Origin of the sequence: Nocardiopsis sp. FR4, assembly GCF_009830945.1 — a bacterium.
Classification (GTDB): Bacteria; Actinomycetota; Actinomycetes; order Streptosporangiales; family Streptosporangiaceae; genus Nocardiopsis.
This window is the reverse complement of sequence record NZ_VWVV01000038.1, coordinates 1-56,227: the sequence shown is the minus strand read 5'-3', so window position 1 is coordinate 56,227 and position 56,227 is coordinate 1. Positions and strand designations below refer to the sequence as shown.

The window sequence follows — 56,227 nt, the reverse complement described above, 5'->3', positions numbered from 1 at the left end:
GACGACGTACAGCGGGAAGAGGATGACCAGCGCGATCGCGGCCAGCGTGGTGTTCTTGGCTGCGCGTGCGGGCAGGCTCGGTCGTTCCGCCCACACGGGGCGGTCCTTGAACAGTGTGCTCATGAGCGTCGGTAGATTCCGTTTTCGCCCATCTTGTGGGCCAGCTTGTTGGCGACCAGGATCAGGACCAGTCCGACCACGCCCTTGACCAGGCCCGCGACCGCTCCCGCACTGAAGTTCCCCGTCACCAGGGTCTGGTGGTAGATGAAGGTGTCCAGGACCTCCGACACGTTCGCCCCGAACGCGTCGCGCTGCAGGTAGAACTGCTCGAAGCCGACGTTGAGGATGTCACCGAGCTTGAGGATGAGCAGCAGGATGATCACCGGCCGCAGCCCCGGAAGGGTGATGTGCCACATGCGCCGCCACCGCCCGGCGCCGTCCACGGCCGCGGACTCGTAGAGGTTCTGGTTCACCGCGGCCAGCGCCGCGAGGAAGATGATGGTCCCCCACCCGGCGTCCTTCCACACCATCTGGGAGGTGACCACGAACAGGAACGCGTCCGGGTTGCTCATGATCTCCAGCGGCGCGTAGCCGTTCTGCCGAAGCATCTGCGAGAACAGCCCGGCCCCGCCCAGGATCTGCTGGAACAGGGTGACGACCAGGACCCAGGAGAAGAAGTGCGGCATGTACACGATGCTCTGGAGCACCAGACGCAGCCGGGGGGTCATCACGCTGTCCAACAGGATGGCCAGGGCGATGGGGATCGGGAAGAAGAACACCAGCTGGACGGCGGCGATGAGCAGGGTGTTGCCGACCGCGCTCCAGAAGCGCGGGTCGGTGAACAGCCGCTCGAACTGGGCCAGGCCCACCCACGGGCTGCCCAGCACGCCGTCCCAGGGGTTGTACTCCTGGAAGGCGATGATGTTGCCGAGCGTGGGCGTGTAGTGGAAGACCGCCAGCAGACCGATCGCCGGGAGCGTCATCAGCAGCAGCTGCCAGTCGCGGCGCAGCTTGGCCAGGAACGGGGGGCCGGACCCGGGGCGCCGGTCCCGCCGCGCGGAGCCGCCGGGGGGCCGTCCCCGGCCGCCGCGCCGACGGGACGCGGGGGCCGGGGACGGGGCCTGGGCGGTCTCCGTGCCGGGGGTCGTACCGGGGTGCGCCACCCCCGTGGTCCGTTCAGTCACGACCGTGCTCCTGGAGGACCTCCATGTAGAACTCGCGCCCCTGGTCCCCGCCGTCGCGGCGCCAGTCCGCGATGGCCTGGTCCAGGGCGCCGAGGTCCTCGCGGCCCCGGATGATGTCCTCGACCTTGTCGGTCATGGGCGTCTCGGCCCCGGAGAAGCGCTCCGGGCGCTGGATGCGGATGCCCGCGAAGGGGTCCTCCTCGGCGAACTGGGCGGCGTGGTTGTACCAGTCGCACTTCCACTGGACGAAGTCCGGGTACTGGCTCTCGGTGACCGCCTGGGGGCGCCCGCTGACGAAGTAGTAGCCGTCGTTGACCTCGGCGTGGCCCAGCTCGGTGAGCTCTGGGGCGCCGTCCGCGTTGAGCTCGTGGTGGACGCCCTCCTCGCCGTAGCGGTAGTCCATGTACTCCCGGGTGCCGAACGGGGCGGCGCAGAAGTTGATGAGGCCGAGGATCTCCTCGACCTGCTCGGGCTCCATCCCCCTGCGTACGAACACCGACTGCGCCGAGGGGTCGCCGCGGTGCATGACGGGGTCGTTGCCCCCGGCGCCGAAGACCGGCATCAGGTCCAGGCGGAAGTCGGGGTTGTCGCCGAGCACCCCCATGTAGGCCTCGTGCCAGGCGCCCAGGCCGTCCTGGTTGAACAGGATCTGGCCGGAGTTGAGCAGTTCCTTGGCGTTGTCGCCCTTGGCGACGATGTCCGGGTGGACGAGTCCGGCGTCGAAGACCTTGCGCATGTACTCGACGCTGGCCCTCCACTCGTCGGTCTCGAACATGTGGATGAGCTCGCCGCCCTCGTAGCGCCACTGCTTGGGCGCGCCGAAGATCTGCCGCATGCTGAGGTTGAAGTCGCCGAACGCCCAGCGGTTGTTGTCGGGGTCGTTGAGCTCCTCCCCGATCGCGAACAGCTCGTCGGGGCTGGTCGGCGGCTCGATGCCGTACTCCTCCAGCAGGTCGCGCCGGTACAGCACCCAGTTGCCGAAGGGCTCGGCGGGCCAGGGCACGCCCTGGAGCTTTCCGTTGAAGACGTTCCACCGCCAGGCGTCGCTGTCCAGGTTGGCCAGCATGGGGTAGGCGGCGGCCGCGTCCCCGGCCAGGTGGGGGGTCAGGTCCTCGAAGAGCTCGCCCACGGCCCGGTTGAACTGCGGGATCAGGTTGATGACCCAGTCCGGGAACATCGTGATGTCGGCGACGTCGCGCCCGGCCACCACCGCGTTCATCTTGTCGATGACCGTGTTGCCGTCCTGGAAGTTGAACTCGATCGTGGCGCCCAGGCGTCCGTTCACGTAGTCGAAGAAGGAGTTGTTGCCCAACCCCGGCGGAAGCGGGCTCCACAGGGGTGCCATCGCCGTGTACTCCCCGCCCCTGCCGGGGGTCTCCGGGACGGCCGTGATGAAGCTGTCGGGGTAGGAGGTGAACCCGTCCGGGGCGCCGTGCTGGCCCGGGATGTCGGGGGCGACGCCCTCGAAGGGGATGTGGGTGGGGATGAGGTCGTCCAGGGTGGTGGCCTCGGAGGCGGACCCGCCGCCGCCACCACCGCCCGTGGAGCCGCAGCTGGAGAGGGTGCCCGCGGTCAGCGCCGCCGCGGTGGAGGCGCCCATCAGTCCGAGGAAGCGCCGGCGGTCCACACGCGGGAGGCGGGCCGGGAGCGCCGGGTACAGGGGAAACGCCGAGCGTGGGGGCTTGGGAGGCATAGCTCGTTCCTTCGGTCGATCGGGCCGCGGCCCACGCGGCCCAGGGGGGTAGGAAACGAAGGGCCATTTTGCTATGAATTAGTTGGCCGTTTAGACAAACAAATTACTCCACTGTGATGTGGCACACAAGATCCTTCGGTATCGAAGTCGAAGCGGTTCGATTTCGAAGGACAATACCCCCGTACACGAGAGGCGGACACCCCCCATGAGCACCTCCTCGACCGTCCCGGCCCACCGGGACCCCGGCCTGCCGGACGAACGCCGCCTGGACGACCTGCTCGACCGCCTCACCACCGAGGAGAAGATCGGCCTGCTGCACCAGCACCAGGCCCCGGTCGAACGCCTCGGCCTCGGCCCCTTCACCACGGGAACCGAGGCGCTGCACGGGCTGGCCTGGCTCGGACCGGCCACCGTCTACCCCCAGGCCGTGGGCCTGGCCAGCACCTGGGACCCCGCACTGCTGCGCCGCGTGGGCCGGGCCACCGCCGACGAGGTGCTCGCGCGCCGGGACGCGGGGGCCGGACGCAACGTCTGGGCGCCCGTGGTCAACCCTCTGCGCGACCCCCGCTGGGGCCGCAACGAGGAGGGCTACTCCGAGGACGCCTGGCTGACCGGGCTCCTGGCCGCCGCCTACGCCCGGGGACTGGCCGGGGACGGCCCGCGCCTGCGCACCGCGCCCACGCTCAAGCACTTCCTCGCCTACAACAACGAGGCGGACCGCTGCCTCACCTCCAGCGACCTGCCGCCGCGGGTACTGCGCGAGTACGAGCTGGAGGCCTTCCTGCCCGCGCTGGCCGACGGGGCCGCCGTGGCCGTCATGCCCTCCTACAACCTGGTCAACGGGCGGCCCGCGCACGTGAGCCCGCTGATCGGCGACGTGCTGCGCGAGACCGCGCCCGACCACCTGCTCGTGGTCAGCGACGCCTACGCGCCCGGCAACCTCTTCGGCATGCAGGGCTTCCACCCCGACCCGCCCACCGCCTACGCGCACGCGATCCGGGCCGGTCTCGACAGCTTCACCCAGGACGACGACCGGCCCGAGGCCACCCTCGGGCACGTGGCCGAGGCGCTGCGGCGGGGGCTGCTCACCGAGGCCGACATCGACCGCGCCGCCCGGCGCGTGCTCTCGGTGCGGCTGCGCCTGGGCGAGTTCGACCCGGCCGGAACCGGCCCGACCGGGGCCGGCGTGGCCTGGACCGACGCGGCGGACCGCGACGAGGGGGCCTTCGACACCCCCGAGCACCGGGCGCTGGCCCGGGAGGCGGCCACCCGCTCCCTGGTCCTGCTGCGCAACGAGGGCGTGCTGCCCCTGCGCGACGTGCGCCGGGTCGCCGTGCTCGGCCAGCTCGGCGACACCCTGCTGGAGGACTGGTACAGCGGAACCCTGCCCTACTCCGTCACCGCGCGCGCCGGGATCGCCGAACGCGTGGAGACCGTGTTCTGCGAGGGCGTCGACCGCGTGCGCCTGGGATCGTCCGAACGCGGCGCGGTCGTCGACCCGGGCGGGGGCGCGCCGCTGCGCCTGGAGGGCGACCTGCTGCGCGCGGAGGGGGCCGACCACGGCGCCGAGGGCAGCGAATTCGACCTCCTGGACTGGGGCGGCGGGGCCCTCGCCCTGCGCTCGGTGGTCACGGGCCGCTACCTGGACGAGGGGCCGGAGGGCACCCTGGCCAGCACCGCGCCCGGCCCCGGCACCTGGGAGGTGCGCCAGACCTTCCGCAGGCAGCCCGTGGGCGGGGGCGAGTACTTCGCACTGGTGCAGGTCCACACCGGCCGCTACGTGGGGACCGGCGCGGACGGCACCACCCTCGCCCTCGTCGAGGGGGCCGACCGCGCCGTGCGCCTCGCCGCCCACGGCCTGGGCACGGGCGCCGCCGAGGCCGCCCGCGTGGCCGCCACCGCCGACGTCGCGGTGGTCGTCCTGGGCGACCACCCCATGGTCAACGGCCGCGAGACCGAGGACCGGACCGACCTGGACCTGCCCGAGGCCCAGGAGCGCGTGCTGCGCGCCGTGCGCGAGGCCAACCCGGCCACGGTCCTGGTGCTCAGCAGCGGCTACCCGTTCGGGATCACCTGGGCCGACGAGCACGTTCCCGCGATCCTGTGGTCGGCCCACGGCGGCCAGGAGTACGGCCACGCTCTGGCCGACGTGCTGTTCGGCGACGCCGAGCCCGCCGGACGGCTGACCCAGACCTGGTACCGGTCCGCCGACGACCTGCCCGGCATGCTCGACTACGACATCATCGGCGCACGCGGCACCTACCTCTACTTCGAGGGGGAGCCGCTCTACCCGTTCGGCCACGGCCTCGGCTACACGCGGGTGGAGTACGCGGCCCCGACCGTCGGCGTCGACGCCGACCGCGTCACCGTCAGGGTCATGGTCGCCAACACCGGGACCCGGCCCGCCGAGGAGGTCGTGCAGGTCTACACCCGCCAACTGGCCTCGCGCGTGCGCACCCCGCTGCGCGCGCTGCGCGGGTTCGCCCGGGTGCGGGTGGAACCGGGAGACAGCGCCGTGGCGGAGGTGACCTTCCCCGTGGACCGGCTCGCCCTGTGGGACACCACCCGGGACCGCTTCGTGGTGGAGGCGGCGCCGCGCGAGGTGCTCGTCGGGCGTTCGGCCGCCGACATCCGGGCCACCGCCGCCCTGGAGGTGCCCGGAGAGGTCATCCCGCCCCGCGACGCGTTCACCGCGTGGTCGGCCGCGGGCTACGACGAGGCGCGGGGTACCGCGCTGTGCCCGCTCGCCCCGGAACGGGGCGACGCGGTGCGTTCGCGGGAGGCGGGGGCGTGGGCGGCCTTCCGCGACGTCGACCTCGGCGACGGGGTCGCCGGGTGCCGCCTGACGGTGAACGCCGAGCACGCCGGCGCGGTCCGGTTGCGCCTGGACGACCCCGCGGACGGGCCGACCGTCGCGGTCGTCGGCGTCCCGGCGGGCAGGGACGGCTACGACTTCACCGAGGTGGCCGCGGCCGTGGAACCGGGGCGGGGCGCGGAGGGGGTCCGCGACCTCTACCTGGTCTTCGACGGTCCGGGTACCGCGGTCGCGTCCCTGGTCCTGACGCGGCGCTGACGGGGGCCGCCGAGCCCGGGTCGCGCGGCGGGAGCGCCGCGCCGGACCCGGGCCGGGCGGGCTCAGACCGGATCGGGGGCGGCGGACGCCCGGGGCCCGGGCAGGGGCAGCAGCCCGGCGTCGAGCGAGTGGATGAGCGAGGTGGCCCCGCCCCGGGCCGCCGCGCTCAGCCCCAGGGACGACAGCTCCACCCGGCAGCCCCCCGCCCGGGGCGCGAACGCGCTCGCCACCGCCTCCGCCCGGCAGTTCGGCAGCAGCCACGGGCCCATCGGCACGAAGTAGCCGCCCAGCACCACCAGGCCCGGGTTGGTGACGTTGATGAGGACGGCCAGCCCCCGGCCCAGCCAGGTGCCGGCGCGCTCCAGCGCGCCCACGGCCGTGGCGTCGCCGTTCTCGGCGCGCTCCGCCGCCGTCTCCACCAACGCGGCGATGTCGCTGCCCGACAGCGGACGGTCCGGAACCCGGTCGGGGACCGCCTCGCGCAGGATCGCCCCGATCCCGGCCAGCGCCTCCAGACAGCCCCGCCGCCCGCACGCGCACTCCGGCCCGTCCGGGAGCAGCGGCAGGTGGCCCACCTCCCCGGCGAAGCCGCTGGCCCCGCGCAGGGGCTCCCCGTCCGCGAGCAGGCCCGCGCCGATGCCCACCTCACCGGTCAGGTAGGCCAGGTCGGCCGTGCCCGCGAACGAGCCCACCCGGTACTCGGCCACCGCCCCCAGGTTGGCGTCGTTGTCCACCCGCACCGGGACGCCCTCCGCCCCGGCCGCGCCCAGCAGCTCCGACAGCCGCTCGCGCAACGGGACGTCCCGCCAGCCGAGGTTGGGGGCGTGCGTCACCACCCCGGAGGGCGCGTCGATGAGCGCCGGAACCGCCACGCTCACGCCCACCACGGTGCGCCCGCTGAGCGCGGGGTCCGCCAGCACGTCGCCCAGCGTGTGCGCGATGCGCAGGACCGACTCCTCGGCCCCGGCCGTGCGCGCGTCGAAGGGGACGTGGCGGCTGAGGAGTTCGCGCTGCAGCAGGTCCACGGCGACCACCGACAGGTAGTCCACGTTGACCTCCAGCCCGACCGCCGCGATCGAGGAGTCGTCCAGGGCCAGCAGCACCCCCGGGCGGCCCACGCGCTGCCGGGCGTTGCGGCCCGTCTCGCGGACCAGCCCGCGCGCCATGAGGTCGGAGACCAGGCTGGAGACCGTGGTCTTGTTCAGCCCGGTGGCCGAGGCGACCGCCGCCCGCGAGCAGGGGGCCAGTTCGCGGACGGTGCGCAGGACGACCCCCAGGTTCGTCTCGCGGACCGTCTGGAAGTTCACCGTTCCCGAACCGACCGTCACCTGGTTCCCCCTCCTCGGCGGCGCGCCGAGCCGTGTTCCGGCCGGTCGCTTCCCGCCCGGCCGTGCCCGGGGCGGTCCCCGGGCCCCGTCCGGTGCCGTGCCCGGATCGTACCGGGGAGTCCGCGTGCACGGCGGCCGCGCGTGTGCCGGGGAGGGCACCGCACCGGCGGAACGACGCGCCCGCGCGAAAAGCGCTTGCGCCCTCCCCCCGCCTCTGGTCTGATCCGGCACATGGTGCCTGCCGACGTCTTCCGCGACCAGCCCGTACTGTCCGGTCCGAGGGTCCGCCTCGAACCGCTCGACGCCGTCACCGGCGAGTACTTCGTCGAACCCCTGCTCAACATGGACGCCGAGGTGCGCAGGCTCACCGGCACCCACCGCCGGTTCACCGAGGAGGAGCTGCGCCGGTGGGCCGCCACGCGCCCGGACCACCACGACCGGGCCGACTGGGTGGTCTTCGCGGAGGGGGAGGGCGCCGTCGGCGAGTGCGCCCTGATCGACCTGGACCCCGACAACGCCAGCGCGGGCTACCGGATCGCGCTCTACGAACTGTCCGTCACGGGCAGGGGCTACGGCACCGAGGCCACCGACCTGGTCCTGGAGTACGCCTTCACCGTGGCCGGGCTGCACCGGGTGGGCCTGGAGGTGTTCGCGTTCAACACCCGCGCGCAGAGGTCCTACGCCCGCTCCGGGTTCGTGCGGGAGGGGGTGTGGCGTCAGTCCCTGCGCTGGGACGGGGAGTGGCACGACGCGGTGCTGATGTCGATCCTGGCCGAGGAGTACGCCGCACTGCGCGCCGGATGAGCCCCGGTCCGCCCGCGGGGAGCGTTAGTCTCGGTGCCATGCCCGTTCCTGACTTCCTCCTCGCGCTGCGTCAGCACGTCGGCCACGGACTCCTGCCCCTGGTGGGCGTGACGGCGGTCGTGATCGGTGGGCAAGGCGAGGTCCTGCTGCACCGGCGGGCCGACGACGGCCGCTGGTGCACGCCCGGCGGCATCCTGGAGCCGGAGGAGCAGCCCGCCCGGGCCGTGGTCCGGGAGGTCCGCGAGGAGACCGGCCTGGAGGTGGAGGTGCAGCGGCTCGCCAGCGTGGTCGCCCAGGAGCCCTTCACGTACCCCAACGGCGACCGGGTGCAGATGCTCGACCTGGCCTTCCGCTGCCGCCCGGTGGGCGGGGCCCCCGACGCCAGCGGCGACGAGACCCTGGACGTGGGCTGGTTCGCCCCGGACGCCCTGCCGGAGATGCCCCAGCGCGTCCTCGACCGCATCGCCTGCGCGCGCGACGAACGGCCGGAGCCCTACTTCGTCCTCTGACCCCGCCGGTCGTACGAGGTCCCCGCGGCGCCGACACGCCGTCGCGGGTCCGCCCCACGGCGCCTCACACACCCGTAGGTTGTTCGTTGACCGCCGACACGCGGGGTCGGACCGCGCGGACAGACTTGACGGGATCGAACTGGTGTTCGATAGGATTTTCGAGTGAGTCTCCTCAACGAACAGATCGACGTCCGTTCCACCGAGGGCGGTCACCCCGTGCGCTTCGCCTGGCGCGGCCGGATGTTCCGGGTGCGCAGAGTGATCGGCGACTGGCCCGCGCGCCCGGAGGCGCCCGGGGCCCCGGCCACCCAGGTGCACATGCTCCGAGTCTCGGCCGAGTCCGACGCGGGGGAGCCCAGCATCATCGACATCACCCGCGACACCGAGTCCGACAGCTGGACCATGCGCCGTCAGTGGAACTGACCCTCGCGTCCCCGGGGGGACGACCCCCGGGGACCCACCGGAGGGTTCCTCAGAGGAACACCCGGCCGCGGCGGGTGCGGTCGCGCAGGGCGGCCATCCGGCGGGTGTTGCCCGGGCGCCGGACCAGCAGGTGGTACAGCAGCAGGGAGCAGCCCCGGTCGGTGCGGGAGCGGTCGGCCATCTCTCCCATGTTCACCCGGGTGTACAGGCGCCCGCCCCCGGCCGGGATCCGTGCGGCGTGCGCTCCCTCGGGGACGTGCGCGTAGGCGTGGTTGTCCGCGGTGTACTCCATGGTCCGCGACAGCGCCGACCCCAGGCCGGGCACCAGCTCCGCGCCCAGGGTCGCGGTCCGACGCCAGAAGCCGGTGTGCCCGGCGGCCACGTGGCCCAGCTGGTGCGCGACCAGGAAGGCCGCCGCCTCCGGGTCCCGGATCCTGCCGCCGGAGTCGAACAGCTCCTCCGACAGGACCAGGTAGCGGCGCAGCCCGTGCCCGGCGGCGTCCGCCGTCCGGGGCCGCACCCGCACGTAGGCCTCCGGTGTGCGGCGCAGCCCCATGCGGGCGGCCAGTGACACCACGAGCCGGTGCGCCTCGGGGAACTGGGTGGGGGAGATCTTCACCGACTCGGCCCGAAGCCGGGCGTACAGCAGGCCCCGCGTCTTCCAGCACGCGGCGGGGACCAGGGCCAGGGCGGTCGACCAGCCCCAGGACCCGGCCAGCGACCACAGCGCGTGGACAGCGGCTCCGGCCACCAGCAGGGTCACGGCCACGCACACGGTCAGCAGCGGGACCTCCCACGGATGCGGGGCCGCGGGGACGACCTCCTCGTCGGGGTCGAGTTCGCTCAGGGGTTCCGGCACGGCGCGGACGGGCGCGCCGTGGACGGCGCTCCCCCGCGGCGGCGTCGCGTGGGTCATGGCTGCCTCCCCTCCGGGCTGCGGAACAGCGGGGGATGACTACTTCCTGTGATCGAATATTACTTTCCGCTGCCCTGCGTATAGGGTTACTCGTCGGCGTGTCTGCCTCAGCCGGGCTGTTCGTAGCGGCGCAGCTCCTCCGCCAGGGCGTCGAGGAACCGGTCCACCTGCGCCGGGTCGTATCCCGGCCGCGCGCGGGTGGTGGAGAACTGGACCCGTTCCACCTCGGCGGCGGTGAGGGTCGCCCGGTCCGGGCGACCCTGCTGGAGCGCCTCCAGGGTGAACTCCGCGCGGTCCAGGAAGTCGTCGACCTCCTGCTCGTTGTAGCCGGTGGTCAGCCGGGTGGTGGCGAACTGCTGCTCGCGGACGTCCCGCGGGGTCAGGTCGGGGCGGTGCGTCGGCCTGCGCGGAGCGGCCGTGTCGGGCAGCGGCGGCGTCCGCCGTCCCCCGGCGCGGCCCAGCCCGCGCCCGGCCAGGTCGGCGACCACGAGGTCCAGGAAGTCGTCCACCTCCTCCTCGCGGTAACCCGGGCTCAGCCTCGTGGTGCGGAACCGCGAGTTGCGCACCTCGTCAGCGGTGATGAGGGGGCCGGTACGCGGGCCTCCCTCCAGGGCGACGAGCGTCGCCTCGATCCGGTCGAGGAGCGCGTCCACGTCCTCCTCGTTGTAGCCCGGGCGCAGACGCACCGTGTGGAACTTCTTCTCGCGGATGTCCGCCGGTGTCAGAGGCATGGTCCCCATTGTGCAGTTGACGAGGTTCGCCGGGCGGTTATCCGCGTGTTTCGCGTGCTTCGGCCGCGTCGGCTAGTTCCGAAAGGAAACCGTCGACCTGGCCGCGGTGATAACCGCGCAGGACGACGTCGAAGCCGGGGGAGGTCATGGACGCATTATGCCTACGGGAGGGCGGCCCCCGCCATAGTCGCGGAGCCGTGTGGCCGGGTACGGCCGTTTCTGGGCTCCTATTCGCGCATGAGGTAGGCGGCCACGCCGCGGGCGATGGCGTCGGCGGCCTGCTCCCGCCACCCGGGGTCCTCCAGGAGGGCGGCGTCCTGGGGGTTGCGCATGTTGCCCGCCTCCAGGAACACCTTGGGCACGGTGGACAGGTTCAGCCCGCCCAGGTCGGTGCGCTCGTCCAGCCCCTCGTCGGCGAGGTAGTCGGCGTAGGGGACGCCGCTGCCCACGAGGTACTCGCGGCGGATGTCCTCGGCGAGCAGCCGTGAGGGCTCCACGATGTCCTCGGTGAAGCCGCTGACCTCCCCGGGCGTGATCACGTGGAAGCCGCGACCGGTCTCCGGGCCGCCGTCGGCGTGCACGGACAGGGCCGCGTCCGCCCGGTGCTCGTTGCCGATCGCCGCGCGCTCGTCGATGCACGGCCCCACGCCCTCGTCGTCCTCGCGGGTGAGGATGACGGTGGCCCCGTCGGCCTCCAGCCTCTCCTTGACCAGCAGGGACAGGTCCCAGTTGAACTCGTGCTCGGTGTACCCGCTCGCGGTCTCGGCGCCGACGGTGTCACAGGCCTTCTCGCGGGGACCCGCGGGGACCAGGGCGTTGATCCGGTCGGGGGCCTCGGCGTTGCCGCCGTTGTGGCCGGGGTCGATCACCACCACCCGGGCACCGAGGGGGCCCTCGCCCGCGGGGGCGTCGCGGTCGGACTCCGCGCCGCCGGGGGGCCGGGAGGTCCCGGAGCCGTCCTCGGGGCCGGGGAGCGGGAGCGCCGACGTGGGGTCGGCGGAGGGGGAGGCCCCGGAGGGCGCCGAGCAGGCCGTGAGGAGGAGGGCCGAGGCGAGGAGGAGGACGCGGCCCACCGGTGCGGAGACGGACATGCCCACAACCTAGCCGCTGCGGCCGTCCGGACCGTACGCCGGATATTCCTCTGGTGAGACGCGCTTCTTTAAGAAGACGCTCCATGCGGCGTTCGGTTTACAGGATCCGAAAAAATTTTTGGGATCGAAAGGACGTCGTTGCCCAGGATGACAGAAGGGGCTCTTGTTATTTCTTCGTTACCGTTATGGGTAACTTTTGCCTTTCGTCCGATGTAAGGTTCTAGTCAGGAAATGGGAAGTGATTCCGACTCGGTCCCGCAAGACCGCTCCGTTCTGCGGTCGCGACTGGGTCTTCCCCGTTTTCACAGGCAGTCGGGCCTCTGCGCGCCGCTGCCGTCCCCCATCCGACCCTGGTTCGTGTTCCGCGTCCCCGGACTTCCCCGCAGTCGGCGGAGGTGCGCGTATCCAGGACAGCCCGACGAGATCTCGGGCTGTAGCGATCCGAATGAGGATTGACTTGAAGAACACTCGCGTTACCGCGCGTCGCGTTCTGCAGGGTGGCGCCGCTTTCGCCGCCCTGGGCGCGCTCAGCATCGCCGGCGCCCTTCCCGCGGCCGCTGACACCGAGGTCGTGGGCTGGGCCTACGCCGACGTCGCGGGCGGGTACGGCGCCGCCGCGACCTACATCACCCCGCAGGGTGAGGAGTCCTCCGACTCCAACGGCGGCTCCTTCTCGATCGACAGCTACTTCAGCGTCGACGCCTCCACCTCGGCCTCGGTGTCCGCCAGCGGCTCCACCGCCACGACCACGGTCAACAGCGCCCGCCTGGTGCTCACCGCCGCCGACGTCGAGGAGATCCTCGACGAGATCGACGACGAGGACGACGAGGAGCCGTCGGAGGAGCCCTCCGACGAGGACGAGGAGCCCACCGAGGAGCCCTCCGAGGGTGACGAGGTCGAGTCCGAGACCCCCGCCGACGACGAGGGTGAGGGCGACGACGAGTCCGAGGCCCCCGCTGAGGACGAGGTCGAGTCCGAGGCCCCCGCCGACCCCGAGGCTCCCGTGGAGACCCCCGCCGAGGGTGGGAGCGAGCCCGAGGCCACCGAGTCCCCCGAGGTCACCACGCTGAGCGAGGAGGACACCGAGCTGACCTCCGGCGGCGACGAGATCGTCCTCGACGCCACGATCAGCGGTGCCAGCGTCACCACCAGCCAGAGCTGGGGCGGTGAGGTCTCGCACTCCTACGAGGCCGGCAGCGTCTCCTACGCGGTGAACGAGCTCGACGCCAAGTTCGAGGTCTACTCCGAGGAGGGCGTCCACGGCGACGACGCCGAGGGTTACGACTGGAACGACGCCTACACCTCCCTGCTCGTGGATGTCGACATTCCCGAGTTCTTCACCGGTGGCTACGTGCTGGGCGTGACCTACGCCAGCACCGGCACCGCGGAGACCGGCTCCGGTGACAACGGCGGTGACAACGGCGGCGACACCCAGAACCCGCCGAGCCGCCCCACCGAGAACCTGCCCAAGCCGGAGGCCAAGCCGACCGAGGCCCTGGCCCAGACCGGTAGCCCGATCGCCGGCCTGATCGCCGCCGGTGCCGCGATCGCCGCTGGCGGTGGCGCCGCCGCGTACTTCGCGCGCCGCAAGAAGAACACCGCTGAGGCCGCCGAGACCAGCGAGGGCTAAGCCCAAGGCTTCGGTCGATCCGGCCCCGGGGACCTGGTCCCCGGGGCCGTTTTCCGTTGTCCCGGTCGTGCGGAACTCGTCGCCGACGTCCTCCGTTGATTGAGGCGTATATGTCGGTAGATCACTGTACGAGAGATGGTTTCCGTTTTGTGATCCAAAGGTTAGGCTCGCTGTAGCGGCTCCTCCACTCGCCGTACGACAGATCCCTTCCCGGGGCGGGAAGGCCCCGCATCCGCCCCGCACACCGCGACCGGCCCTCCGCGGCCCGGCCCGGGCATCCCCCGATACAACAGGAGTGTTGTGGTGTCTCCCGCCAAGCTGACCGCACGCCGCCTCCTCGGCGGCGGCGCCCTGTTCGCCGCTCTCGGAGCGCTCGGCCTCGTGTCCGCGCTCCCCGCCGCCGCGGACCAGCTGGTGTGGGGCAACGCCCAGGCCTGGGTGAGCAGCTCGGACGCGGTCGCCGGGTACTCCACCGCCACCGGTTTCGGCGGCCGGACCGAGAGCAGTGCCACCTCCGAGGACCGTTACGGACCCCTGGCCGACTACCTGGAGGTCGACGGCGAGAGCCACACCGTGGTCGACGGCGCGGGCGCCCGGTCCGCCTCCCTCGTGCGGAGCGCGACCTTCCGGATGGACGTCTCCGACCTCGCCGCCCACGGCATCATCGAGGTGCCCCCGGAGGCGGAGGCCGCCTCGCCGTCGCCGTCCCCCGAGGAGCCGGAGGAGACCTCCGAGGAGGAGGTCGCCGAGCGGGAGCCGGGCAGCCTCCGTGAGGAGCCCTCCCCGGCGGGCCGTGAGCCCCTCCAGGCGGACGAACAGCCCTCCGGCGACAGCGACCCCGAGGAGTCCCCGAGCGCGGAGGCGCCGGGCGACGTCCCTCTGCGCGAACCGAACCTGCCCCTTCCCACCGCGAACGACGAGGTGTTCACCCTCGACGAGTCCACCTCCGGTCTGGTCGCCGCCGACGCCAACGCGGTGGAGTTCACCCTCGCCGACGTGACCAGTACGGCCAGCGCCGGGTACGCGGGCGAGACCGGGGCGACCTTCGCCCACGGCGGGCTGAGCGCCTTCGGGGTCGATCTGGGCCCGTTGCGGCCCGGTGGTGACGGGGTCGTCGTCCGCGATCTTCTGGAGGTGTTCGACGCGGAGGGCGACGTGGTCTCGGAGGTACCGGTCAGCGTCACCTTCGCGGTCGGTGAGAACACCTTCGGAGACCAGGACCCGGACTGGGAGGGCCAGGGCGTGCGCAGCTGGCTGAGCGTGCGGGTCCAGATCGGCGAGACGGACTTCTCCATGGGCTTCGCCGACTCGTGGGCGCTCGCCTCCACCTACGCCTCGACCGCCTCGCCCGTGCCGGGGGACAAGGGAGAGGGGAGCCCCGAGGAGGCCTCCGGCTGGAACGGCCGCCTGGCGACCACGGGCGGCTCGCTCGCCGCGCTGGTCACCGCCGCCCTGGTGGCGGTCGGCGGCGGTTCGGCCGCGACCTTCCTGGCCCGCAAGCGCACCACCGCCCTGGACGACCAGATCGGCGACTGCTAGTACTGCAACGACAGGTTGCGATGTGGTGGTCGCGCACGGTAGGCAACCGTGTGTGGCCATCACCGATCCCGAGACCTGGTCGCGGTCCTTCTCCGAGTTCACCGCGTCCTTCGCGCGCCGCTTCCCCCGCGTGGAGCCCCGCCGCCAGGCCGCCTCCCGCCTGCGCGGACTCCTCAGCGAGCTCGAGCGTGAGAACGGGTGGACCCTGGCCGAGATGTGCGGTGAACGGGCCCTGAACGCCTCCAGCGCCTGGCCGAGCTCGAACGCGAGAACCGCTCCAGGTCCGGGTACGCCTACCTGCACAACGCCGTGAACGACCGCTCTCGGCTGGCCGCACCACTACGTTCACCACCGGTTCCGCGCCACGACCGGCGGTCCTCAGCCTCCCGTGTTCCCAACTTCCCAGGTCAGTACGGCTAGCGCAGAGTAGCGACCGCCCGTCCGGATGGTGGCCGGACGGGCGCGCTCACCCGGGTTCCGGGTGGCCGGAAGGGCGACTTCCGGACCCGGGCACACGGAAGGCGGGCCCCCTCCTCGGAAGACCCGCCCTCGACCTGGTTGTCGGCCTTGCCCCGTCAGCGGCCGGAGCCCGTCCGGCCGTTCCCCCCGGAACCGGCGCAGACCGGGGAGATCACTCCGTACGCTGGCTGGGGATTCCGGCCAGCAGGGCGCGGACCTCTGTCTCGCGGTAGCGGCGGTGGCCGCCCAAGGTGCGGATCGAGGTCAGCTTGCCCGCCTTGGCCCAGCGTGTCACGGTCTTGGGGTCCACGCGGAACATGGTGGCAACCTCGGCGGGGGTCAACAGGGGCTCCGCCTCGGGCGTGCGAGTTGACATGTGTACGGCCTCTCCTCCTGGATCTGTGTGCCGATCCTTGAGCCTTAATCCTGGCACTTGGCCCGGATGTCCAATATTCCCTCTAGGTCTATATTGGCATCACCCGAGGTGATTGTACGGCCACTCCAAGCAACTTTGCGTGTGGGAGGCCGAAGAAAGCCGCCCGTGGCCGCGTCACGCTAAGTGATTCTAGCGACACGTTTAGTGGCATGTGGCGTATTCGGTCAAAACTTCGTCCTCCGGCCTTGTTTTTCTCGATGCGGAGCGCCCGAAGTGCTACGGGTGGCTGACCGAAACCCGGTGCCACACCGTGGGGGCGGGGTCCTCGGGGTCCTGGCCGACCGGTCGGGGAGGGCGGGGGCGGGCGGGGTCCGCTCGCTCGGACTGGGGGGCCGTGCCGCGCGGAATGCCCGCGCGGCAAGGGTTTTGTGGTTACTCTCGGTGCACTGCGTGATCGAACGACTACAGTCTACGCCGACCCCCAACGGGCGTTATGCCCAGTTTCGCGACTCTTGATGTCGTGCGCGGACGACGTCCGGGCTCGCACCGTTGTCACGTGCGCAAAGTTCTCCGGAGGTGGCCGAGAAACCTGGTGTACCAGGTTGGCCGACGGCGTGGCGCACACGGTTCCAGGTCATCAGGAGACGACACGGCAGGGGGGAGTGTCTACGAAAACCTGGAGATACCGTAACTGTCAGTTGGCGTGCTCCAGGGCTCGAACCGACTTCCAGCGTCGCGTCAGCCTCTCCCGCAACTCCAGCACACGCTCCGCCTCACCCTTCTCCAGGGCCTCGACCGCACCGGACACCTCGGCCACCGAGTGGTCCTCGCTCAGGTGGTCGTCGCTGAGCAGGTGCGGCAGGCCCCCGTAGTCGAGTTCCAGGAGCGAGCCCGGGTGCGCGGTCAGGGAGAGCCAGTCCAGCAGGTTCTCGGTCGAGGTCGCCACCCCGCTCCCGCCCACGTGCTCCCTCAGGACCGCCAGGGTGTGCTCCAGCCGCCGCACGGCCAGGGAGGTGCGGGTCAGGTACAGCAGGGTCCGGGTGGAGCCCGCCGAGAGCACCAGGCAGCGTTCCTGGGCCTCGAAGGGCACGAACCAGGGGATCGGGACGGTCCAGTTGCTCGACAGTATCCCCGTCCGGACCAGCGCGCCGGAGTCGCGCCACTCCCGGTAGTCCTCCTGGACGCGCTCGGCCTCCGGCGGGGGGACGAAGGCCGCGCCCACCGCCGCCGGCATCGCCTCGGTGAACTCGGTGAAGGCCCGCCACGAGCGCAGACGGGTCTGCCACGGGCAGACGTAGAGGCGCTCGTTCACCCGCCGCAGGTAGGCGTTGCGGCTCTCCTCCACCGGTGCCGCCCTCGGGGGCGTCGCCACCAGCCGCCCGAGGCTCTCGGCGTGCTCGGCCGCCAGAGCGTTGATCCGCCGGGGGCGGTCCCGGGAGGTCGCGTACTCCTCCCAGTAGCCGCGGTCGCGCGGGGAGAACGCGTGGATCGGCTGGTAGACGCGGAGATAGGCGGTGTAGGGCAGCACGAGGGAATCGTGGCACATATCGTTGCCTGTGGCACTCACCGCGCCGAACCCCTGGTGGGCGGCCGGTTTCGCGCGCGCACCACATCCGTCACACCCGGGTGGCGTAGGCACGACGGGGGCCGACCAGGTACGGTTGTATGTGTACGTAAGCTGACGCCTGTCGTCAGTCGCGTTTGACGGCCGTCAGCCCGTGAGTGCGGGTTAGTTAAGTGATCTGGGGTTCGTCGGAACCCAATCGTTGAGGGGGTCGAGCCAATGGGGCGCGGCCGAGCCAAGGCCAAGCAGCAGAAGGTCGCCCGGAAGCTCAAGTACAGCTCCGGCGGGACCGACCTTGATCGGCTGCGGTCGGAGCTGGGTGTCGCTGAGGACGAGAGGCCTGGACCGTCGGGTCCGGACAACGCCTACGCGGATCCTCATGACGACCTGGTCGACCGTTACGCGGATCTTGCCGACAAGTACTCGGACCCCGACAGGTAGCACGCGTCGGCCGAGACTTTCAGGTCGCTCGGACAACAACCGCTGACCTGTGGCGGTCACGGCTCTCCCGCCCGGAAGCCGTAGCGGACAGGTGGATATAGCCGGTGCGAACCACCCTGGTGGTTCGCACCGGCTATGTTCGCGTCCGTTCACGCGCCCTGGTACTCCCCGGACAGCACCGCCTGCCCGGAACCCGCCGTCACCGTGCCCAGCCGCCAGGCCGGGACACCGCGGTCGGCCAGGACCTCCAGCGCGCGTTCGGCGTCCTGCGCCGCGACGACCGCCGCCATGCCCACACCCATGTTGAACGTGGCCTCCATGTCCTCCCGGCTCACGCCGCCCCTGGCGGCGAGGTAGCCGAACACGGGGGCGGGCGCCCAGGTGGAGCGGTCCAGCTCCGCGCCCAGGTGGTCGGGCAGGGACCGGGACAGGTTCGCCGCCAGGCCGCCGCCGGTGATGTGCGCGTAGGCGTGCACCTCGACCGCGCCGGTCAGGGCCACGCAGTCCTTGGCGTACACGCGGGTCGGGGTGAGCAGGATTTCACCCAGGACGCCGCCGAGCTCCGGGACGTGCGCGGACAGGTCCAGCCCGGCCCGCTCCACGATGTGCCGCACGAGCGAGTAGCCGTTGGAGTGCGGGCCCGAGGACCCCATGGCGATCACCGCGTCGCCCTCGCGGACCCGGTCCTGGCCCAGGATGGCGTCGCCCTCGACCACGCCGGTGCCCGCGCCGGCCAGGTCGTACTCGTCGGGCTCCATGGCCCCCGGGTGCTCGGCGGTCTCCCCCCCGATCAGCGCGCACCCCGCCTGGTGGCAGCCCTCGGCGATGCCGCCGACGATCTCGGCGATGCGCTCGGGGACCACCGCGCCGCAGGCGACGTAGTCGGTCATGAACAGGGGCTCGGCGCCGCTGACCACGAGGTCGTCGACGACCATGGCCACCAGGTCGATGCCGATCGTGTCGTGCTTGTCCATCTGCTGGGCGAGCAGCACCTTGGTGCCGACGCCGTCGGTGGAGGTCGCCAGGACCGGGTCCTTGTACCTGCTCGTGTCGAGCCGGAACAGGCCGGCGAATCCGCTGGCGTCGGTGACCTGCTCGGGCCTGCGGGTACGCGCCACGTGGCGCTTCATCAGGTCGACGGCGCGCTCACCGGCGGCGATGTCGACGCCCGCTGCCGCGTACGCGCCCGTCGCGCCTGTGCTGTCGGCTGCCACGCGAGTTCTCCTCGTGCTGTGTTGCGGTGGTGGTGCGTCCGGCCCTCCCAGGGCACGGCGCAGCCGCCGGAGGGGCCCGTCGAGCCCGGGGCGGCGGTTACTTCTCGCTGGTGGCCAGGGTCGATCCCTCGGGGGTTCCGCAGGCCTTCTCCAGCAGGTACTTGCCCCGGGAGTCGGCGTCCACCTCGATCGGGTACACCCCGTCGAAGCAGGCCCGGCAGAGGTCGTTCTTGGGCACCTCGGTCGCGGCGACCAGCTCGTCGAGGTCCACGTAGGCCAGGGAGTCGGCGTCCACCGACGCGGCGATCTCGTCCACGCTCAGGTTCGCGGCGATGAGCTCGGCGCGGGTGGCGAAGTCGATGCCGTAGTAGCAGGGCCACAGCACGGGCGGGCTGGAGATGCGCACGTGCACCTCGGCGGCGCCCGCGTCACGCAGCATCCGCACCAGGGCCCGCTGGGTGTTGCCGCGCACGATCGAGTCGTCCACGACCACCAGGCGGCGGCCCCGGATGACCTCGCGCAGCGGGTTGAGCTTGAGCCGGATGCCCAGTTGGCGCAGGGTCTGGCTGGGCTGGATGAAGGTGCGGCCCACGTAGGAGTTCTTCACCAGGCCCTGGGCGAAGGGAATGCCGCTGGCCTCGGCGTACCCCACCGCGGCGGGGGTCCCGGACTCGGGCACCGGGATGACCAGGTCGGCCTCCACCGGGTGCTCCCTGGCCAGACGGCGGCCCACCTCCACGCGGGTGGAGTTGACGTTGCGGCCGGCGATGGTGGTGTCGGGCCGGGCGAGGTAGACGTACTCGAACAGGCAGCCCTTGCGCTGGGCGGGCGCGAAGCGGCGGGAGCGGACCCCGCGCTCGTCGATGGTGAGCAGCTCGCCCGGCTCGATCTCGCGGACCACGGTGGCGCCCACGATGTCCAGGGCGGCGGTCTCACTGGCGACCACCCATCCGCCCGCGCCGGAGGTCTCGCCCAGGCGGCCCAGCACGAACGGCCGGATGCCCTGCGGGTCGCGCGCCGCGTACAGGGTGTTCTCGTCCATGAACACCAGGGAGAAGGCGCCCCTGACCTGCGGGAGCAGCGCGGCGGCCGCGTCCTCCACGGAGCTGCCGCTCCTGGCCCGGTCGGCCAGCAGGTTCGTGAGGACCTCGGTGTCCGTGGTGGCGCCGCGCCGGGTGTCGGGCAGCATCGCCGCCAGTTCCGGGGTGTTGATGAGATTGCCGTTGTGGCCGAGCGCCAGACCCCCCTCGCGCGCCGTGTAGAAGGTCGGCTGCGCGTTCTCCCACACCGGGGAACCGGTCGTGGAGTAGCGGCAGTGGCCGATCGCCAGGTGGCCGCGCAGGGAGTCCAGGGTCGCCTCGTTGAAGACCTGGGAGACGAGTCCCATGTCCTTGTAGACGACGATCCGCTCTCCGTCGCTCAGCGCGATGCCGGCGGACTCCTGTCCGCGGTGCTGCAGGGCGTAGAGACCGAAATAGGTGAGCTTGCTGACTTCTTCGCCGGGTGCCCAGACCCCGAAGACGCCACAGGCGTCCTGCGGGCCGCGTTCGAGCGGATCGAGGTCCATGGAGAGCCGGCCGTCGGAGTACGACACACCCACAGCTTAGTGCCTGGACACAGGCGCGGCACCACCCGGGGGAGGTACCGGCCACAGGGGCAGGTGTCCGGACAGGTCGGAGCGGGCGCCGCTGGCGCGCACGAGGTGTCCGGACACCGCCTCCGCCCAGGGGATCCGGCCGGTGGCCAGACGCAGCCAGGTGAGGGGATCGGTCTCCACCACGCCCGGCGGTGTGCCCCGGGTGTGCCGCGGACCCTCCACGGCCTGCACGGCGCCGTGCGGAGGCACGCGCACCTCCAGGCTGCGCCCCGGGGCCCGGTCGGCGAGCACCGCCAGGCTGCCCCGCACGGCCGCCTTGACCGCCGCGCGCAGGGGCTCCTCGGCGCGCAGGACCGCTTCGGCGCAGGCGGCCACCGCGGCCTCGTCGTCTCCGGTGAAGGGGGCCTCTCCCAGCGCGGAGAGCTGTGCGTCCAGGGACTCGCGCAGACGCCGCACGGCGCTCGCGCTCAGGGTGGAAGGCATGGGGAAAGCCTACGGCTCCGGAGCCGGGACTCGCGGTGGCATCGAATCAGTGAATGAGAGAGGTACTTGCCATGTCTGGCGGATGGCTCGAAGGTGGACATCGGGCAACAGCGATGGCGCTGTCCGCCGGTCTCCGCTCAATTGGGTGATTCCTGTCTCATCGCAACGCTGGTCAGCGCGGGCGGGACACGGTAGCGTCCCGAACCGTCCCGGTGTTGTCGAGATTGAGAGGATTGCGATGGACCCCGTACCCCAGGGAGTTCCGCGCGGTGACACCGACAGATGAATAAGGGGTGACTAAGTCCGTGCCCGCCCGTCCGCACCGGCGCCGGGCCCGCTGCCCTGACCGGCCGCACCGGACCAGACGGTCCGCCCGCTTAACATCCACAAGGAACATCACCGCACCATCGGGAGAACGACGTGCGCCTGCGCTTGCGCCCGCGTGATGACAGTTACTACGAGATGTTCACCGACTCGGCGAACAACCTGGTCATCGCGGCCCGCCTGCTGGTGGAGCTGATGAGCGACGGGGCTGATCGCGAAGCCATCACCGAGAAGATGCGTGCCTGCGAGCACGCGGGCGATGACGCCACCCACGCGATCATGCGTCGGCTCAACAAGAGCTCGGCGACCCCCATTAACCGCGAGGACATCTACCGACTGGCCTCGAACCTGGACGACGTCATGGACTCCATGGAGGCCGCCGTCGACCTGATCGGCCTCTACGCCCTGGAGCGCCTCCCCAAGGGGATCATCGACCAGATCGAGGTACTGGAGCGCGCGGCCGAGCTGACCGCCGAGGCCATGCCCCGCCTTCGCACGCTGGAGGACCTGACCCGGTACTGGATCGAGATCAACCAATTGGAGAACCAGGCCGACCGCATCTACCGCAAGCTCCTCGCCCACCTGTTCAGCGGCGAGTACGACGCCCTGACCGTCCTCAAGCTCAAGGACGTCATCGAGGAGCTGGAGGCCGCCGCGGACGCGTTCGAGCACGTCGCGAACACGGTGGAGACCATCGTCGTCAAGAACGGCTGAGCCTTCCCCCGCCCCCTCCGAGCACTCCTTCCCGCCGGGACCAGCGGCGGGTGGTGGCACGCCCCCGCCCGCCGAGGAGCTCCAGGAGCCGCTGGGGCCTCCCGCCGCCCCCGCACCCGCCCGTCCGGCTAGAGGCCGGTGATCTCGCGCGTGGGCACCGTCCGGCGGGACAGTACCTCCACGAGGAGGGCGAAGAACCCCTCGGAGTCGATCTCCTCGATCACGGTGGCGTTCGCCGCCAGACCGTGCACGCCCCAGGACATGGCCGAGTAGCCGCGGGTCAGCTCCCCGGCGGTCTCCACGTCCACGTGGTACCGGGCCGAGCGGCGCACCAGCTCGGGGTGGAGCAGCACCGCCGCGGTCAACGAGTCCGGGTGCGTGGTGCCGTCGATGCCCACCCGCCGGTCGAACTCCAGGGTCGCCGCGCACACCCGGCCGAAGAAGTCCGAGAGCGGGGTGCCGAGCGCGGCGATCACGTCCAGCCGCTCCTGGTCGAAGACCGCCTGGCGCAGCGTCAGCGGGTCCCACGGGACCACGGTGACGTCGAAGCCCGCCGCGAACACGGCCTTGGCGGCCTCCGGGTCGACGTAGAAGTTGAACTCGGCGGCGGCGGTGATGTTGCCGCGGCCGTTGTTGGACCCGCCCATGACGTACAGGGAGCCGACGTTGCGGGCGAAGCCGGGGTCCTTGGCCAGGGCCGCCGCGATGTTGGTCAGCGGTCCGATCGCCACGATCGACAGCTCACCGGGGTTCTCCGCGGCCAGCCGGACCAGGGCGTCCACCGCGTGCTCGGGCTCGGGCTCCAGACCCGAGGCGTCCATGGACAACCCGCCGGACCCGTCGCCGTGCACGTTCTCCGCGCTCACCCAGGGCCGGACCAGGGGGCGGCGGCAGCCCAGGTGGACCGGCACCTCGCCGAGCCGCCCGGCCGCGCTGAGGGTGACGAAGGCGTTGCGCACCTGCTGGTCGAAGCCCACGTTCCCGGCCACCATGGTGATGGCGCGCAGGTCCGCCGCGGGGTCCAGCAGCCCCACGAGGAGCGCCACGCAGTCGTCCTGCGCGGTGTCGGTGTCGATCACCAGCGGTGTGGTCACGGAGTCTCCTCCTGGTTGTGCGAAGTACGGAGCGGTCATCCGATCACCGGTCGGGGCTGCGGGGGCGGTCTGACAGAACCGGCCACCCGATCACCGGTCGTCCCCGGTCGGGGGCCTGCGGGGGCGGTCTGACCGAACCGACCACCCGATCACCGGTCGTCCCCGGTCGGGGGCCTGCGCGGACGGCCTAACCGAACCGACCGGTGATATAGTTCTCCGTCTCCTTCTTCTCCGGCCGGGTGAAGATCTGGTTCGTCTCACCCATCTCCACGAGCTTGCCGGGCTTGCCCGGCGCCGAGAGGTTGAAGAAGGCCGTCCGGTCGGACACCCGCGCCGCCTGCTGCATGTTGTGCGTGACGATGACGATCGTGTAGTCCTCCTTCAGCTGGTGGATGAGGTCCTCGATCGCCAGGGTCGAGATCGGGTCCAGCGCCGAGCAGGGCTCGTCCATCAGGAGCACCGAGGGCTTGACCGCCGTGGCGCGGGCGATGCACAGCCGCTGCTGCTGGCCGCCGGAGAGGCCGGACCCGGGCTTGTTGAGCCGGTCCTTGACCTCCTCCCACAGGTTCGCCCCGCGCAGCGACTGCTCCACCAGGTCGTCGGCCTCGGACTTGCTCATCCGCCTGTTGTTGAGCCGGGCACCGGCGATGACGTTGTCGTAGATGGACATCGTCGGGAACGGGTTGGCCTTCTGGAAGACCATGCCGACCTCGCTGCGCACCATGACCGGGTCCACGTCGGGGCCGTAGATGTCCAGGTCGTCCAGGAGGACCTTGCCCTGGGCGCGGGCGCCCGGGGTCACCTCGTGCATCCGGTTGAGGGTGCGCAGGAAGGTGGACTTGCCGCAGCCGGACGACCCGATGAACGCCGTCACCGACCGCGGCTCGATGGTCATGGACACGTCCTCCACGGCCAGGAAGTCGCCGTAGTAGACGTGGAGTCCGGAGACGTCGATACGTTTCGCCACTGGAAGTTCCTCGTGAAGTCTGCTCCGCGCGCGGGGCGTGGGCGGTGGGTAGGGTCAGCTGGCCTTGGGCGCGAACAGGCGGCCGATCATGCGGGCCAGGAAGAACAGCAGCATCACCACCAGGATCAGGGTCAGCGCCGCCGCCCAGGCCCTCTCGTAGTTGACGGCGCCGCCCATGCGGACCTGTGAGTAGATGAACACCGGAAGGCTCATCATCTGTCCGTCGAACAGGTTCCAGTTGATCGACACCGCCGACGTTCCCGCCGTGAGGATCAGCGGAGCCGTCTCCCCGATAACGCGTGCGATGGCGAGCATGATCCCGGTGGTCAGCCCGGCGGCGGAGGTCGGCAGGACCACCTTGGTGATGGTCCGCCACTTGGGCACTCCCAGGGCGTAGGAGGCCTCGCGCAGGTCCTGCGGCACCAGCCGCAGCATCTCCTCGCTGGAGCGCACCACGACCGGGACCATCAGCACCGCCAGCGCGATCGCGCCCGCGGCGCCGTTGGTCCGGCCCGGGCCGAACAGCATGATCCACAGGGCCACCACGAACAGTCCGGCGACGATCGACGGGATACCGGTCATGACGTCGACGAAGAACATGATGGTCCGCTTCATGCGGCCCTGGGCGTACTCGACCAGGTACACGGCGGTCATCACGCCGATCGGCACCGAGATGAGCGTGGCCATCCCCGTGATCGCCAGGGTGCCGACCACCGCGTGGTAAGCGCCGCCCGCGTCCATGCTCGGCAGCACGCCGTTCATGGACACGGTCAGGAAGTAGCCGTCGAACCGGGCCAGGCCGTTGCCCACCACGGTCCACAGCACCGAGGCCAGCGGCAGCATCGCCAGGACGAAGCAGCCGTAGACCAGCGCGGTGACCAGGCGGTCGGTGGCCTTGCGCCCGCCCTCGACGCGGGCCGAGGCGGTCACCACGATCACCGCGTAGGAGACCGCGGTGAGCAGTCCCCAGAGCAGGAAGCCGAAGGCGCCGAAGGCCAGCAGGACCCCGGCGACCACGGCGGCGCAGGAGGCCAGCAGGGCGGCGGGGAAGCGGTTCGGCAGCGACCCGTGCCGCAGGTCGGAGCGGGTAGGGCCGGGGCCCGGACCGGGCGCGGGGGGCTGGGTTGTCGTCGTGCTCATCAGGACTCCTTGTTCCCCCGCGCCACCACGTAGCGCGCGCCCATGTTGACCACGAGGGTGATCGCGAACAGGACCAGTCCGGCTGCGATGAGCGCGGACACGCCGTACCCGGTGGCCTCGGGGTACTGGAGCGCGATGTGCGCGGCGATGGTCTGGTTGCCGCTCTGCAGCAGGTTCCAGGACAGGACGAGGGAGGGGGACAGGATCATCGCGACGGCCATGGTCTCGCCCAGGGCGCGGCCCAGGCCGAGCATGGAGCCGCCGATCACCCCGGACCTGCCGAAGGGCAGGACGGCGAGCCGGATCATCTCCCAGCGGGTGGCTCCCATGGCCAGGGCGGCCTCACGGTGGCCCTGCGGGGTCTGGCGGAACACGTCCCGCGACATCGCGGTGATGATCGGCAGGATCATGACGGCCAGCACCACGCCCGCGGTCAGGATGGTGCGAGCGGAGGTGGAGGCGGGTCCGGCGAAGAGCGGGATCCAGCCCAGGTAGCGGGTCATGGCCTCGTAGACCGGGACCAGCTGCGGGGCGAGGAAGCCGATGCCCCACAGGCCGTAGACGACGCTGGGGATCGCTGCCAGCAGGTCCACCAGGTAGCCGAGCAGCGAGGACAGCCTGCGCGGCGAGTAGAAGACGATGAACAGCGCGATGCCGATCGCCACCGGCGTGGCCAGCAGCAGCGCGATGGCCGCGGCGAGCACGGTGCCGAACGCCAGGGCCGCGACGCCGAAGGCGGGCTCCTCGCGGACGTTGGGGTCCCACTCCGTCGTGGTCAGGAAGTTGGCGGTGTTGGCTGCCAGGGACGGCCAGGCCTGAACGATCAGGAAGGCGGCGACACCGGCGAGGATCAGCAGGATCAGGATGCCCGAACCTCGGGCGAGCCCGGCGAAGGCGACGTCGCCGATCCGGCGCTTGCCCGTGGGCGGTGGTGCCGCCTTGGGCGCGTCCGTGGTCGTCATGGATTGGCTCCGGTTCGGAAGGTCTCGGGGCGGATCGCCCGGATGGTGCGGTGCGTACCGTGCACCTTCGTGCGTGCCTGGTCTCTTTGTTCCCGGCGGGGCGCGGTACTCCCAGGGTCGGGGGACCCTCTCCCCGCCGTGGTCACCTCAGCGCGCCCCTCCGGCTGGTCACCGGCCGTTCCGCCACGTTCGTCACGGGAACTGGCCGTATCGCGCCGCATGTGAAGGTAGGCGCAGCAGGTGACGAGATATCCCAAGAAAGATGAACGGAAGATGAACGGGGTGTCGCACCCCCATGGCGGTAGGGATATTGATCGGTGAATGTGACGAGTGGCACGTCAGGCTGGGGGCCCGGGGGGTCCGTCCGCGGGCGGCGCGTACATCACATCGGTGTCCCACATGCCGAAGCCGAGCGACTCGTACAGCCGCACGGCGGCCTCGTTGCCGCCGTCCACGTACAGGTGCACCCAGGGCAGTCCCGCGTCGCGCAGGTGACGCAGCCCCGCCAGGGTCAGCGCGCGGCCGAGCCCGGTGCCCTGCCAGTCGGGGTCCACGCCCACCACATAGACCTCACCGACGGGTTCGCCCTCGGTGAGCCCGGCGCCGTCGGCGTGGGTCTTGGTCCAGTGGAAGGCGGCGACCTGGCCGTCCTTGGCGGTGGCCAGGAAGAAGCCGTGCGGATCGAACCAGTCCTCCACCTCCCGCTGGAGCAGGTCGTCCAGGGTGAGCTGGCCCTGCTCGGGGTGGTCGGCGAACGCGCGCGCGTTGGCCTCCAGCCAGGCCTGCTCGTCCTGGCCCACGACGAAGGTCCGCAGCCGCACCCGGTCGGCCACGTCGGGCCGCAGCCGGGGCTCGGGCAGTTCGGGAGCCTTCCACGGGCCGCCCGGCTCGTCGGCGGCGATGTCGCGCAGCGGCATCCGCATCTTGTGGAGTTCGCGGACGGCGGTCCAGCCGTCCGCCCGAGCCACCGCCACCGCCTGCGGGGTGCGGCCGTGCGCCCACACCCGCACGCCGCGGGGCCCGGCGTCCCGGTGGACCGACTCCAGCAGCGCGGTGCCGTATCCGTGTCCCCGGTGCGCGGGGTCGACGACGACCTCGCCGGAGTCGGGTTCGCCGGCGACGCGTTCGACGAACGCGAAGCCGACCACACGTTCGCCCTCGATGACCAGGTGGAAACGGCTGCTCCCGGCGGGAGCACCGTGTCTGACGCGGAGCAGGGTGTGCTCCGACAGGGGGGCGACGCCGTCGGCCGCCCGGGCGGCCTCGGCGAGGGACAGCACCTGGTCGGCCAGGGCCGGAGCCAGGTCGTCGGTGACGAGCGGGGTTCTCATGGACGGCAAGCCTACGACGGCACCCCCGTAAAGATTCGGTCAGGCACGGCCGGTGCGGCGTTTGTCCTGGTAAGGTGCCCCGCCCCGCGCGTCGGCGGAGCGGGGCGCGAAGCCGGGCGGGCCTACCTGCGGCGGCGCTTGCCCTGGTAGCCGCCGCCGAGGCGGACGCGTCGCACCGGGGCCAGCGGGGCGGCGAGCAGCAGCGCGAGCAGGAACGCGGCGAGCAGTACCGCCGGGGCCATGTTGGGTCCCAGGTCGCCGTGGTCGGCGGCCACCTCGGTGTCGCCGAGGTCCTCGTCCGTGCCCGGGGTCACCAGCGGCAGGTCGGCGAGGTCCTCCGCGCCGGGGGCTACCTCGGGCAGGTCCGCCTCGTTGCTCGGCAGGCCCGGGACGACGGCGTCGCTGGTGGGAACGTCGCTGGTGGGCACGTTGCCGACACCGCCGGTCGGGGAGCCGGTGCTGGCGGAGGGGCCGCCAGTGCCGCCGGAGGTGCCCGACCGGCCGCCGGTGCCCCCGGAGCCGCCGGAGGTTCCCGGGCTCCCGGTGTTCCCCGAACCGCCGGTGCTCCCGGAGCCCTCGGTCCGGTCGCCGCTCCCGGGGGAGGCGGTCCCGGGGGAGCTCGGGCTGGGCTCGCGCGTCGGCGAGGGGCTCGGCCCCGGCTCCTTGGGAGGAGTGGGCGAGGGAGTGGGAGTGGGCGAGGGGGTGGGCGAGGGGGTGGGCGAGGGGGTGGGCGAGGGAGTGGGACTCGGGGAGGACGGGGGCTCGGTGACCGAGACCGTCCAGACGCCGGTGGAGACGGTGTATTTTCGCGCCGCCTGGAGGTCGGCGCAGTCGACGCCCTCCTGGGCGAGCGCGTAGGTCAGGGTCGCCACCACCTCGGCCGACGCGCTCGGCGTGCCGGCGACCTCGCCCGCGGAGGCCGTGTCCCCGGGGGCGACCGGCCCGGGCTCGAAGCCCCGCGCGTCGAACTCGGGGTGCGGGACCTTCAAACCGACGAGGCAGACGGACGCGTCGCCGGTGTTGGTCACGGTGAGGGGGTTGGGCGGAGCGGCCTCACCCGGCTCCACCCCGCTGGTGTCGGTGTCGAAGGCGATGACGGCCGCCACCGTGGGTTCGGGGGAGGCCGAGGGCTCCCCCGAGGCGGTGGGCTCGGCGTGGGCCGGGGCCATGACGGCGACCAGGCTGGAGCCGACGAAGGCGGCGCCGAGGACCAGGCCTCTGCGCCGGTGCCCGGGAGTGAGCGGGGAACTCGCGGCGGTCGTGGGCATGGGGGCGTTCTCCTCCTCGCGGACGGCGCGCCAGGGTGTGTGCGCGCACCCTGCCGCGGGAGGTTTCGCCGCGCCTGACGTCCCGGGCCGGGGTGCCCCCATGATCTTAGGACCTGGGGGCCCCGAACACGAGGGTCCAAACGTCTGCTTCCGCACCTTCCGTGAACACATGTTGTACAGCCGGCGACGGAGAGCCCGGGAACGGCCGCGGGGCGCCCGCGTCGGTACGCGGCGCCCCGGAGTCGTCCGCACCCGGCCCGGGAAGCCCGTTCCCCGGTCCGCGCCGGATCCGCTGTACGGTGTTACCTGGTGCCGGAGTCGGCGGCGCGGGCGGCGGGCAGCGTGTCGCCGTCCTCCGTCGGGACCTGGGAGGCCTTGGCCACCGTGTCGGGCACGAAGCGGTAGCCGACGTTGCGCACGGTGCCGATCAGCGACTCGTGCTCCGCGCCCAGCTTGGCCCGCAGGCGCCGCACGTGCACGTCGATGGTGCGGGTGCCGCCGAAGTAGTCGTAACCCCACACCTCCTGGAGCAGCTGCGCCCGGGTGAACACCCGGCCGGGGTGCTGTGCGAGGAACTTGAGCAGCTCGAACTCCTTGAAGGTCAGGTCCAGGATCCGGCCGCGCAGCCGCGCGATGTAGGTGGCCTCGTCGATGACGAGATCGCCCCTGCGGATCTCGTCGGGGTCGTCCGTCCCGGCCTCGGCCGCGCCGACGGCGAGCCGCAGGCGCGCCTCCACCTCGGCCGGTCCCGCGGTGGAGAGGATGAAGTCGTCGGCCTGCCAGTCGGGGGTCAGCGCCGCGACGCCGCCCTCGGTGAGGATGACGATCAGCGGGCAGTCCAGCCCCGTGGTGTCGAGCAGGCGGCAGAAGTTGCGGGCCGTCGCGAGGTCGGTGCGGGCATCGACCAGAATGGCGTCCACCGGTGCGCTGGAGCCACCTCCCGCGCCTGAGGCCAGTAGCGCCCCGGCCTCGGCCGGCGCCACCCGCACGGAGTGCAGGAGGAGCCCGAGAGCGGGCAGTACGTGGTCTGACGGTTCGTTCGAGTTCGTCAACAGCAGCAGATGGCTCATGCGTCTCTTCTCGTCGGCCCGCGCGTGCGGGCGATCGAAGGCGCCATTGCCCCCGGTGAAGGTGTCTGTTACGTCGCCTCCGAGCAACACAAGGATAATCAACAGATGGCGAAGTGCACTATCAGGTACTGGGCCGCGGCCAAGGAAGCCGCCGGAACCGCCGAGGAAACGGTCGACGCGGACAACCTCGCGCAGGCCCTGGCGGCGGCGCGTCGGCTGCACCCCGACGACCGTTTCCAGCGCGTACTCGGGTCCTGCTCGCTGCTGGTCGGTGAGAACCCGGTCGGGCGTCGGCCGCACGGTGACGTCGAGGTCACCGAAGGGACTGTGATCGAGGTCCTACCGCCCTTCGCGGGCGGGTGAGCGCATCGTGGAGAGGGGAGGGGACATGGCGTACACGCCCGAGTGGGCGAGTCGGGCGCGCGTGGTGATGCTCGGCAAGCCGGGCTGTCACCTGTGCGAGGACGCCTGGGCGGTCATCGAGCGGGTCACCGCCGAGCTGGGCGCGAGCCGGGCACGGCACCAGCTCGACGACGTGACCGGGGACGAGCGGGAGGAGTACTGGGACAAGGTTCCGGTGACCTTCGTGGACGGCCGTCGCCACGACTTCTGGAGGGTCGGGGAGGACCGGCTGCGCGCCGCCCTCGGAAACTGAGCCGGAGAGGATTCCGCGGGGGAGGAAAAGAGGGTGTGTCCACAGAACTTCACACCTGCGCCATTTTCCGGAGTCGGCAATGGGCGAAATGTGCTCGACTGATTTCCGGCGGGTCGACGAGGGCCCCGCCGGTGGGAAGTTATGAGCCCGCGGTCACAGCGGACCCCACTTTGTGCGTGCTTTCACAAGCACGTAATCTGGGGGTCCCAGACCTGTCGGGGGAGTGCGGCGCGAGCCCGCCCGCTCCCGGCGTCGGACCGCTCGGCCGTCCCCGCGCGGACCGTCCCCCGCAACCGCCCGCACCGACCGCCGCCCAGGAGCGCCCGCCTGTGACCAGTCGCCCACCACGGCCCCGGGAGAGGGGCATTCCGGAGGCCACCGTGGCCCGGCTCCCCATCTACCTGCGCGCGCTCCAGGCGCTCCAGGACCGCGGGATCCTCACCGTCTCCTCCGAGCACCTCGCCTCCGCCGCCGGCGTGAACTCGGCCAAGCTCCGCAAGGACCTCTCCCACCTCGGGTCCTACGGGACGCGCGGAGTGGGCTACGAGGTCGAGTACCTGGTCTACCAGATCTCGCGTGAGCTTGGTCTCACCCAGGACTGGGCCGTGGCCATCGTCGGCATCGGCAACCTGGGGCGCGCACTGGCCAACTACGGGGGCTTCGGGACCCGCGGCTTCCGCATCGCGGCCCTGCTCGACGCCGATCCGGCGATGGTCGGCCAGAGCGTCGCGTCCCTGGATGTGCGGCATATTGACAACCTGGAGGCGGTTGTCCGTTCAGAGGGCGTTTCCATAGGGGTCATCACGACACCGGCGGCGGCGGCGCAGGGCGTGGCGACGCGCTTCGTCGAGGCGGGGGTGGCCAGCATCCTCAACTTCGCGCCGGTCGTCCTCAATGTGCCGGACGGAGTCGATGTGCGTAAGGTCGACTTGTCCATCGAACTCCAGATCCTCGCCTTCCACGCGCAGCGCAGGGCCGACGGCGACGGTCGGAACGCGGAACGCGCGGGTCTGGAACTGACGTGAGACCTTGACTGTCGTAGGGGCCGTGAGGCCCGCATGAGCGGTGGGCGATGAGCGAGCGTGCGCCGCGGCCGCGGAGGGTACCGGCCCCCGCGGCACACGAAGACGCTGTGTAGGACCTGCATAGGAGAATGCGGATGAGTGTCCTGGCCGTGGGGTTGAGCCACCGGAGTTCGCCGGTGGCGCTACTCGAGCGCGTCGTACTGAACGGGGAGACACGGGCCAGGGCGGTCGCGGAGATGGTCGGCTCCGAGTCCGTCAACGAGGTCATGGTGGTCTCCACCTGCAACCGCACCGAGGTCTACGCCGACGTCTCCGCCTTCCACGGCGGCGTCACGGCCATCACCGAACTCCTGTCCTGGCACACGGGCGTGCCGCTCGGCGAGCTCTCCGAGCACATGTACGTGCACTACGAGGACCGGGCCGTCCAGCACCTGTTCTCCGTCACCTGCGGCCTGGACTCCATGGTCGTCGGCGAGGGCCAGATCCTCGGCCAGGTCCGCGACGCCCTCAAGGAGGGCCAGGAGAGCGGCTCCGTCGGCCGCGTCCTCAACGACCTGGGCCAGCGCGCCCTGCGCGTGGGCAAGCGCGCCCACACCGAGACCCACCTGGACCACGCGGGCGCCGACATGGTCAGCTTCGGCCTCACCGTCGCCCGCGGCGGCCTGAACCTCGGCCCGACCGGCGCCCCCGGGACCACCGCCGACCAGACCGTCCAGGCCGTGGGCGCGGTGCCCCCCGCGGGCTGCCCCATGTCCCAGGTCCCCGGCGACACCGACGAGGCCCCCCTCGCCCGGCCCGCCCGCGGCCCCCTCACGGGCGTCCGTGTCCTCGTCCTCGGCGCCGGGTCCATGAGCGCCCTGTCCGCCAACACCGTCTGCCGCCAGGGCGCGGCGGCCGTCGTGGTGGCCAACCGCACCTTCGAGCGCGCCGCCCGCCTCGCCGAGTGCCTCACCGAGGCCTACGACACCGTCGAGGCCCGCGCCGTCCCCTTCGACGGGGCCGCCGACGCCCTGGCCGAGGTCGACCTGGTCATCTCCTGCACCGGGGCCCAGGGCCTGGTGCTGACCGCCGACGCCGTGGCCGCCGCCGGCGCCGGGCGCGCCCGCCCCCTCGTCTTCCTCGACCTGGCCCTGCCCCGCGACATCGACCCCGCCGTGCGCGAGCTGCCCGGCACGCACCTGGTCGACATCGAGGACCTGCGCCAGGCCGCCGCCACCGGCTCCGCCGGCGCCGCCGGGCGCGGCGGCGCGCTGACGCTCGTGCGCGGCATCGTCGACGAGGAGGTCGCCGAGTTCCGCGCGGTCCGCCGCGCCTCCCAGGTGACCCCCACCGTCGTCGCCCTGCGCGCCCAGGCCAGGGACGTCGTGGAGGCCGAGCTGGCCCGCCTGCACGGCCGTCTCCCCGAGGACCTCGACGACCGCACGCGCGAGGAGATCACCCGCGCCATGCGCCGCGTCGCCGACAAGCTCCTGCACCGGCCGACCGTGCGCGTCAAGGAACTGGCCGCCGCGCCGGACGGGGAGTCCTACGAGGCGGCCCTGCGGGAGCTCTTCGCACTCGACCCCGGGTCCCCCGAGGCCCTCGCGGCCCCGGAGGACCCCGCCACCGCGGCACCGACCGCCCAGGAGAAGGCATGACCGGCACGCCCGCCGGCGGCGCGTCCGCCTCCGGCAACCCCGCCCGGCTCGGCACCCGCCGCAGCACCATGGCCACCAGCCAGTCCCGGATGGTCGCCGACGCCATCACCGAGCGCACCGGACAGGCGATCGAGCTCACGCTCATCACCAGCTTCGGCGACGTCACCAAGGCCCACCTGACCCAGCTCGGTGGCACCGGCGTGTTCGTCAACTCCCTGCGCGACGAGCTCCACGCGGGCACCATCGACTTCGCGGTCCACTCGCTCAAGGACCTTCCCACCGCCCCCGCCGAGGGGCTCGTGCTGGCCGCCGTCCCCGAGCGCGACGACCCCCGCGACGCCCTGTGCGCCCGCGACGGCCTCAAGTTCGCCGACCTGCCCGCCGGGGCCCGGGTCGGCACCGGCTCCCCGCGCCGCGTGGCCCAGCTCGCCGCTCTGCGCCCAGACCTGACCTACGTGCCCATCCGCGGCAACGCCGAGACCCGTCTGGGCAAGGTCGCCTCCGGCGAGCTCGACGCCGTCGTCCTCGCCTACGCCGGGCTCGGCCGCGTCGGCCGCCTCGACGACGCCACCGACGTCTTCGAGCCCGAGCAGATGCTGCCCGCACCCGGCCAGGGCGCCCTCGCAGTGGAGTGCGCCGCCGAGCGCCGCGACGGCGACCTGGCCTACCTGGCCTCGGTCGACCACCCGGCCACCCGCGCCGAGGTCACCGCCGAGCGCACCGTGCTCGCCGAGCTGGAGGCCGGCTGCGCCGCCCCCGTCGGCGCCTACGCCCGCTACGACGCCGAGTCCGGTCGGCTGAACCTGCGCGCCGCCGTGGTCGCCACCAACGGGTCCAGCGCGGTGCGCCGCGAGCGCACCGTCGACCTCGACTCGCCCGCGGACCTGGCCGCCGCCACCGCCCTGGGGCGCGACCTGGCCCGCCGGATGATCGCCGAGGGAGCCGACCGCATCGTGGCGGAGGCCTTCGCGGAGAGGGACACACCCTAACCAGGAGCCCACGGCGGGAGCCCGCCGTACCGCACCGCCCCGGATACCGCGCACCGGGGCGCGGGCGACCCACACAGAGGAGCCAGTACGTGAACGCCAACGCCAACCCCCAACCGGAGGAGCCGCGCCGCAGCGGGTCCGGGCACGTCGCCCTGGTCGGTTCCGGGCCGGGCGACGCCGATCTGCTGACCCTGCGCGGCGCCGAGCTGCTGCGCCGCGCCGACGTGGTCATCACGCTGCGCGAGCCCGCGGCCGAGGAGCTCTCCGGTTTCCGCGAGGAGCTCCTCTCCCACTGCTCCGAGGACGTCTCCGTGGTGGAGGCGGGCGAGTGCGGCGGCGACGTCAACGCCCTCGCGGTGGCCCGCGCCCGTGAGGGGCTGCGGGTGGTTCGGCTGTACTCGGGCGACCCGTTCTTCGGCTGCCGAGGCGCCGAGCTGGTCGCCGCCTGCCACGAGGCCGGGGTGGAGGTCGAGGTCGCCCCCGGCGTCTCCGCGGTCACCTCGGTCCCCACCTTCGCGGGCATTCCCCTGATGGACGCCGACCACCCCGAGGTGCGCGTGCTCAACGCCCGGGGCCGGGTCGACCTGGACTGGCACGAGGCCGCCGCCAGCGGCGCCACCCTGGTGGTCCTGGGCGCCGACGCGCCCGCCGGTGAGGCGCCCGAGCACCAGGGCCCCGGCTTCGACGTGCTGTGCAAGGCCCTCGTCGCGGGCGGCCGTCCCGGCACCACCCCCGTGTCGGTCGTGCGTGCGGGCGGCACCACACGCCAGACCACGGTCACCTCCACGCTGGCCCGCCTGGTGGCGGACCTCAAGGCCAAGGACGCCAAGGGACACCACGCCACCACGCCCGCGCTCATGATCGTGGGGCCCGCCGCGGCCCGCCAGGGCGAGCTGTCCTGGTACGAGACCCGGCCGCTCTTCGGCTGGCGCGTGCTGGTGCCGCGCACCAAGGAGCAGGCCGCGGCCCTGTCCGAGCAGCTGCGCGGCTACGGCGCGGTGCCCGAGGAGGTGCCCACCATCTCCGTGGAGCCGCCGCGCACCCCGCAGCAGATGGAGCGGGCCGTCCGCGGCCTGGTCACCGGCCGCTACCAGTGGGTGGCCTTCACCTCCGCCAACGCGGTCAGGGCCATCCGCGAGCGCCTGGAGTCCTACGGCCTGGACGCGCGCGCCTTCGCCGGGGTCAAGGTCGCCGTCGTCGGCGAGGCCACCGCCAGGGCGGTGCGCGAGTTCGGCATCCAGCCCGACCTGGCGCCGCCCGGGGACCAGCAGTCCAGTGCGGGCCTGGTGGGGGTGTGGCCGCCCTACGACGCCGAGATCGACCCGATCGAGCGCGTGCTGCTGCCGCGCGCCGACATCGCCACCGAGACCCTCTCCGAGGGCCTGGACAAGCTCGGCTGGGAGGTCGACGACGTCACCGCCTACCGCACCGTGCGCGCCGCGCCCCCGCCCGCGCCTGTCCGAGAGGCGATCAAGGGCGGCGGTTTCGACGCGGTGCTGTTCACGTCCTCCTCCACGGTGCGCAACCTGGTGGGGATCGCGGGCAAGCCGCACAACACCACCGCCATCGCCGTGATCGGTCCCGAGACGGAGAAGACCGCCATCGAGTTCGGCCTGCGCGTCGACGTCGTGGCACCCCGGACCTCCGTTTCCGCCCTGGCGGAGGCCCTGGCGGAGTACGGTGCCGAGAAGAGGCGCGAAGCCCTCGAGGCGGGCAAGCCCGCCCTCAAGCCCAGCCAGAAGCGGCGCGGACGCCGCCGCAAGCTCTGACCCCGCCCGCCCACCGCACGAACCTCCACCGGGAGCCCGTGATGACCGCCTCCAGCAACGACGCCGCCTTCCCCGCCGTCCGGCCGCGCCGCCTGCGCCGCGGACCGGCGCTGCGCCGCCTGGTCGCCGAGAACCGGGTGCTGCCGGAGAACCTCGTCCTGCCGATGTTCGTCAAGGAGGGCATCTCCGAGCCGGTGGCCATCTCCTCGATGCCCGGCCAGGTGCAGCACACCCGGGACAGCCTGCGCAAGGCCGCCCACGAGGCCGCGGCGGCCGGGGTCGGCGGGCTGATGCTGTTCGGCATCCCCGGACACAAGGACGCGCGGGGCTCGGCCGCCGACGACCCCGAGGGGATCGTCCAGGTGGCCCTGCGCGACCTGGCCGCCGAGGTCGGCGACGACATCGTGGTCATGGCCGACCTGTGCCTGTGCGAGTACACCGACCACGGCCACTGCGGACCGCTGCGGGCCGACGGGCACGTGGACAACGACCTGACCCTGGAGCGGTACGCCTCCGTCGCCGCGGCCCAGGCCGAGGCGGGCGCCGCCGTGGTGGCGCCCAGCGGCATGATGGACGGCCAGGTGGCGGCCATCCGCGCCGGGCTGGACCGCGCCGGGCACGAGCAGGTGCCGATCCTGGCCTACGCGGCCAAGTACGCCTCGGCCTTCTACGGGCCCTTCCGCGAGGCCGCCGAGGGCGCTCCCCAGTTCGGCGACCGCTCCGGCTACCAGCAGGACCCCGCCAACGCCCGCGAGGCGCTGCGCGAGGTCGCCCTGGACGTGGCCGAGGGGGCCGACATGGTGATGGTCAAACCGGGCCTGGCCTACCTGGACATCGTGGCCAGGGTGGCCGAGGCCTCACCGGTGCCCGTGTCGGCCTACCAGGTCAGCGGCGAGTACGCCATGATCGAGGCGGCGGCGGAGCGCGGCTGGCTGGACCGGGAGCGCGTCATCCTGGAGACGCTGACCTCCTACCGCCGCGCGGGTGCCGAACAGATCCTCACCTACTGGGCGACGGAGGCAGCCCGCCTGCTGCGATAGCGACAGGGCCCACGTCCCGGTCGCGGTCTCCGGGGGCAGGGCCTCCACCACCGCGAGGCCGCGCCCGTACCACGAGGATCACCGGGGAGGCTCCATGGCCGAGGTTCTGTACCGACGTAAGCGTCGTCCCGCGACGGACACCATGCTCGAGGCCGCGCTGGGCTACGCCCGGCTGGGCTGGCCGGTGGCGCGCGGCACCTCGCCGGGCCGGGACCGCGCGTGCAGCTGTGACCGCATGGGCTGTCCGGACCCGGCGGCGCACCCGGTGACGATGGCCTGGGGCGTGGAGGCCAGCACCGACGCCGGCACCATCCGGCGGTGGTGGACGGCCACCCCGCGGGCGAACATCATCCTGCCCACCGGCCGGGTCTTCGACGTGTTCGACGTACCGCGCGAGGCGGGCGTGATGGCGCTGGCCCGGATGGGCCGCTCGGGCCTGCCCGCGGGCCCGGTCGCTGCGGTGGAGTCCTCCCGCTACCTGTTCTTCGTGGCCACCCGCTCGCCGGTGGACGAGGACGAGTGGTGGTCCTGCCACCTGGACTGCGTCCCCGAGGGCGTGGAGGAGATGCCGGGCCTGCGCTGGCACTGCCGGGACAGCTTCGTGCTCGGCGCCCCCTCGCTGCTGCCCTCCGAGGGACGGGTCTCCTGGATCCGCAGCCCCCGCGACGCGGACGGCTCGGTGGTACTCCCCGACCCGATCGCGGTGCTCGACATCCTGTCCGACGCCAGCGAGGAGTTCGCGTCCTAGTACGGCAAACAGGTGTGCCGATGCCCGGGGGAGCTCAGCAGAGCCGATTCGGCCATCACCAACGCGGAGAACGGCGGCGGTCGGCGGGCTCGCCACCCTGATCCGCCCGGTCCCCCGCGGCCCTTGGGACGAGCCTCCCGGCTCACCGGTCGAGTCGCGCTGCGGCCACGCGGGAGTCGATCCAGGCGCACAGGTCCTCCAGGGCGGCCTCGGTTCGCTCGCGGTCGCCGGTCATGAGGAAGTCAGTCTCCAGTCCGGCGAAAGCGGCGTTGAGCATGGTGGCGTACACGAGCGCCGCCTCCCGGTCCAGGCCGCGCGCGACCAGGCACGTCGCGACGAACTCCGCGCGCCCGCGGACGAAACCCGGCACCGGGCACGGAAGCCTGCCGCTGGCGGCCAGGCCCTCGATCTCACGGACCAGCCGGGTCGTGGCCACCTCGCCGGAGCCGAGGTTGCGCTCCCACGCGGAGCGGACGATGGCGCTGACCGGCACGGAGGGGTCGTCCCAGCCGGGGGTGGCGCGCAGGGCCTCGTGCTGCTGTTCGTCCAGCCGCTCCAGGACGGCGGCGACGAGGGCGTCCTTGCCCGCGAAGTGGTGGGTGAGCACACGCGTGCTCTGCCCGAGCCCCTCGGCCAGAGCCCGCAGTGAGAAGCTGCCGATGCCCGTACGGGCGAGCTGGCCGATCACCGCGTCGACGACGTCCTGGCGACGGCGCGGGTCCGCGATTCGTGGCATGGCGCCCCACCTCCGGAAGGTCACTGTGGCACACAGATAAGGGAAACAGTCGTTACCCTTATTTCATGAGTGGTTTCCCGCGGCCTCCCGTGTGGCTCCTCGCCCTGGCCTTGGCCGCCTTCGCGGTCCAAACCGACGACTTCGTCATCATCGGCGTGCTCCCGTCGATCGCCTCCGACGTGAACGTGCCGGAGGCCGCGGCCGGACAGCTCGTCACCGCCTACTCCCTCGTCTACGCGCTCACCGCTCCCCTCTGGGCGGTCCTGTTCGCCCGGATCCCCCGCAGGCGTGCCCTGTTCTGGGCCCTGGCCGTGTTCACGGTCGCCAACGCCGCCGTCCTGCTCGTCGACGGCTACCTCCCGCTCATGGCCCTGCGGACCGTGGCGGTGCTCGCCGCGGCGGTGGTCCTGCCCACCTGCCTGGCGATCGCGAGCACCCGGGCCCCGCCCGACCGCAGGGGCCGCTACCCGGCCACCGTCATGATGGGCCTGGCCGGCGCGATCCTGATCGGAGTCCCCCTGGGAACATGGATCGGCGCCCTTCTGGACTGGCAGGCGACCTTCGTGCTCGGCGGACTCCTGGGGCTGGCCTCCCTCGTGCTCGCCGCCCGTGCCCTGCCCGCGGGATCGGACGGTGCCGACGAGGAGCACCAGACCCTGACGGGCCTCGTCCAGCCGCTGGTCAACCGGACCGTGGCCGTCATCCTCGCGATCACGGTCCTGACCGTGGCCGGAAACCTCGCCTTCCAGACCTACATCGCGGTCATCCTCTCCGGGCTCTCCGGTGTCACCCCAGCTCTGCTGGCCGTGCTGCTGGTGTGCTCCGGCGTCGGCGGCCTGCTCGGCACACAGGCGTCGGGCCGCCTGGTGGACCGCCTCGGGCCGCTCCGCGCCTTCCTGTGCGCCGTCGTGCTCTTCTGCCTGACAATGTCCTCCCTGGCCCTGCTGTGGCTGGCGGCCCCGGTACCCGTGTGGGCGGTGGTGCCCCTGCTCATGGTCTGGTCGGCCGCCGCATGGGCGGTGCCGCCGAGCCTGCAGACGCTCATGCTCGACCGGGCGGGCGCGCGGGCCGCCTCGCAGGCCATGGCCGTGCACAGCAGTTCGGTGTACGTCGGGGCGGCCCTGGGCGGAGCGCTCGGAGGTGCGGCGGCCGTCATGAGCCCCGGCCTGGTCCCGGCCGCCGCGGGGAGCCCCACCCCGCGGGCCGGTGTTCCGGCAGGTACAGCCCCGCCGCCGGGGCCGGAACGATCTCGGCCAGGCACAGGGACGCCCGCCGTCCCAGTTCTCGGAACTCCTCCTCGGTGCGTGCTCTGCCACCGAGGAGGGCAGGCATGGCCAGGTCCTTCTGGCTCACGGGCAGGGGCGTTCGCGCACCGGCGCACTCGGGGACGATCCGGTAGAGGACGCGGACGCGGCGAACGTTGTGCCGGGGCGTCGTGCGGCAGGGCGTACACACCCCGGAGACGGGCCCCGGTACGGCCGTGCGGGAGGGGGCGCCGCGGCGCCCCCTCCGCCCCGTGCCCCGGATCAGGGGCTGATCCGCTCGGCGTTCACGACCACGCCGTCCTCGTCGCTGTAGAGCCACTCGCCCGGGACGAAGGTGACATCGCCGAAGGTCACCGGAACGTCCAGGCGACCGGCCGCGTCCTTGAGCGACTTGCGCGGGTTGGAGCCCAGAGCCTTGATGCCCAGGTCCAGGCGGCCCAGGGCCACGGTGTCGCGCACGGCCCCGTGAATGACCGCCCCGGCCCAGCCGTTGGCCACCGCGGCCTCGGCGATCATGTCGCCCATCAGGGCGGACCGGAGCGAGCCGCCGCCGTCCACGACCAGCACGGCGCCCTCCCCGGGGGTGTTCAGCACCTGCTTGACCAGCCCGTTGTCCTCGTGGCACCGGACGGTGCGGATCCGGCCGGAGAACACCGTGCGTCCGCCGTACTGGCGGAACTGCGTGGAGCAGCTGCGCAGGGTGTCGCCGTGGTCGTCGATGAGGTCCGCCGTGGAGAAGTTCGAGGTCATGACAGCTCCGGTCTCGGGAGAGCGGGTGGACCCTCCTCAAGTTACTCGTGGGTACTCGCGACCCCTTCGTCGGTCTCGCCTTTCTCTTTCGTCGGTGTGCCCGCTTCGGGGACTTTGAGCGTCCGTTTTGATGACAGTATGTGTGCTTTCACGTCATCAACCCGTGAGGGTTCCGTCATCTCCCGGCGTAACGTGGCCCGCTCCCACTCCGCGCACGCGGCCCTCCCCGTACGACCTCCTGGAGAGAGATGGTCTCCGAGATCCTCGACGTCAGCGCCGCCTGGTCCCGGTCCGTGATCGAGTCCGCGGCGGACCTCCCCCCATGGGCGCAGAGCGCCGTCCACGCGGGCACCGACCTCCTCCTCGGCGTGTTCGCGGTCCTCTTCCTCGCCGCCTGGTGGCGCGCCCGCTCCGAGCACCCGCGTCTGGTCGGCCTGGCGCTGCTCGCCCCGGTGGCCACCGTGGCGGCCTACCTGGCCAGCCGCACGGTGAAGTCCTTCTTCGAACAGATGCGGCCCTGCCAGGCCATGACCGACCTGGCCACCATCGCCACGTGCGACCCGATCGGTGACTGGTCCTTCCCGAGCAACCACTCGGCCATCGCCGGCGCCGCCGCGGCCGCTGCGGTCCTGGCCTGGCGGCGCGCCGCCGTCGTGGCCGTCCCGGTCGCCGCCCTGGAGGCCTTCTCCCGGGTCCTCGTCGGCGCCCACTACCCGCACGACGTCACCGTCGGCCTCCTGCTCGGCGCCGCCGTCGCCGTCCTGGTCTCCCTGGCCGCCTCCGGCCCCATGACCGGACTCGTGGACCGGATCGCCCGCGACACACGCCTGCGGCCCCTCGTGCGCGCCGACCGGCCGCACGCGCCGACGGCGGCCACCCGCCCCCTCCCCGCGGTCGCAGCCCCCCGCTCCGGCCCCGACGCCCCCGCGGACTCCCGCGCCGCCGGGGTCTGAAAGCCCCCCGCGTGCCCCGCCCCTCCCCGGGGCGGGGCGGCGACCTGCGGTGCGGCGGGGCGGGTCACGGTACCGCGACCGGACACAGCTGACACACTGGTGGTGTGGGTACTCAACAGACTTCCGCAGAGCTCTTCCAACGCGCCTCCGCCGCCGTTCCCGGAGGCGTCAACTCCCCGGTGCGCGCCTTCGGCGCGGTCGGAGGCACTCCCCCCTTCTTCGTCAGGGGTGAGGGCCCCTACCTCACCGACGCCGACGGCCGCCAGTACGTCGACCTCATCTGCTCCTGGGGACCGCTCATCCTCGGGCACGCCGCGCCCTCCGTCAGGGAGGCCCTGCACGGCGCGGTGGAGGCCGGAACCTCCTACGGCGCGCCGACCCCCGGCGAGGTCGAGCTCGCCGAGCTCATCGTCGGCCGCACCCCGGTGGAGAAGGTCCGCCTGGTCAACTCCGGCACCGAGGCCACCATGTCCGCGATCCGCCTGGCGCGCGGCTTCACCGGGCGCAGCAAGATCATCAAGTTCGCGGGCAACTACCACGGCCACGTCGACGCGCTCCTGGCCGCCGCCGGATCGGGGCTGGCCACCTTCGCCCTGCCCGACTCCCCGGGCGTGACCGGCGCCAGCGCCGCCGACACCCTGGTGCTCCCCTACAACGACACCGAGGCGGTCGAGCGGGCCTTCGCCGAGTACGGCGAGGAGATCGCCTGCGTCATCGCCGAGGCCTGCCCCGCCAACATGGGCGTGGTCCCGCCCCGGCCCGGGTTCAACGCCCGGCTCAAGGAGATCGCGCACGCCAACGGCGCCCTGCTCGTCCTCGACGAGGTCCTCACCGGCTTCCGGGTCAGCGCCTCGGGCTGGTACGGCCTGGAACGGGTCGCCCCCGACCTGATGACCTTCGGCAAGGTCATGGGCGGCGGTCTGCCCGCCGCCGCGTTCGGCGGCCGGACCGAGATCATGGACCGGCTGGCCCCCACCGGCCCCGTCTACCAGGCGGGTACGCTGTCCGGGAACCCGCTGGCCACCGCCGCCGGACTCGCCACCCTGCGGGGGGCCACGCCCGAGGTCTACGCCCGGATCGACCAGGTCTCCGAGCAGGTCCGGACCGAGGTCTCCAAGGCCCTGGACGCCGCCGGGGTCGCCCACCGGGTCCAGAGCGGCGGCAGCCTCTTCACGGTGTTCTTCACCGACCGCGACGTCATCGACTTCGACACCGCGCGCACCACGGACACCAGGGCCTTCTCCGCGTTCTTCCACGCCATGCTCGACCAGGGCGTGTACTTGCCGCCCGCGGCCTTCGAGGCGTGGTTCTTCTCAGCCGCGCACGACGACACCGCCGTCGACAGGGTGGTGTCGGCGCTGCCCCGGGCCGCCCGGGCGGCGGCCGAGGCCCAGGGCTGATCCCGCACCGCCCACGATCCCGAGGGAAAGACACACGATGACGACGACCACCGTCGTGCACCTGATGCGACACGGAGAGGTGTACAACCCGGCCAAGGTGCTCTACGGAAGGCTTCCGGACTTCCACCTCAGTGACCGGGGACAGCGGATGGCGGAGATGGCCGCCGACTGGTTCGAGGGGCACGACATCGCCGCCCTGTTCTCCTCGCCGCTGGACCGCACCCAGGAGACGGCCGTCCCGCTGCAGAAGGCCACAGGGCTGCCCGTCACCCTGGACGACCGGCTCATCGAGGCGGCCAACAAGTTCGAGGGCATGGCGTTGTCGCGGCGCTCTGTGCGCGACCCCCGTGTCTTCAGCCGGGTCTACAACCCCTTCCTGCCGTCCTGGGGCGAGCCCTACAGCGAGATCGTCGCCCGCATGGTGGAGGCCATCAAGGTCGCCCGGCGCGCCGCCTGGGGGCGCGAGGCGGTGTGCGTCAGCCACCAGCTGCCGATCTGGATGGCGCGCCGCGCCGCCGAGGGCAGGCGCCTGTGGCACCGCCCGGACCTGCGCGAGTGCAACCTGGCGAGCGTGACCTCGCTGACCTTCACCGAACAGCGGCTGACCAGCGTCAGCTACGCCGAGCCCGCCGCCGTTCTGTACAAGGACGAGCCTCCGCTCCCCGGGGCGTGATCCCGAGCGCGCACCCGCCACGGTAAGCTGGGGCTTCGGGTGCGGTGGGTGCGCTCTGCAGCGCGGCCCTCCCCGGGTGCGTCCCGGTCGCACCGGCCGTCTCGTGCTCCGAGCGCGTCGGTGCCCAGCGGGCCAGTGACCGCATCCGAGCCCCTTGCCGGTTTGCACCGCTCAGCGGTTCGGCATGTCCGTAACTCTCGTCAGCGAGAAGGTGATCCCATGGGTTCCGTCATCAAGAAGCGCCGCAAGCGGATGGCGAAGAAGAAGCACCGCAAGCTGCTCAAGCGCACGCGTGTGGCGCGCCGCAACAAGAAGTAGGGCGGGGTCGCGGCGAACGTCGTCTCTCCGCGGGCTGCGGGCGCGCACCGAGCACGCCCCCGGACGCGGAGACACCGCCGTCCTTGCGCGGCCCTCCGCCGTGTCAAAGGAATTTTCTGGGTGAGGCACTGTTGTGTCTCACGGGTCGCGGTCGCCGGTTCACCCTCGGGGTGAACGGTCCGCGGACCCGCCGGAACAGATCCTGCCTCCTTCCAAGGAAGCGTGTCGCCATGGCTCGTGTCGTACTCGTCACCGGGGTCTCCAGCCCCCTGGCCGCCCGGGTCGCGCAGACCCTGGGCGAGGAGCCCGGCGTGCGCCGGGTGATCGGCGCCGACTCCTCGCCGCCGCCCGCGGACTCCGAGGGCTTCGAGTACGCCCACGTCGACCTGCACGACGGGAGTCTGGACCGGATCGTCACCGATTCCGGAGCCGACCTCGTCCTGCACCTGGGGCTGGACAACCAGGGCAGCCCCAACCGCGAGGAGAACGTGCTGGGCACCATGCGGGTGCTCGGCGCGGCCCAGCGCTCCTCCACCGTCCGCCGCCTGGTGGTGCGCTCCACCGCCACCCTGGACGCCGACGACGCGTCCGAGGTCGAGCGGCACACCCGCGGCCTGCAGCGCCGCCGCCCCGACCTGTCGGTGGCCGTGCTGCGGTTCGCCAACCTCATCGGCCCCTCGGTGAGCACCCCCCTCACGCGCTACCTGGACTCGCGCTTCGTTCCCACGGTGCTCGGCCGGGACCCGCACGTGCAGTTCCTGCACGAGGACGACGGCGTCGAGGCGCTGGTGCGCATGGCGCTCAGCGACGGCACCGGGTTCTTCGACGTGGCGGGCGCGGACGCGGTCCCGCTCTCCCACTGCCTGCGCCGCGTCGGCGGCCAGCGCCTGCCCGTTCCCGCGCGCGGCCTGCGGATGCTGCGCGGGCTGGCCAGGCACGGCCGGATCGACTACGCGAGTTCCAGCGCCTCCCGCGCCGTGCGCGCGGGGCTGGACACCTCAGGGATGGACTCCGGCTCCCTGGAGCGCGTGCTGGACTGGTCCCCCGCCTACACCTCCGCGGAGGCCTTCGAGTCCTACGCGGACAGCCGCCGTTCCGGCCTTACCTCCTCGCGCGGCGGTCTGCGCCCCATCCACGTGATCGTGCTCGCCAGGTCCACGCTGGGGCGCTGAGCGCTTTCGCCTGGTTTCTCCCCCAGAGAACCGCCGTGGGAGCGCGTCAGGGCCTCTGGGCGCCTTCGGGTGGGCGCCGGGCGGGCCCTGGGGGACCGTGTGCCTCTCAGACCGTTCTGCGGTGTTTGACCGCGCGCATCGCCACCGCCCCTGCGACCGCTCCCGCCATGGCGGCCGGTACGGCCACCCGCAGCGCGGCCCGGTGGCGTCGGAAGTCGTGCACGGGCCAGCCGTGGGTGCGCGCGTACCGGCGCAGATCGGCGTCGGGGTTGACCGCGTGCGGCCGCCCCACCAGGGACAGCAGCGGCAGGTCGTTGGAGGAGTCGCTGTAGGCCGAGCAGGAGGCGAGGTCCCAGCCCTCCTCCAGGGCGAGTTCGCGCACCGCGACCGCCTTGGCCGGTCCGTGCAGCAGGTCCCCGTTCAGGCGGCCGGTGTACACCCCGTCGATGCTCTCGGCCTCGGTGCCCAGCGCACCGGTCAGCCCCAGCCGTCTGCGGATGATCTGGGCCAGTTCCACCGGCGTCGCCGTCACCAGCCACACGGGCCGCCCCGCGTCCAGGTGCGCCTGGACCAGGGCCCGGGTGCCCTCCCAGATGCGGTCGGCCATGGTGTCGTCGTAGATCTCCTCGCACAGGGCGACCAGGTCGTTCACGTCATGGCCCGCCACGAAGGCCAGCGCGGCCTCGCGCGCGGCGTTGATGTGCTCGGGCTGTTCGCTCCCGGTCACGCGGAACACCGTCTGCCCCCACGCGAAGCGCATCAGGTCGCGGGTCGTGAACAGGTCACGGGAGGCCAGGCCCCGGGCGAAGTGGTAGATCGACGCACCCCGCATCAGGGTGTTGTCCACGTCGAAGAAGGCGGCCCCGCGGCCGTTCGGAGGCGGGGGCGCGGCGTCGTGTGACACGGTTCTCTCCTGGCTCGGGCGGAGGAGGCGGTCCCTCCGGTGCGGGCGGGCCTCCGGCGCCGGGGCGGCGCTCCCCGCGTAGTGCGAGCCTAAGGCCCTCCACGGGTCGAGTGTGGCGGCTGGGATGTGACGGCAAACCAGGTGATGAAGGTCACAGTGGTGGCCCCGGTCGTGCCCCGCACTCTGCGGGATCTCGTCCCAAACGAACCCCGCATATCCGTACCGAGTGCACATCCACCCGCTAACGTGCAGCATCATTGTCGGGATGGTGACGGTAGGACTGGCATTCATAAGCGCGTTGGTGGGCTGGAGCGCCACCGCCGCGCTTGCCGCGTACGCCCAGCGCCGTCCCGGTGTGGCCGCCGCCGGCTGGCTGGTCGCCGCGCTGGGTGTCACGGTCGGCCTCAGCGCGGGCGTGGTCGGGGCGATGTTCGACTTCGGCGGGCCCACCTTCCGGCTGCTGCACATCGGCATCAGCCTCATCGGCCCGCTCTACATGGCCTGGGGCGCCCTGGAGTACGGCGTCCGCTCACCGCGCGGCCGGTTCACCTCGCGCCTGTTCCTCAGCGCGTTCACCATCGTTCCCCTGGTGGTGTTGTTCGTCGACCGGGTGGGTACCCGCTTCGGCGACTCCTACCCCGCCCTGGGCGACCACTACGACCTCATCCCGCGCTTCCTCGTCAACGCCGCGCAGATCCTCGTCACTGTCCTCCTCGTCACCGCGCTCGCCGCGGTCGCCAGACGCGCCTCCGCCAACCGGACGACGGACCTGTCGGTGCTGGGTCTGGTGGCGCTGGCCGCGCTGCTCTCCGTCCTCGTCGGCCGCCTCGGCCTGGGAGCCATGGGGCCGGTGCTCATGCTCGGCGCCGTCGCCGCCCTGTGGGGGGCGGCCGCCCTGGCCGCCCGCCCCCGGCGCGACCCCTACGACGAGGACGACTACGACGACTACGACGACGCGGACGAGGACCTCGACGACGACCTCCTGGAGGAGCCCGTGCGCCGTAAGCGTCGAACCGCCGACCCCTACGACGACTACTACGACGGTCCGCCGGTCCGCCAGGCGCCGCCCGCCAAGCTGCGCGGCGTCATCACCATCTACACGCTCGCCGAGGGCCGCGGACCGGGTTTCGACCGCCTCGCCGACGCCGTCGTGGCCCAGGTCTCCAGCCGGGAGCCCGACACCCTGCTGTTCGCCTGCCACACGGTGCCCAGCGCCCCGCTGCAGCGCATCGTCTACGCGATCTACCGCGACGAGCTGGCCCAGGAGGAGCACGAGCAGCAGCCGCACGTGCTGGAGTTCTCCCGCCTGAGCACCCAGTACGTGGTCGCCACCAACGTGATCGAGCTCTCCCTCTCCGGCGCGGCGGCCAGTGACGGCCTCGCCGCCATGCTGATGCCGCGCTGAGCGAGGACCGCGCGGCCGGCGCCCCGACGACGTCCCGAACCGGGACGAACCCCCGGGCGGGACGAACCACCAGGTGGCTCCCGGCGTCCCACCTCGGGTGAAGTACCCTTCCCTACAGGTTTTTCATGACCGGCGTCCGTCGGACGCCGATGGCGTGTGACCACGATCGGCGGGACGACCCAGCCGCGAGCGCGCCGGAACGAAAGAAAGTGTGCTGGGATTTCCGATGCGTAAGTTCCTCGTCATCCTCCTCGTCCTCCTGGCGGCCCTGGTGGTCGTCGCCGACATCGCGGCACGCGGCTTCGCGCAGAACATGATCGCGAGCCGGGTGGCGGAGCAGTTCCAGACCAACGAGGAGCCGGAGGTGTCCATCGAGGGCTGGGCCTTCCTGCCCCAGGCGATCAGCGGGACCTACTCCGAGATCAACATCACCGCGGCCTCCGCCACCATGGACGGCATCACCGTCGAGCAGATCGACGTCACCGCCAGCGACGTCGACGCGCCCCCCGCCGACCTGATCGACCAGCCCAGCGTGGTGGCCGGGCAGCTGGACGGCTCCCTGACCGTCCCCTACTCCTACTTCAACGCCTACCTGCCCGAGGGCATCACCATCACCACGGAGGGCGGCGAGCCCCGGATCACCGGCGAGCTGGCCTTCCCGGAGTTCGGTATCAGCACCTCGGTCAGCGCGGCGGGCGAGTTCGCGGTGGACGGCGACACCGTGACCGTGACCCCCGTCGACGTCCAGGTCGGCGACGCGCCGGTCGACGTCAGCGGCATGGCCGCGGGGATGCTCACCTTCAGCGCGCAGACCCCCCAGATGCCCTTCGGACTGACCATCACCGACATCGAGGCCACGGCCAGCGGCGTGCGGGTCAGCGCCAGCGCCCAGGACGTTCCGATCATGGGCTCCGAGGCGGCCTGACCGCTCCGGACGGCCACCGCCCCGCAACGTCCGGCGGCGGTGGCCCCGGCGCACGGGAGAGGGAGGCGACATGGCGCGACCGCGGCGGGAGGGGGAGGACGGGGTCCTCACGGCCCGCGACATCGGTGCCGAGCTCGGGGAGCGGGCCACCCTGGTGCAGTTCTCCACGGCCTTCTGCCAGCCCTGCCGGGCCACCCGCCGGATCCTGGACGAGGTCGCGGGCATGGTCGGGGGAGTGGTGCACGCGGAGGTGGACGCCGAGTCCCGGCTCGACCTCGTCCGGCGCCTCGGGATCACGGCCACGCCCGCCGTCCTGGTCCTGGACGCCTCCGGCCGGATCGTGCGCCGGGCCAGCGGCCAGCCCCGCCGGGCCGACGTCATCGCGGCGCTCGGCGCGGCCGTCCTCTGAGGCGGGTTCCGGCAAACGCCCCACCGGGGCGGATATCCTCCCTGTGATCCACCCCACCCGTGACAAAAGCCTGACGAGGGCTGTAGCGTCTGGGTGTGACTTCCTTGACGAGCGCGTATCTGACGAAGCGACGGGCAGTGGACTTCTGCCGCGTCGCCGCCGCGCTCTGTCTGTGTCCCTAGGGCGGACGGGGCCTCCCGCCCCGCGCTCCCACCGTGCGACTGGTACCTCTTCCGTGTACGCAGCTGGGGACATCACGCCATGCAGGTCGACCCTCACGGGCAGAGCCTGATCCCTGCCCCGGACGCCCCCGTACCGACCGCGGCCCCCGACGACGGCAGGACCCGGACGCCCCGGGAACCCGCCCCGACGGCCGCGCCGGTCCGCCGGTTCTCCCGGTCCTCCTCCGGCCCCGTCCCCACCGGCTTCGTACGTCCCGGACCCCTCGCACGCCCGGCGGGCCCGCGGCCCTCCGGTGGCCCCGCGCCGCCCCCGCACACCTCACCGTCCCTTCCCGCGCCGCACCGGGCCACCGCCCCACGGCTCCGGGGGGAACGGAACGACCCCCCGCGCCCCGGGTCCGCTGTTCCCGGGAGCACAGACCAGCACACGCGACACCGCACAAGAAACACAGGAGGTTCCCTATGAGCCGCTCCGACGTCCTCGTGGACGCCGACTGGGTGGAGGCTCACCTGGATGACGACAACGTGGTCCTGGTCGAGGTCGACGAGGACACGTCCGCCTACGACAAGGGACACATCCGCGGCGCGGTCAAGATCGACTGGAAGACGGAGCTCCAGGACCCGGTCCGCCGTGACTTCGTGGACCGCGAGGGCTTCGAGAAGCTGCTGTCGGCCAAGGGCATCGGCAACGACGACCAGGTCATCCTGTACGGCGGCAACAACAACTGGTTCGCCGCCTACGCGTACTGGTACTTCAAGCTCTACGGCCACGACAACGTCCGCCTGCTGGACGGCGGCCGCAAGAAGTGGGAACTGGACTCCCGCGAGCTGGTCAAGGACGTTCCCGAGCGGCCCGCCACCCAGTACACCGCCAAGGAGCAGGACTCCTCGATCCGAGCCTTCCGCGACGAGGTCGTCCAGGCCATCGGCTCCAAGGACCTGGTGGACGTGCGCTCGCCCGACGAGTTCACCGGCAAGCTGCTCGCACCCGCGCACCTGCCGCAGGAGACCTCACAGCGCCCCGGCCACATCCCGACCGCGCGCAACATCCCGTGGGCCAAGACGGCCAACGAGGACGGCACCTTCAAGACCGCCGAGGAGCTGCGCGAGCTCTACACCGAGGCCGGTGTGGACCTCGACAAGGAGATCATCGCCTACTGCCGCATCGGCGAGCGCTCCTCGCACACCTGGTTCGCCCTGCACGAGATCCTGGGGCTGGAGAACGTCAAGAACTACGACGGCTCGTGGACCGAGTACGGCTCCCTGGTGGGCGTCCCGGTCGAGCTGGGAGAGGCTGAGGCCAAGTGAGCGACAGCTGCGGAGCACCGGTCGGCGGGGTCGCCCTCGCCGACGTCGACGCCGGTAACCAGGCGGTCATCCAGGGTACGGTCACCCGGGACGGCCAGCCGCTGAGCGGGGCCTACGCCCGGCTGCTGAACTCCTCCGACGACTTCGTCGGCGAGGTGGCCACCGGCGAGGAGGGCACGTTCCGCTTCTTCGCCGCCGACGGCACCTGGAAGGTGCGCGTCCTGGCCTCCGGGGGCTTCACCGCCGAGTACGCGGTCGAGGCCCAGGTGGGCAAGGTCATCGACCTGCGGGTCCAGGCCTAGGGGCGCACGGCCCAGACGTGGCGCGGGGCGCCGGTGCCGACGGGGAACCGTCCGGTACCGGCGCCCCGCGCGTGTGCGGGTCGAGTCCCGTCCCCCGCCCGGCGGGGGGACGCCGCCGCGAGGGGCCGGCCGGACCGGGACGGCGGGTCGGAAGGCGGCGTGCGCGCGCACCGCGTCTGACGGGCTTTTCCACAGGTCCGCGGCGGGGCTGGAAAGCGCCGCGCGGCCCTGCTTCACTGGCTCTGACGGCCTTTCCCTCCCGATACGCGGCCGCAACCGGTGTCCGCTGCCGGTCCGGGCTGGGCCGTGGCAAGCACGCCGGGCGGCGCCACCGCGCCGCCCGCGCTCCGGTCCCGGCCGGAGCGCCGCGTGGACGAGTCCCCGGCCGCTCCCGCGGCCGGACAGGAGGTGTTCGGACGGTGCCCACCCCCCGGTCAGGCGGCGCATCAGGAGGAGAGACCGCGCGTACCTACGTCGGCTGGCGGCACACCGTGCTCCTGCCGCCCCCGGGTCCGGCTCCGCGCCGCCCCACGCCATCCGACGCCGAGACCCTCGGCGAGGAGTGGATCGCCGCCGAGCGCGAGAGGGAGGCCCAGACCAACCGCCCCCTCTACTTCGCCCTGGCCGGGCTGGCCCTGTTCGCCCTCCTCTTCCCCCTCCTGTGGACACTGCGCATCCTCCCCGGCAGCTTCGCCGTCGGCGGGGTGTTCGCCTGCGCCGCCATCGCGGCGCCCATCGCCTTCGCCCTGGTCCAGAGCCGGCAGGTCGTCGCCGAACGCCTGGCCAGGGCCCGTGAGCGCCTGTCCGCCGAACGCGAGGAGCGCGACCGCGCCCTGCGCGAACAGCAGCGCGAGCACGCCCGCAGGTACACCGAGTGGCAGGCGGCCGCCCGCGCCTACGAGGCGCAGCCGCTCTGGTACGGGGTGACCTCCGGCGCGGGCACCGTCCTCGTGGTCGGCGGCGACGAGGCCGGGTGGTCCGCCCTGCTCACCACGGTCGGCGTCTCCCGGCTGCGCGAGGGGGGCGACCTGACCGTCGTCGACCTCACCGGCCGCTCCGTGGTCCGAGAACTCGTCAACCTGGCCCGCCGCTGCGCCGTGGCCCCGCGCCGCTGGGTGCTGCCCGCCGACCTGCCCCGGATGTCCCTGGGCACCAACCTCGACGCGGGCCAGCGCGCCCGGATCCTCTCCGCCGTCGCGGCGGCCTCCGGCGCCACCGACGACGCCGACGCCGACGAGACCCTCCTGCTGCGGCTGCTGGAGGTCCTGGGGCAGCGCGCCGGGATCGCCGAGCTCATCGGCGGCCTGCGGGCCCTCCTGACCCCCGCGGACGACGCCGCCGAGGACGACCCCGCGCTCGCCCTGCTCACCCCCGACCAGCGGGTCCGGGTCCGGGAGCGCTGCGCGGGCGGCGCCGACGTCCGAAAGCGCGCCTGGGAGCTGGAGCGCCGGCTCAGCCCCTTCGAGGCCGTCGGCACCCGGGCGGACGACGCCGGGTACGCCCAGATCAAGATCATCTCCATCGACCGGGCCTCCGGTCGGGACGCCGCCCGCCTCTACGGCACCTACGCCGTCTCCGCGCTCAGCGAGCTGCTGGAGGCTCCGGAGCCGCCCCGGGGCGTGGACGGCCGCCGCCCCCGGGTGCGTCCCGACCGCACCCGCACCGTGGTGGTCTGCGGCGCCGAGACCCTGCCCGCCGGAGAGGTCGACCAGGTCCTCGCCGCGGCGGCCGAAGGCGGGGTGGAGGTCGTCCTCATGTTCCGCACCGCCGCCCCCGCCGCGCTCTCGCGCTTTCCCGACCCCTCCTGCCTGCCGGTCGTCATGCGCCAGGACGAGGGGGCGGAGGCCGTCGCGCGTGCCGTCGCCCGGATGCCCGGCGCGGCCGACCGCGACCAGGACGCGCTGCGGCTGCACCGCCTCACGGAGGGGGTCGGCGAGGCCGTGGCCGACGCGGTTCCCGCCGACGAGGGGGACCCCGACGCGGAGGTGGCCTCCGACGACCGGTTCTTCCCCTCCCCGCACACCGACTCCGGGGCGGTGATCCGCAACGCCGCGGCGGCGATAGCCCCCCTGGACCTGGTCCGGCATGTGAGATCCGCCACCGCCTGGGGAAGGGCCACCGCCCGGGCCGACGGGGCCGACGTCCCGGCCAGCGCCACGGGCGGGGAGGAGCCGCCGGTGCGCACCTGCGGCCTGGACGCGGAGTCGCTCCGCGCGCTTCCTTCCACCGCCGCGCTGGTCCTGACCCCCGACGGTCCTGTGCTCGCCGACACCAACCCGGGTATTCTCACCCTGTCCACAGCCACTCTCGCCACGGTGGACGACTCCCGGAACACCGGCACCAAACCAGACGTTGGCCACGAGAACGCGTCGAGCGGGGACGGAACGGGGAGCGGAAGGCGTGCCGGGAGTCCTCGCGCCGCGGCCCCCGACTCCTCCGACCCCGCGGGGCTGGCCTCGGCTCCCGCGGAGACCGACGGCCGGGTGCCGCCCAACCTGGGACCACCGCCGGAGCGGTTGGACTGGCGGGTCTGATCCGGGGTGGACAATAGGCTTGGCCCGACACATCGCCCGCCGCCTCCCAGGAGCGACCGGCGCGGGTGATCCAGCACTTCTGGAGATTTGATGAGCGAGCTTCCCCTGCGCGCCCAACTGGCATCGGTTCTGGGAAGGAGCGCAGCCAGCCTGTCCCGTGCCACCGGACGGGGAGACGGCTCCGTGATCGGCGGCCGGGTGGCGCTCAAGGTCGAACCCGACCTGCTCGCCAAGCTCGCCCGGGGCCGCAGGCTCGCCCTGGTCAGCGCGACCAACGGCAAGACCACCACCACCCGGCTCATCGCCCAGGCCCTGCGCGAGTTCGGTGACGTGGCCACCAACGAGTACGGCGCCAACATGCCCACCGGGCACATCACGGCGCTGTCGGACAACCGGTCCGCCGTCAACGGGGTGCTGGAGGTCGACGAGAAGTACCTGCCCCAGGTGCTGCTCGCCACCCAGCCCGCGTTCGTCGTGCTCATGAACCTGAGCCGCGACCAGATGGACCGCGCCTCGGAGATCAACCTGCTCGCCAAGAAGTGGCGCACCGCCCTGGGCAAGGGCAGCACCCACGTCATCGCCAACGCCGACGACCCCCTCGTGGCCTGGGCGGGCCTGGGCGCGCCCAACGCCACCTGGGTCTCCGCGGGCCAGCGCTGGAAGGAGGACTCCTGGTGCTGCCCCGAGTGCGGCGGCCACCTCAAGCGGGACGTGGACCCGTACTGGGAGTGCCCCGAGTGCGGCCTGGCCCGGCCCCAGACCAGCTGGTCGGTGGACAACGAGTCCGACACCCTGGTCACCCCGGAGGGCCAGCGCATCAAGCTGCGGCTGAACCTGCCCGGTGACGCCAACCGCTCCAACGCCGCGATCGCCGCCGCGACCGCCGCCGGGTACGGCATCCACCCCGAGCGCACCGTGGAGCGGTTGCGCGAGATCACCTCGGTCGCGGGACGCTACACCTCCGTGGTCACCATGGGCGTCGAGGTCCGGCTCCTGCTGGCCAAGAACCCGGCCGGGTGGCTGGAGTCCTTCGCGGTCCTGGACCCGCCCCGCACCCCGGTGATCCTCGCGGTCAACGCGCAGATCCCGGACGGCAAGGACACCTCCTGGCTGTGGGACGTGGACTACACGGTGCTGCGCGGCCGCCGCGTGTTCGTCATGGGCGAGCGCCGCACCGACCTCGCGCTGCGCCTGGAGACCGACGGCGTCCAGTTCGAGGTCGCCGACCGGGTGGACGAGGTCCTGGGCCGCCTCAAGCAGGAGCAGCCCGACATCACCAAGGTCGACCTGATCGCCAACTACACCGCCTTCCAGCAGATCCGCACGGCCTACGGCCGCGTCCAGTAGGAGAGACCCATGACGAACACCAGCGCCCTGCGGATCGTGTGGATCTACCCCGACCTGCTGAGCACCTACGGGGACCAGGGCAACGTCCTGATCCTCAAGCGCCGGGCCGAGCTGCGCGGCATCCCCACCGAGGTCGTGCACGTCCACTCCAGTGACCGCGTGCCCGACCAGGGTGACATCTACCTGCTCGGCGGCGGCGAGGACCGGCCGCAGATCCTGGCCGCCGAGCGACTGCGCGCCGACGGCGGTCTGGCCCGCGCCGCGGCCCACGGCGCCTGCGTCTTCGCGGTCTGCGCCGGGTACCAGATCATCGGCGAGTCCTACGGCGACGACGAGGCCAACCCGCTCCCGGGCGTGGGCATCCTCGACATCCGCAGCGGGCGCGGACAGACCCGCGCGGTCGGCGAGATCGTCGCGGACGTGGACCCCGCCCTGGGCGTGGGCCGGATCACCGGCTTCGAGAACCACCAGGGCCGCACGGCCATCGGCCCGGCGGCCAAGCCGCTGTCCACCACGGTGCGCGGCATCGGCAACGACGACCGCACCGAGGGCGCCTACCAGGGGCAGGTGCTGGGCACCTACCTGCACGGCCCCGCCCTGCCCCGCAACCCGGAGCTGGCCGACCTGCTGCTGCGCTGGCGGGTGGGCCAGCTGCCGCCGCTCCCTCCCTCCTGGGGGGAGCGCCTGCACGAGGAGCGCCTCGCGGCGGCCCTGCGCTGACCCCGTCCGCGGGTCCGACGGGAGGCCTCCCGCCGGACCCGCGTGGCGTTTCCCACCCCGGGGGCGTGTCGAGGAATGAACCGCCGGGGGCCGCTTGCTGTTGCGTGCATGAAGGCAATCGCACTGCAACAGTACGGATCCGCCGACGACCTGGCCCTGACGGAGCTGCCCGAACCCAAGGTCGCCCCGAGCGAGGTCCTGATCCGGGTGAGGGCCGCCGGGGTCAACCCCGTGGACTGGAAGCTCGCCGCCGGCGGGCTCGACCCCCTCATGGAGAGCGGCTTCCCGCTCGTACCCGGATGGGACGTGGCCGGGGTGGTCGAGGCGGTCGGACCCGACGCGCACGAGTACCGGGTGGGCGACGAGGTCTACGGCTACCTGCGCAAGGACTGGGCCAAGAACGGCACCTACGCCGAACTCGTGTCGGCCAACGTGCGTATGCTCGCGCCCAAGCCCGCCTCACTGAGCTGGGAGCAGGCCGCCGGTGTCCCGCTCGCCGGGCTCACCGCCCTGCAGTCCGTCCGGCGGGCGGGGATCGGCTCCGGTGACACGGTGCTCGTCCACGCCGCCTCGGGCGGGGTCGGCTCCTTCGCCGTGCAGATCGCCGCCGCCTTGGGCGCCCGCGTCATCGGCACCGCCAGCGAGCGCAACCACGACTACCTGCGGTCCCTGGGGGCCGAACCGGTGGTCTACGGTGACGGCCTCGACGACCGGGTCCGGGCGCTGGCCCCGGAGGGGGTCGACGCGGTGCTCGACCTCGTCGGGGGCGGCGTGGCCGAGCGGTCGCTGCCCCTGGTGAGCGCCCCCGAGCGCGTCGTGTCCATCACCGACCCCGACGTCCAGCAGGCGGGCGGCCACTGGCTGTGGGTCCGGCCGGACTCCGCCGACCTCGCCGAACTCGCGCGCCTGGCCGACGACGGCAAGCTCACCGTGCACGTGGACCGCGTGTTCCCGCTCGCCGAGACGGCGGAGGCCTGGCGTCTGAGCCAGACCGGTCGCACCCGCGGCATCGTCCTGCTTGAGCTGGGCCCCCCGCACGCCCTTGCCGCCGCGCTTCTGGGCGCGGTAGTTGTCGATGCGCGTGCGCTTGGCGTACCCGCCGCGGGAGATCGTGACGACCACGTCCTCCTCGGCGA

At 72.5% G+C, this 56,227-nt stretch carries 54 protein-coding genes and 3 pseudogenes (1 of these 57 cut by a window edge); 33 read left to right on the top strand and 24 right to left on the bottom strand.

The window, feature by feature from the left end; translation table 11 throughout:
* The 3 genes in view from FYW95_RS25405 to FYW95_RS25395 are tightly spaced (each overlapping or abutting the next) and all read right to left on the bottom strand, a layout consistent with a single transcriptional unit that may run on beyond the window.
* Positions 1–123, bottom strand: partial view of a carbohydrate ABC transporter permease gene (locus FYW95_RS25405; protein ID WP_159944194.1) — the beginning only. The gene continues 789 nt to the left of window position 1, outside the view; the window shows 123 of its 912 coding nt (coding positions 1–123); it begins with the start codon at positions 121–123; the stop codon falls past the left edge of the window.
* Positions 120–1,184 (bottom strand): ABC transporter permease, encoded by a 1,065-nt coding sequence (locus tag FYW95_RS25400; RefSeq protein WP_370462419.1) that lies wholly within the window; start codon positions 1,182–1,184, stop codon positions 120–122. Before FYW95_RS25400 ends, FYW95_RS25405 begins: the two co-directional genes overlap by 4 nt.
* Positions 1,177–2,877, bottom strand: coding sequence for an extracellular solute-binding protein (locus tag FYW95_RS25395; protein WP_160050919.1), 1,701 nt, complete (start codon positions 2,875–2,877; stop codon positions 1,177–1,179). Before FYW95_RS25395 ends, FYW95_RS25400 begins: the two co-directional genes overlap by 8 nt.
* Positions 2,878–3,082: 205 nt before the next feature.
* Between FYW95_RS25395 and FYW95_RS25390 the strand changes: the two genes are divergently transcribed.
* A complete protein-coding gene (locus FYW95_RS25390; protein ID WP_159944196.1) occupies positions 3,083–5,950 on the top strand; it encodes a glycoside hydrolase family 3 C-terminal domain-containing protein in 2,868 nt (955 codons plus the stop codon).
* 62 nt (positions 5,951–6,012) lie between these two features.
* Here FYW95_RS25390 and FYW95_RS25385 read toward each other — a convergent pair whose 3' ends face one another.
* Positions 6,013–7,278 carry an ROK family transcriptional regulator gene (locus FYW95_RS25385; protein ID WP_159944197.1) on the bottom strand — a complete coding sequence of 422 codons (1,266 nt, stop codon included), beginning with the start codon at positions 7,276–7,278 and terminating at the stop codon, positions 6,013–6,015.
* 231 nt (positions 7,279–7,509) lie between these two features.
* Between FYW95_RS25385 and FYW95_RS25380 the strand changes: the two genes are divergently transcribed.
* From FYW95_RS25380 to FYW95_RS25370, 3 genes are all read left to right on the top strand, one after another.
* Entirely contained in the window at positions 7,510–8,082 is a 573-nt protein-coding gene (locus FYW95_RS25380; RefSeq protein ID WP_201295036.1) for a GNAT family N-acetyltransferase, read from the top strand.
* Positions 8,083–8,120: 38 nt separating this feature from the next.
* Positions 8,121–8,591 carry an NUDIX hydrolase gene (locus tag FYW95_RS25375; RefSeq protein ID WP_159944198.1) on the top strand — a complete coding sequence of 157 codons (471 nt, stop codon included), beginning with the start codon at positions 8,121–8,123 and terminating at the stop codon, positions 8,589–8,591.
* A 162-nt stretch (positions 8,592–8,753) separates the two neighbouring features.
* Positions 8,754–9,014 carry a DUF6504 family protein gene (locus FYW95_RS25370; protein WP_159944199.1) on the top strand — a complete coding sequence of 87 codons (261 nt, stop codon included), beginning with the start codon at positions 8,754–8,756 and terminating at the stop codon, positions 9,012–9,014.
* 49 nt (positions 9,015–9,063) lie between these two features.
* Here FYW95_RS25370 and FYW95_RS25365 read toward each other — a convergent pair whose 3' ends face one another.
* The 4 genes from FYW95_RS25365 to FYW95_RS25350 all read right to left on the bottom strand — a co-directional run bounded on the left by FYW95_RS25365 (position 9,064) and on the right by FYW95_RS25350 (position 11,752).
* Entirely contained in the window at positions 9,064–9,930 is an 867-nt protein-coding gene (locus FYW95_RS25365; protein ID WP_159944200.1) for a M48 family metallopeptidase, read from the bottom strand.
* Positions 9,931–10,037: 107 nt separating this feature from the next.
* Entirely contained in the window at positions 10,038–10,670 is a 633-nt protein-coding gene (locus FYW95_RS25360; RefSeq protein WP_159944201.1) for a DivIVA domain-containing protein, read from the bottom strand.
* Positions 10,671–10,698: 28 nt separating this feature from the next.
* A complete protein-coding gene (locus FYW95_RS29010; protein WP_159944202.1) occupies positions 10,699–10,809 on the bottom strand; it encodes a DivIVA domain-containing protein in 111 nt (36 codons plus the stop codon).
* Between the two features lie 79 nt (positions 10,810–10,888).
* Positions 10,889–11,752, bottom strand: coding sequence for an N-acetylmuramoyl-L-alanine amidase (locus tag FYW95_RS25350; RefSeq protein ID WP_159944203.1), 864 nt, complete (start codon positions 11,750–11,752; stop codon positions 10,889–10,891).
* A 457-nt stretch (positions 11,753–12,209) separates the two neighbouring features.
* Here FYW95_RS25350 and FYW95_RS25345 point away from each other — a divergent pair, with 457 nt between their 5' ends.
* From FYW95_RS25345 to FYW95_RS25335, 3 genes are all read left to right on the top strand, one after another.
* On the top strand, positions 12,210–13,382 hold the full coding sequence (locus FYW95_RS25345) for an LPXTG cell wall anchor domain-containing protein (RefSeq protein WP_159944204.1): 1,173 nt from the start codon (positions 12,210–12,212) through the stop codon (positions 13,380–13,382).
* A 303-nt stretch (positions 13,383–13,685) separates the two neighbouring features.
* Positions 13,686–14,921 carry a hypothetical protein gene (locus tag FYW95_RS25340; RefSeq protein WP_236567945.1) on the top strand — a complete coding sequence of 412 codons (1,236 nt, stop codon included), beginning with the start codon at positions 13,686–13,688 and terminating at the stop codon, positions 14,919–14,921.
* Between the two features lie 52 nt (positions 14,922–14,973).
* Positions 14,974–15,234: a hypothetical protein gene (locus FYW95_RS25335; protein ID WP_370462420.1), complete on the top strand. Its 261-nt coding sequence runs from the start codon at positions 14,974–14,976 to the stop codon at positions 15,232–15,234.
* A 318-nt stretch (positions 15,235–15,552) separates the two neighbouring features.
* Here FYW95_RS25335 and bldC read toward each other — a convergent pair whose 3' ends face one another.
* Together bldC and FYW95_RS25325 are read right to left on the bottom strand one after the other, a co-directional pair.
* On the bottom strand, positions 15,553–15,756 hold the full coding sequence (bldC, locus tag FYW95_RS25330; RefSeq protein ID WP_013155387.1) for a developmental transcriptional regulator BldC: 204 nt from the start codon (positions 15,754–15,756) through the stop codon (positions 15,553–15,555).
* Between the two features lie 694 nt (positions 15,757–16,450).
* The gene (locus tag FYW95_RS25325) at positions 16,451–17,284 is read right to left on the bottom strand and encodes a DUF8083 family protein (RefSeq protein WP_236567946.1); all 834 of its coding nucleotides are present in this window, start codon (positions 17,282–17,284) and stop codon (positions 16,451–16,453) included.
* A 255-nt stretch (positions 17,285–17,539) separates the two neighbouring features.
* Here FYW95_RS25325 and FYW95_RS25320 point away from each other — a divergent pair, with 255 nt between their 5' ends.
* A complete protein-coding gene (locus tag FYW95_RS25320; RefSeq protein WP_159944207.1) occupies positions 17,540–17,761 on the top strand; it encodes a DUF3073 domain-containing protein in 222 nt (73 codons plus the stop codon).
* A 149-nt stretch (positions 17,762–17,910) separates the two neighbouring features.
* Here the strand turns inward: FYW95_RS25320 and purM are convergent, their stop codons facing one another.
* The 3 genes from purM to FYW95_RS25305 form a co-directional block, all read right to left on the bottom strand.
* Positions 17,911–18,975: a phosphoribosylformylglycinamidine cyclo-ligase gene (gene purM / locus FYW95_RS25315; protein ID WP_159944208.1), complete on the bottom strand. Its 1,065-nt coding sequence runs from the start codon at positions 18,973–18,975 to the stop codon at positions 17,911–17,913.
* A gap of 97 nt (positions 18,976–19,072) precedes the next feature.
* Positions 19,073–20,569 (bottom strand): amidophosphoribosyltransferase, encoded by a 1,497-nt coding sequence (purF, locus tag FYW95_RS25310; protein ID WP_159944209.1) that lies wholly within the window; start codon positions 20,567–20,569, stop codon positions 19,073–19,075.
* Positions 20,570–20,578: 9 nt separating this feature from the next.
* Complete coding sequence (locus FYW95_RS25305) at positions 20,579–21,055, bottom strand: sterol carrier family protein (RefSeq protein WP_159944210.1); 477 nt, start codon at positions 21,053–21,055, stop codon at positions 20,579–20,581.
* Between the two features lie 420 nt (positions 21,056–21,475).
* Between FYW95_RS25305 and FYW95_RS25300 the strand changes: the two genes are divergently transcribed.
* Positions 21,476–22,093, top strand: a complete 618-nt coding sequence (locus FYW95_RS25300; RefSeq protein ID WP_159944211.1) for a DUF47 domain-containing protein — start codon at positions 21,476–21,478, stop codon at positions 22,091–22,093.
* Positions 22,094–22,221: 128 nt separating this feature from the next.
* Here the strand turns inward: FYW95_RS25300 and FYW95_RS25295 are convergent, their stop codons facing one another.
* From FYW95_RS25295 to FYW95_RS25265, 7 genes are all read right to left on the bottom strand, one after another.
* Positions 22,222–23,187, bottom strand: coding sequence for a nucleoside hydrolase (locus tag FYW95_RS25295; RefSeq protein ID WP_159944212.1), 966 nt, complete (start codon positions 23,185–23,187; stop codon positions 22,222–22,224).
* A 187-nt stretch (positions 23,188–23,374) separates the two neighbouring features.
* Positions 23,375–24,154, bottom strand: a complete 780-nt coding sequence (gene pstB / locus FYW95_RS25290) for a phosphate ABC transporter ATP-binding protein PstB (RefSeq protein ID WP_159944213.1) — start codon at positions 24,152–24,154, stop codon at positions 23,375–23,377.
* 54 nt (positions 24,155–24,208) lie between these two features.
* A complete protein-coding gene (gene pstA / locus FYW95_RS25285; RefSeq protein ID WP_159944214.1) occupies positions 24,209–25,294 on the bottom strand; it encodes a phosphate ABC transporter permease PstA in 1,086 nt (361 codons plus the stop codon).
* The gene (pstC, locus tag FYW95_RS25280; RefSeq protein ID WP_159944215.1) at positions 25,294–26,256 is read right to left on the bottom strand and encodes a phosphate ABC transporter permease subunit PstC; all 963 of its coding nucleotides are present in this window, start codon (positions 26,254–26,256) and stop codon (positions 25,294–25,296) included. Before pstC ends, pstA begins: the two co-directional genes overlap by 1 nt.
* Before the next feature lie 338 nt (positions 26,257–26,594).
* Positions 26,595–27,587 carry a mycothiol synthase gene (gene mshD, locus FYW95_RS25275; RefSeq protein WP_159944216.1) on the bottom strand — a complete coding sequence of 331 codons (993 nt, stop codon included), beginning with the start codon at positions 27,585–27,587 and terminating at the stop codon, positions 26,595–26,597.
* Between the two features lie 122 nt (positions 27,588–27,709).
* A complete protein-coding gene (locus FYW95_RS25270; protein WP_160050918.1) occupies positions 27,710–28,855 on the bottom strand; it encodes a hypothetical protein in 1,146 nt (381 codons plus the stop codon).
* A 302-nt stretch (positions 28,856–29,157) separates the two neighbouring features.
* Positions 29,158–29,925, bottom strand: a complete 768-nt coding sequence (locus tag FYW95_RS25265; RefSeq protein ID WP_159944218.1) for a winged helix-turn-helix transcriptional regulator — start codon at positions 29,923–29,925, stop codon at positions 29,158–29,160.
* Positions 29,926–30,030: 105 nt separating this feature from the next.
* On the opposite strand from FYW95_RS25265, the gene FYW95_RS25260 reads away from it, so the two are divergent.
* From FYW95_RS25260 to FYW95_RS25225, 8 genes are all read left to right on the top strand, one after another.
* Positions 30,031–30,288: a MoaD/ThiS family protein gene (locus FYW95_RS25260; RefSeq protein ID WP_159944219.1), complete on the top strand. Its 258-nt coding sequence runs from the start codon at positions 30,031–30,033 to the stop codon at positions 30,286–30,288.
* A gap of 25 nt (positions 30,289–30,313) precedes the next feature.
* Entirely contained in the window at positions 30,314–30,580 is a 267-nt protein-coding gene (locus FYW95_RS25255; RefSeq protein WP_159944220.1) for a glutaredoxin family protein, read from the top strand.
* 329 nt (positions 30,581–30,909) lie between these two features.
* The gene (locus tag FYW95_RS25250; protein ID WP_159944221.1) at positions 30,910–31,605 is read left to right on the top strand and encodes a redox-sensing transcriptional repressor Rex; all 696 of its coding nucleotides are present in this window, start codon (positions 30,910–30,912) and stop codon (positions 31,603–31,605) included.
* Positions 31,606–31,739: 134 nt separating this feature from the next.
* Positions 31,740–33,242: a glutamyl-tRNA reductase gene (locus FYW95_RS25245; protein WP_159944222.1), complete on the top strand. Its 1,503-nt coding sequence runs from the start codon at positions 31,740–31,742 to the stop codon at positions 33,240–33,242.
* A complete protein-coding gene (gene hemC, locus FYW95_RS25240) occupies positions 33,239–34,231 on the top strand; it encodes a hydroxymethylbilane synthase (protein WP_159944223.1) in 993 nt (330 codons plus the stop codon). Before FYW95_RS25245 ends, hemC begins: the two co-directional genes overlap by 4 nt.
* 89 nt (positions 34,232–34,320) lie before the next feature.
* Entirely contained in the window at positions 34,321–36,000 is a 1,680-nt protein-coding gene (locus tag FYW95_RS25235; protein WP_159944224.1) for a bifunctional uroporphyrinogen-III C-methyltransferase/uroporphyrinogen-III synthase, read from the top strand.
* 41 nt (positions 36,001–36,041) lie between these two features.
* Positions 36,042–37,040, top strand: coding sequence for a porphobilinogen synthase (gene hemB, locus FYW95_RS25230; protein ID WP_159944225.1), 999 nt, complete (start codon positions 36,042–36,044; stop codon positions 37,038–37,040).
* A gap of 94 nt (positions 37,041–37,134) precedes the next feature.
* A complete protein-coding gene (locus tag FYW95_RS25225) occupies positions 37,135–37,788 on the top strand; it encodes a bifunctional DNA primase/polymerase (RefSeq protein ID WP_159944226.1) in 654 nt (217 codons plus the stop codon).
* 142 nt (positions 37,789–37,930) lie between these two features.
* On the opposite strand, the gene FYW95_RS25220 is transcribed toward FYW95_RS25225, so the two are convergent.
* Positions 37,931–38,524, bottom strand: coding sequence for a TetR/AcrR family transcriptional regulator (locus FYW95_RS25220; protein ID WP_159944227.1), 594 nt, complete (start codon positions 38,522–38,524; stop codon positions 37,931–37,933).
* Between the two features lie 65 nt (positions 38,525–38,589).
* On the opposite strand from FYW95_RS25220, the pseudogene FYW95_RS25215 reads away from it, so the two are divergent.
* Positions 38,590–39,591 (top strand): annotated as a pseudogene (locus FYW95_RS25215) (MFS transporter); the annotation flags it as partial.
* Positions 39,592–40,050: 459 nt separating this feature from the next.
* Here FYW95_RS25215 and rraA read toward each other — a convergent pair.
* Complete coding sequence (rraA, locus tag FYW95_RS25210; RefSeq protein ID WP_159944228.1) at positions 40,051–40,539, bottom strand: ribonuclease E activity regulator RraA; 489 nt, start codon at positions 40,537–40,539, stop codon at positions 40,051–40,053.
* Positions 40,540–40,787: 248 nt separating this feature from the next.
* Between rraA and FYW95_RS25205 the strand changes: the two genes are divergently transcribed.
* The 5 genes from FYW95_RS25205 to FYW95_RS25185 all read left to right on the top strand — a co-directional run bounded on the left by FYW95_RS25205 (position 40,788) and on the right by FYW95_RS25185 (position 45,055).
* Entirely contained in the window at positions 40,788–41,492 is a 705-nt protein-coding gene (locus FYW95_RS25205) for a phosphatase PAP2 family protein (RefSeq protein WP_159944229.1), read from the top strand.
* A gap of 104 nt (positions 41,493–41,596) precedes the next feature.
* Positions 41,597–42,892, top strand: coding sequence for a glutamate-1-semialdehyde 2,1-aminomutase (gene hemL / locus FYW95_RS25200; RefSeq protein WP_159944230.1), 1,296 nt, complete (start codon positions 41,597–41,599; stop codon positions 42,890–42,892).
* 37 nt (positions 42,893–42,929) lie between these two features.
* On the top strand, positions 42,930–43,565 hold the full coding sequence (locus FYW95_RS25195; RefSeq protein WP_159944231.1) for a histidine phosphatase family protein: 636 nt from the start codon (positions 42,930–42,932) through the stop codon (positions 43,563–43,565).
* Between the two features lie 219 nt (positions 43,566–43,784).
* Positions 43,785–43,883: a 30S ribosomal protein bS22 gene (locus tag FYW95_RS25190; protein WP_013155353.1), complete on the top strand. Its 99-nt coding sequence runs from the start codon at positions 43,785–43,787 to the stop codon at positions 43,881–43,883.
* Between the two features lie 230 nt (positions 43,884–44,113).
* Positions 44,114–45,055 (top strand): NAD-dependent epimerase/dehydratase family protein, encoded by a 942-nt coding sequence (locus FYW95_RS25185; protein ID WP_159944232.1) that lies wholly within the window; start codon positions 44,114–44,116, stop codon positions 45,053–45,055.
* Between the two features lie 106 nt (positions 45,056–45,161).
* On the opposite strand, the gene FYW95_RS25180 is transcribed toward FYW95_RS25185, so the two are convergent.
* Positions 45,162–45,959, bottom strand: coding sequence for an HAD family hydrolase (locus FYW95_RS25180; protein ID WP_159944233.1), 798 nt, complete (start codon positions 45,957–45,959; stop codon positions 45,162–45,164).
* A gap of 265 nt (positions 45,960–46,224) precedes the next feature.
* Between FYW95_RS25180 and FYW95_RS25175 the strand changes: the two genes are divergently transcribed.
* The 10 genes and pseudogenes from FYW95_RS25175 to FYW95_RS25135 all read left to right on the top strand — a co-directional run.
* The gene (locus tag FYW95_RS25175) at positions 46,225–47,364 is read left to right on the top strand and encodes a putative quinol monooxygenase (RefSeq protein WP_159944234.1); all 1,140 of its coding nucleotides are present in this window, start codon (positions 46,225–46,227) and stop codon (positions 47,362–47,364) included.
* 226 nt (positions 47,365–47,590) lie between these two features.
* Positions 47,591–48,289, top strand: a complete 699-nt coding sequence (locus FYW95_RS25170; RefSeq protein WP_159944235.1) for an LmeA family phospholipid-binding protein — start codon at positions 47,591–47,593, stop codon at positions 48,287–48,289.
* A 70-nt stretch (positions 48,290–48,359) separates the two neighbouring features.
* Positions 48,360–48,698, top strand: coding sequence for a TlpA family protein disulfide reductase (locus tag FYW95_RS25165; protein ID WP_159944236.1), 339 nt, complete (start codon positions 48,360–48,362; stop codon positions 48,696–48,698).
* Positions 48,699–48,793: 95 nt separating this feature from the next.
* On the top strand, positions 48,794–48,880 hold the full coding sequence (locus FYW95_RS29005; RefSeq protein WP_352983320.1) for a putative leader peptide: 87 nt from the start codon (positions 48,794–48,796) through the stop codon (positions 48,878–48,880).
* A gap of 462 nt (positions 48,881–49,342) precedes the next feature.
* The gene (locus FYW95_RS25160; protein ID WP_159944237.1) at positions 49,343–50,188 is read left to right on the top strand and encodes a sulfurtransferase; all 846 of its coding nucleotides are present in this window, start codon (positions 49,343–49,345) and stop codon (positions 50,186–50,188) included.
* A complete protein-coding gene (locus tag FYW95_RS25155; protein ID WP_159944238.1) occupies positions 50,185–50,490 on the top strand; it encodes a DUF1416 domain-containing protein in 306 nt (101 codons plus the stop codon). Before FYW95_RS25160 ends, FYW95_RS25155 begins: the two co-directional genes overlap by 4 nt.
* 419 nt (positions 50,491–50,909) lie before the next feature.
* A complete protein-coding gene (locus FYW95_RS25150) occupies positions 50,910–53,024 on the top strand; it encodes a hypothetical protein (RefSeq protein ID WP_201295035.1) in 2,115 nt (704 codons plus the stop codon).
* Between the two features lie 90 nt (positions 53,025–53,114).
* Positions 53,115–54,371 (top strand): Mur ligase family protein, encoded by a 1,257-nt coding sequence (locus tag FYW95_RS25145; protein ID WP_159944239.1) that lies wholly within the window; start codon positions 53,115–53,117, stop codon positions 54,369–54,371.
* A gap of 9 nt (positions 54,372–54,380) precedes the next feature.
* Positions 54,381–55,091, top strand: coding sequence for a type 1 glutamine amidotransferase (locus FYW95_RS25140; protein WP_160050917.1), 711 nt, complete (start codon positions 54,381–54,383; stop codon positions 55,089–55,091).
* Positions 55,092–55,166: 75 nt separating this feature from the next.
* A pseudogene (locus FYW95_RS25135) lies at positions 55,167–56,045 on the top strand (NADP-dependent oxidoreductase); the annotation flags it as partial.
* A gap of 54 nt (positions 56,046–56,099) precedes the next feature.
* Here FYW95_RS25135 and FYW95_RS29000 read toward each other — a convergent pair.
* Positions 56,100–56,227, bottom strand: a pseudogene (locus tag FYW95_RS29000) (DNA gyrase C-terminal beta-propeller domain-containing protein); the annotation flags it as partial.

Bases quoted from the DNA above. Each gene is read 5' to 3' on its own strand.
- FYW95_RS25380 (WP_201295036.1), top strand. From the start codon at position 7,510: ATGGTGCCTGCCGACGTCTTCCGCGACCAGCCCGTACTGTCCGGTCCG.
- FYW95_RS25160 (WP_159944237.1), top strand. From the start codon at position 49,343: ATGAGCCGCTCCGACGTCCTCGTGGACGCCGACTGGGTGGAGGCTCAC.
- FYW95_RS25265 (WP_159944218.1), bottom strand. From the start codon at position 29,925: ATGAGCCATCTGCTGCTGTTGACGAACTCGAACGAACCGTCAGACCAC.
- FYW95_RS25390 (WP_159944196.1), top strand. From the start codon at position 3,083: ATGAGCACCTCCTCGACCGTCCCGGCCCACCGGGACCCCGGCCTGCCG.
- FYW95_RS25395 (WP_160050919.1), bottom strand. From the start codon at position 2,877: ATGCCTCCCAAGCCCCCACGCTCGGCGTTTCCCCTGTACCCGGCGCTC.
- FYW95_RS25305 (WP_159944210.1), bottom strand. From the start codon at position 21,055: ATGCCTTCCACCCTGAGCGCGAGCGCCGTGCGGCGTCTGCGCGAGTCC.
- hemB (WP_159944225.1), top strand. From the start codon at position 36,042: ATGACCGCCTCCAGCAACGACGCCGCCTTCCCCGCCGTCCGGCCGCGC.
- FYW95_RS25170 (WP_159944235.1), top strand. From the start codon at position 47,591: ATGCGTAAGTTCCTCGTCATCCTCCTCGTCCTCCTGGCGGCCCTGGTG.
- mshD (WP_159944216.1), bottom strand. From the start codon at position 27,587: ATGAGAACCCCGCTCGTCACCGACGACCTGGCTCCGGCCCTGGCCGAC.
- FYW95_RS25140 (WP_160050917.1), top strand. From the start codon at position 54,381: ATGACGAACACCAGCGCCCTGCGGATCGTGTGGATCTACCCCGACCTG.
- FYW95_RS25365 (WP_159944200.1), bottom strand. From the start codon at position 9,930: ATGACCCACGCGACGCCGCCGCGGGGGAGCGCCGTCCACGGCGCGCCC.
- FYW95_RS25270 (WP_160050918.1), bottom strand. From the start codon at position 28,855: ATGCCCACGACCGCCGCGAGTTCCCCGCTCACTCCCGGGCACCGGCGC.
- FYW95_RS25165 (WP_159944236.1), top strand. From the start codon at position 48,360: ATGGCGCGACCGCGGCGGGAGGGGGAGGACGGGGTCCTCACGGCCCGC.
- FYW95_RS25350 (WP_159944203.1), bottom strand. From the start codon at position 11,752: ATGTCCGTCTCCGCACCGGTGGGCCGCGTCCTCCTCCTCGCCTCGGCC.
- FYW95_RS25245 (WP_159944222.1), top strand. From the start codon at position 31,740: ATGAGTGTCCTGGCCGTGGGGTTGAGCCACCGGAGTTCGCCGGTGGCG.
- bldC (WP_013155387.1), bottom strand. From the start codon at position 15,756: ATGTCAACTCGCACGCCCGAGGCGGAGCCCCTGTTGACCCCCGCCGAG.
- hemC (WP_159944223.1), top strand. From the start codon at position 33,239: ATGACCGGCACGCCCGCCGGCGGCGCGTCCGCCTCCGGCAACCCCGCC.
- FYW95_RS29010 (WP_159944202.1), bottom strand. From the start codon at position 10,809: ATGACCTCCCCCGGCTTCGACGTCGTCCTGCGCGGTTATCACCGCGGC.
- FYW95_RS25190 (WP_013155353.1), top strand. From the start codon at position 43,785: ATGGGTTCCGTCATCAAGAAGCGCCGCAAGCGGATGGCGAAGAAGAAG.
- rraA (WP_159944228.1), bottom strand. From the start codon at position 40,539: ATGACCTCGAACTTCTCCACGGCGGACCTCATCGACGACCACGGCGAC.
- pstA (WP_159944214.1), bottom strand. From the start codon at position 25,294: ATGAGCACGACGACAACCCAGCCCCCCGCGCCCGGTCCGGGCCCCGGC.
- FYW95_RS25260 (WP_159944219.1), top strand. From the start codon at position 30,031: ATGGCGAAGTGCACTATCAGGTACTGGGCCGCGGCCAAGGAAGCCGCC.
- FYW95_RS25175 (WP_159944234.1), top strand. From the start codon at position 46,225: ATGGTGACGGTAGGACTGGCATTCATAAGCGCGTTGGTGGGCTGGAGC.
- FYW95_RS25375 (WP_159944198.1), top strand. From the start codon at position 8,121: ATGCCCGTTCCTGACTTCCTCCTCGCGCTGCGTCAGCACGTCGGCCAC.
- pstC (WP_159944215.1), bottom strand. From the start codon at position 26,256: ATGACGACCACGGACGCGCCCAAGGCGGCACCACCGCCCACGGGCAAG.
- FYW95_RS25255 (WP_159944220.1), top strand. From the start codon at position 30,314: ATGGCGTACACGCCCGAGTGGGCGAGTCGGGCGCGCGTGGTGATGCTC.
- FYW95_RS25185 (WP_159944232.1), top strand. From the start codon at position 44,114: ATGGCTCGTGTCGTACTCGTCACCGGGGTCTCCAGCCCCCTGGCCGCC.
- FYW95_RS25320 (WP_159944207.1), top strand. From the start codon at position 17,540: ATGGGGCGCGGCCGAGCCAAGGCCAAGCAGCAGAAGGTCGCCCGGAAG.
- FYW95_RS25195 (WP_159944231.1), top strand. From the start codon at position 42,930: ATGACGACGACCACCGTCGTGCACCTGATGCGACACGGAGAGGTGTAC.
- FYW95_RS25225 (WP_159944226.1), top strand. From the start codon at position 37,135: ATGGCCGAGGTTCTGTACCGACGTAAGCGTCGTCCCGCGACGGACACC.
- FYW95_RS25360 (WP_159944201.1), bottom strand. From the start codon at position 10,670: ATGGGGACCATGCCTCTGACACCGGCGGACATCCGCGAGAAGAAGTTC.
- FYW95_RS25205 (WP_159944229.1), top strand. From the start codon at position 40,788: ATGGTCTCCGAGATCCTCGACGTCAGCGCCGCCTGGTCCCGGTCCGTG.
- FYW95_RS25145 (WP_159944239.1), top strand. From the start codon at position 53,115: ATGAGCGAGCTTCCCCTGCGCGCCCAACTGGCATCGGTTCTGGGAAGG.
- FYW95_RS25220 (WP_159944227.1), bottom strand. From the start codon at position 38,524: ATGCCACGAATCGCGGACCCGCGCCGTCGCCAGGACGTCGTCGACGCG.